The sequence below is a fragment of the Desulfitobacterium sp. LBE genome (genome assembly GCF_007830365.1).
GTDB lineage: Bacteria > Bacillota > Desulfitobacteriia > Desulfitobacteriales > Desulfitobacteriaceae > Desulfitobacterium > Desulfitobacterium hafniense.
In genome coordinates, this window is record NZ_VLKD01000001.1 from 1,569,477 (window position 1) to 1,627,147 (window position 57,671).

Here is a 57,671-nt window from a genome sequence, read left to right on the forward strand (position 1 = left end):
CCTTGTAATCCACGACCGGTTCAAATTTTGTACCATCCAGTTCACAATCATAGTCTACAGTAACTGTGTCTCCCTTTTCAGCCGGTGCCATCTCTTTATCCGTAATCTTTTTGTTCTTGTACTGAAGCTCCTCTAAAACCTTGTCGATATCCCTTTCCTTTACTTCTCTGGCCTTCGGCATGACAACCTCTATTCCTTCCAGTTGTCCCAGGGTCACTTCCGGTACGACGGGTACACTGGCTTTTACGCTCAGCTCCTGCCCCTTTTCGATCTCTCCTACTTCAATATCCGGGTCACCTATCGTGTTGAGAGCCAGACTCTCCACTGCTTTCTTATATTCTTCGGTCATGATCAAGTCCAGGGCTTCCTGGTAAAAGACTGTGGGGCCATATTGGGATTCGATGACGGAGCGGGGGACATTTCCTTTACGGAACCCTGCGACCTGATAGTTCTCCTTATTCTTCCTATAGGTCTTCTCCAGAGCCTCCGCAAAGACTTTGTAGTCAATCGTAAACCGGAAGTGGGCTTCACTGTTCTCAATGTTTTCTAATACGGCATTCATTAGCTCATACTCCCTTTCTCTAAATCGCCTGATAAGGGCAGGTTCCGGAACCCATCCTGACCCATTCTTTGTAAGCCCATTCATTTTCTTTCAAGAGGGTACGGCCCACGCCGACAAAATCGGCAATACCGCCGGCGATCATTTCATTGGCTTTATTCCCTGTTTTAATTCCGCCCGTAACAATAACCGGAATAGTGACCTGGGGCTTGATCGCTTGGCCCATATAGGCAAAGAAGCCCTCTTCCCCATGGCGGAGATAACCGGAAATGCCTCCGGAGAGATCCAAACAATCCACTCCTGCCGCCTCTAAAGCCTGTGCCGCAAGGGCACTATCCTGGACTGTATTGCCGCCGGGGAGGCGGTCATCTGCTCCCAGGCGATAAAATACCGGCATACTTTTGCCTACAGCACGTCTCACACTTTTGACCACTTCAAGGGGGAAAGTCAAGCGCCGTTCCAGTGAGCCTCCATACTGATCGTGACGGATATTGGTGAGAGGGGAGTAAAACTGGTTGACTAAATAGCCATGAGCACCGTGAATTTCCACGAAATCAAAACCGGCTTTTTGGGCCCGGCGGGCCGCCCGGGCAAAATCGGCAATAATTCCTTTGATCCCTTCCTGATCCAGCTTCCTGGGCAGGACCCGGCAGTTTTTCCGCTCGACCTCTCCGAAACGTGTCAGATATTGGGATTGGATACTGGAGGGACCGCAAATATTCCCCATGGACCTCGCTCCCCCATGGCTGATCTGAATTCCCACAACCGCTCCCTGCTTATGGATTTCGGCAGCCAGATGCTCCAGAGCTGGAATTAAGTCATCCCTATAAATCCCTAACTGACGGGGATGAGCCTTCCCCTCAGGGTTAACATAAGCATGCTCGACAATAATCATCCCCACACCCCGGGTGCGCATCCGATAGTGCTCGATTAATTTATGGGTTATGGCACCCTGCTCTGTGGCAATATCCAGAGCCATAGGGGGCATAACGATGCGGTTCTTTATTTCTAAATCTCTGATCCGGATCGGCTCAAATAATGGCAGCATAACTATCACCCCCTAATCTTTTCGATCGACTATCTTTAAACCGGCTTTTTGTCCGGCGGTAAAGCCACCGATTCAATGCCCAACTGATTTAAAATGCCAATGGTTCTGTGGGGCACCATGATTAAATCATCATAGCGGGCGGCATGTTCTATGACCCGCAGCATCGGGATCTGGCTGGCCAAATCCACAGGGATATCCACATCGGGAACTTCTTCCACATAGGCTAAAGGAAGCTCTTCCCGGATGGCTTTGGCAGCCAGCATATCCAAGGCGGTGACTCCATCCATATTGTAGAAAACGGAATGGAAGTCAAAATCCGTCGTACAGGTCAGCCCCACTAAGGAAAAACCGCCTTCCTGACAGGCTCCTTCAACCAGAGCGGCACCAATCTCCATCCCGTCTTGATCCTGAACCTTCCTGAGGGCAACCTTATATCCCGCTTCGCTGTGACTCAAAACCTCAAGCTTTTTCAGTGCATCCTTAAGGATATGGGGCTGGAGGGTGGGCAAATCCCCGCCGCTGATCAAAACCGCATCGGCCAGCCGCTCTGGGGCCCCGGACTTAAGAATATAATCTGTAGCATACTGCATGCAATCATCAAAGCTCCCTCCCTGATCGGAGAAGACCCCGGCAATTCTCTCCGGGCGCTTGACCTGAGCCAAAAGAGTATCCAGATAAGGGCGATCCCCATCCATGTTATAGCAAATCCAAAAATCAGCTTCTTCCACGGAAAGGCACACATCCATCACATCCAGCACACAGGCCTCATAGAACTGGGTGGCCTCCTCGTAGGTAAGAATACCTCCCCGGGCTTCTGTCAAACGGGTCTTGCAGTCCCCTACCCGCGGTACTTTCGTGAATACTAAGATTGCTTTTTTCATTTTCGCTCTCCTCCACTATAAATCATCGGCATTGGTTCACAAGTACTCCGCTCGGGACATTCCTCACATTGATCCCGATACCATTCCGGGATCTCTGCTGATGTACAGGCTTGAAAACCCATCTTTTCATAGAAACCCAGAGCATATCCTCTTGCTAAAGTTGACACAGTATAATCCCGGTTATTTTCCTGTTCAGAAAATGCATATCGGCAGCATTCCCAGGGATTCTCCAAGATCTTCCCTAAGAGCAGCTTGCCGGCACCCTGGGATCGCTTCCCATCCTTGACCCCGATAACCTCCAGAAAAAACCTGCCCTCAGCAAACTCCGCGATCTTGGCCACGGCCGTTATTTCTTCATTCTCTTGAACGGTGAGCAGTTCTTCAACATCTCCAGGTATGCCCATACCATAGGCACCTAAAATTCCCATCACTTGCTGTTCATTTTGCCCTTGGGCAAAGGCAATGGTTGCCGCCATGGAGCCAGGCCTCCTTCTTTGTCGTACTTTGTTTACTTTGTTACTTTGTTATATTTTGTTGTACCCCGCTATACCTTGGCAACCCTGCAGGGAATCCCGTTATAGGTCCAGGTCCCTACTAAGGGATCCGAAGCATCAAAATCCCCACCGGTGAGCAGATTGGCATTGGCCAGCCAAATTCCCCCCAGTTCCGGTTCCGATGCCTTCATCTCCGGATACCACCAGCCATACTCCACGCTCACCACATGATCGCACATGGGAACAAACCGGGTCCTGAAACGGGCCTTCCCTCTCTCTGTCTCCACATCCACCAGGGAGCCTTCCTCAAGGCCCAGTTTCTCTCCCGTCACCGGATTCATTTCCGCAATCGGTTCCGGATGCATCCGCCGCAACTTTTCCAGCTGATGATAGCTGGAAGCGTAGTAAGGCTGGAACCGGGCACCGCTCATGAGCATCAGGGGAAACTCGGCGTTCCCTTGGGAAAGGGAGCGGGGGCTGGGCAGAGGATCCGCTCCCATTTCCTGCAGCAGTTCGCTGTAGATCTCCACCTTCCCGCTTACTGTGGCAAATCCCTTGGACTCTCCTTGCTCATCAGGCTCCTCGTATTTCAGATAATTATTTTCCTGATAGTAAAGTCCAGTGCAGGAAAAATTATCCCAAGAATAACCAAGGGGAGATAAGCTGTATTCCAGAGCCTCACGGTAAGTCTTCCAAGGCCATTCCTTTTCCTGACCCAGTCTCAGTCCCAACCCTCTCCAGAAATCATAGTCCGGGCGGCGTTCATAATAAGGCTCGACGGCCTGGTCTCCTCCATAAGCTATGTTGGCCACCCCGGCCTTGGTCTCCAAAAGGGGCCGCTCCAGCACCCCGGCGCTGGGCAGTACATAATCCGCCAGCATTGAGGTGGGGGTTTCAAACAGCTCCAATACCACCAAAAGATCCAGGCTTTTTAAGGCTCTGTAGACCAGCTGGGTATCCGCTTGAGTCAGGAGCGGGTTCGAAGCCATCACGATCATGGACCGGATGGGATAGGGCTCTCCTGTCAGCATCGCCTTCCAGACGCGCTGGGGATGGGCAGAGGTTAAATAGCGCATGGGCAAGCGCTTCTTGTGCTTTATGGTCTGCTCCCGGACTTTGGCATATCCCTGATAGGATTGAAGCAAAAGCTTCTCCTGGGACACTGAGCGGGGAGCGGTGGCGGCATAGGGTTCGCTGAGTTCCAACTCCAACTCCGGAATAAAATCAGGCATCTCACTCAAATGGGAAGCTCCGGGCACATCCAGATTGCCGGTGATGGCTCTTAAGATGGCCAGGGCACGATGGGTGGGAAAACTGTTTAAACCCAGTTGATCGATGCCTCTGCCGCTGTACAGGCAAGCAGGGGTACTCTTTCCATAGAGGCGGGCCGCCTTGATCACATCCTCCCCTTTCACACCCGTAATTTCTTCCACATAAGCGGGAGTATAAGGAAGGAGATGGTCACATAAACCCTCAAAACCATGACACCAGTTCTGCACAAACTCTTCAGCATAGAGCTTCTCCTGAACAATCACATGCAAAAGCCCTAAAGCCAGTACCGCATCCGTCCCCGGACGCACCGGCAGCCACAGCTGGGCTTCCCGTGCCGTCCCGGTTAAACGGGGATCCACCACAATTAAGGGTTTGCCCCGGCGTTTAAATTCCTGTACGGTATGCCAGAACAAAGAGTTATCCGACTGGGAGGGGTTAACCCCCCAGAGGATAGCGCATTCCGTCCCCTCCGGGTCCAGTTCCATATCCACAGGCCAGCCATAGGTCAGGGTATTGGCCCAGATGCCGGGGTTCCAGCAGATTTGACCGATGCCCATATTGTTGGGACTGCCAAATAGAGCCAAAAACCGGTGCAGAGGCCAGAAGGTGGTGTGGGGTCCGCCGATACTGGTGGCCAGGACCTCCGGACCAAACTCTTCCTTGAGGCCGGCCAGCTTAGCGGCTATTTCGTCCAGGGCCTGTTCCCAGGATATTCTTTGCCAGCGGCCGCTGCCTCTTTCCCCGACCCGCTTGAGGGGATAGTTGATTCTTTGGGGATGATCCATCACTTCGGTAATCAACGGCCAACGCTTGCAGCCCCGCATGATCCCGGCATTATTGGGATAGCGGGAAGGGTCCGGCTGCACTTTGCGGACTTTGCCTCCCTCCACCGTAGCCAGGAGTCCGCATTGATAGCCGCAGAAGCGGCAGTTGGTCGGAACGACTTTTCTTTCACTCATACGCCTTCACCTTGATGTTTTCTGATTTCGGATAGCTTTTCGCCATGGATATTGGTCAATTGATAGCCGCAAAAAGGAGTCAGCCCACCGGATTTGCCGGCAACGATCATGCTGCATTCCCGCAGTTTTTTTAAATCCATCGTGCGGGCATCAATATAATTTTCGATGAGGATGGTCAAACCCGGTTCAAGATCCGGATAGTTCATCAAAGCCATATCGGCAAAAACCGAACCTTGGGGGCTCTGGGGATTAAAGGCTTCCCTGTATTCCTGGGGAGTCAGCCGCCGCGAAAGGGAAGCGATTTTACCCTGCTCCTCCACCAGGTAAGCGGAGCTGGAGCATAAGGGATTGGAACAGCCCAGGGGCCAGAAATCATAGGGTTCGAGGATACCCTCACTCTGCTCAGCCAGCATAAAGATCACATCTCCCATAGTCAAACGCTTGGACAAGGGCACATCGAACCGCCCGGAACCAAAGGCCGGCTGGTACGCAATTCCCACAATCACATCTTTGTTGGCCAGGGCAAACTTAAGCACTTCCCCCAGCTGCTTTTCATTGATTCCTTCGATCACCGTCATGGCTAAAACCACTTGTACCCCCGCCTCACGGCAGTTGGCAATGGCTTTAAGCTTGGCGGGCAATAAATTCTCACCCCGTATTTGCTCATAGACCTCCCCTGTCAACCCGTCAAATTGGAGATAGATGCCGCTGACTCCTGCCTCGGCAAGTTTCTGCAGATAATCCGGGTTCCGGCCGATCACTACCCCGTTGGTATTCACTTCAATAGCCTGAAACCCGATCTCCCGGCCTAAACGGATAATATCGGCCAAATCCTCACGGGTGGTGGGTTCTCCCCCCGTCAGCTGGATACTGGTATCAGGGTTGGTGTGTCTAAGAATATAACGGTACTTTTCCCCAAGTGCCTCTAAGCTTGGATTGGGATCGGGACGAAAATCATTGGCTGCCATAAAACAGACCGGGCAGCGGAGGTTGCACCCTTCCGTTACCTCAATCTCCACTAGGGTCGGCTGGCGCAGATGAGCCTCACACAACCCGCAATCACTGGGGCACCCATCCCGGACGGCCACAGGCGAATGAGGAGGCAGCGCCGGCAGGTTAAACTGCTGCATCCATTGATAATGATTGACATCCGGCCATAAATAAACGGTAAAATAGCCGTGCTCGGAACATTCCTTCTCCATATAAACCGCCTGATCATGAACGGTAATCCGGGCCTGGACAACCTTCAGACAGAGGGGACAAACGCTTTGTGTCTGCGCTAATGTCATCCCTTCTTCCCATTGCTGCTTCATAGATTTCTTCCTCCATTTTGCAAATCAAGTTATTTTCATCACTTAAGCTGTTAAAGTTGCCTCTGCATGGGAACGATGTTTCCGCAGCAGATAACTGCTGCGGAAACAAGTACAACCGCCCTCTAAATCTGTTTTGTCCAAACCTTTTGCAGAAAGGCTTCATCACCATGGGGAAGTCTTGAACGATATTTTTCTTCACCGGGCAGCCAGGTGCGATCCTGACCGGCATAGACTACCAGATTGCGCATGATTGCCCCGCCCAGGATGGCCAGGATCCCGGCCACTCCTGTGGAGAATCCATTAGGAATGAGAAACAGTACCAAGGGCACCACCGTGCCCAGGAACATAAACCCGACCCGGAAAGGATTGGCAAAGTTCCCGCTGGTCCAGCGCTTAACAGCCGCCACTTCCCGCTCAGTAGTTCCCGAACTCTTAATCCAAAGATAGCCGATCCATATAACCAATTGGAAAGCACAAAGCCCCGCCCCTATGGCCGGGAAAGCACTATAAATCACAGGTGCCGCCCCGCTCAGCCAACCTACTACCACATAGGCGGATAGGCCCGTCAATAAAGAAGAGGTTAAAAAGAGCACCATCATGCCCGGCCCATTCCAGAAAGGACGGGCTTTATGCCGTGCCAGGAGTGCCCCCGGATAGGCAGCAACTACAAAACCGGTGAAAATACATACAATGGCCAGGATTTTACGAAATCCGACCAGGCCGAACCAAGGAAAAGCTTCCAGCCAGGACGTACCTAAAAAGAGGCCGGCGACAATGGCGATGGACATATTCCATGCCCCAAAGGTTAAGATGGCTTTAGGGTTCATAAATACCCGCAAAGCTTGGAAAGGCCTCCCTAATTCCAGGACTAATAAACCGGCTCCCATAGCGATGAACACTGCCCCGGCCAGAATCCCCACCGTGGAGAGATTGCTGCCTGTCAATAATTCGGCGATCCCGGCAAAGAGCAGCATGGCAGCCCCCATGCCGGCAAAAAAGAAGTCCACGGCTAACATCCAGCCCCATGTTTCATGTTTTTGGCTCATTTCTATCCCTCCCATCAATAAAGATAATAGACAAAGGGTTCAGTCCCCAGTTCTTCCAACAAGCGCCCTGTGGTCTTGGTTTTGTTGACCAGTTTGAATACTTCGCTGTCCTGATCCTCCATATCGCCAAAAATCCGGGCTTTTTGGTGGCAGGTTTGCACACACCAGGGCACTTTGCCTTGATCAACCCGGTCATCCTTACAGAAGTTGCATTTCTGGACGGTTCCTTTTTGCGCATTGGACAAACGGGCGCCATAAGGGCAGGCCATGACACAGGCTTTACACCCCACGCATTTGTTTTCTTCCACCCAGACGATACCGTCTTCACGCTGCTGGGATGCACCGGTGGGGCAGGCATCCACACAGGGAGCATTACCACAATGCATACATAAAGAAGGAATATGGACCATCCTGACGTGGGGAAATTTTCCCACGGGCCCATAGGTCGTGACCGGATTATAAATCATATCGATGGGCAGTTCATTATTGACCCGGCAAGCCACTGTGCAGGACTGGCAGCCCGTACATTTCCGGGTATCAATAACCATTGCATAACGTGCCATGTTATTTGCCCTCCCTTCTGTCTGAGCTGCTTACCTTATAGACCTTGCACAAGAGACCGCGGTTGGCCCAGCTGCCGCTCAAGGGATCACAATCTTCATCGGCCGTACTGGTGAGAACGTTGGTGTTGGATTCCAGACAACCGCCCAATTCCGGATTGCGCAGATCTCTTTCCGGATACCACCAGCCCCGTTCCGTGAAGACTGTGCCGGGCCTGATGCCTTCGGTTAAGCTGGCTTTTTGTTTAATGCGTCCCCGCCGGGTCTCCACCCACACCCAATCCCCTTCCTGAATGCCATGCTCGGCAGCAGTATCAGGATTGATTTCCATATGGGGTTCATGGCGGATAAAGCGCAGCTCCTTAATATTGAAGTGCTCCGAATGATGAAAAGGCATCACTCCTGCCCCAGTGGTTAAGATTAAGGGATACTCTTTAGCAAGTTCCGGATGATCCACCTCATTTTCAACGGGAGCTATATAGGGTGGCAGGGGAGGATAGCCTAATTCCTCCAACACACTGGAGTAGATCTCCACTTTACCCGAAGGAGTGCCGAAGCCGCCTTTTTCTTTGTATTTAAAATACTCCCGTTCCGGGAAGTGGAAGCGGTAATACTCCACGAATTCATCATAGCTCTCCACACCATAGCCCAGATCTTTAATCCGGTAGAAATAAGCATCTTCAAGAGTTTCCCAAGGCCAATGCTCCTTTTGTCCCAAGCAGATACCCAGATCACGCCAGAATTCAAAGTCGCTGTGCCGCTCATACATGGGCTGAATGGCCCGTTGTGAACACATTAAGAAATCCGAACAGCCATAGGTGGAAGTAATCGTCGGCCGCTCAAAGGCTCCCGCCATGGGCAGCACATAATCGGAAAGCATGGCGGTGGGGGTTAGCCAGTAGTCGCAGGTTACCATAAAATCCACCGCTTTTAAGGCCGCCAGGACCTTTTGGCTCTCACCGTAGGAATTGACCGGATTGGTCGCCGAAACCAGCAGGGCTTTCACCGGATAGGGTTCCCCGGTCAGGATAGCGTTAAAGACTGTGGGGGGATGGGCCTCGCACATCCATTCTGCGGTAGGTGCCTTACCCCAATACTTCCTGGCTATTTCAGCGATGCGGCCGTATCCGGGCCAGGTCACCAGTTTGAATTTATCCGAGCCCAGTTGCTTGGCCCGCTGCTCTTCCGTTAAGAACTCATTGAGTTCCATTTCTTCGTCAGTCACAAATTCCAGGCTGGGGCCGGTGAGAAGATCGGCTCCGGGGCAGTCCAGGTTGCCGGTAATGGCTCTTAAGATGGCCCGGGCATGCTGAGTGGCGCCGGCCGGTTTGCCGATTTGGTCCAGAGCCGTACCCCACTGAATATTGCCGGGCTTATTCGTGGCGTACATCCGCGCCCCTTCCCGAATAAGATCGGCGCTGACTCCGGTCAAAGGCTCCGCCCATTCGGGAGTGAATTCTTCCACATGAGCAGTCAATTCATCAAAGCCCTGACAGTGTTCATAGACAAAATCATAATCAGCCAAACCTTCATAGATAATGACATTGATCCAGGCCAAGGCTAAAGCCAGGTCTGAGCCGGGACGTACGGGAATCCAGAGATCCGCTTTGGCGGCTGTCTCCGTAAAGCGGGGATCGATCACGATGATTTTCAGTCCGCCGGCTTTAAGACCGCTGACGCCACTCATTTCCGGCAAGGTGGATATTCCGGGGTTCTGTCCCCACAAAACCAGACAGCGGCTGCTTGCCAGATCAATTTCAAAGGGACTCCAGCCATAAACGGCTGTTTCGATCATAAAGGTGGGGATCCAGCACAAATGTGCGTTGTGGAAGCCGTTAGGGCTGCCGAAAAGATTCATAAAGCGCCGCCTTGCCCAGTCATCGGTACGGGAAGTCCCGCCGGCTGTGGCCACAGCTTCTGCTCCATAGTGTTGGCGAATCTCTGCTAATTTGCTGCCGATTTCATCGATAGCTTGTTCCCAGGTAATTCTTTCCCATTCCCCGGAACCCCGTTCCCCCTTGCGTTTCAAAGGGAAATTAACCCTGGCTTCATGGTCCAGATGGATAAGATTGACATTGCCGCGACAACACAACCCCCCCGTATTGGTTGGGTACTCGGTGTCTCCTTCGAAATGAAGGATCTTGCCGTCCTTGACATAAACCAAGCAGCCGCAGTTCTGGTGACAGAAATAGCAACAAGCTTTTTTGACTTCGACACCTTCTTGTTCCAAATCAATTTTCGTGCTCATTTTTTCCCTCCATTGTTCAGTAATGGGATCGTGAATTTAATAATAATGCCCCTATTGAAATACAATGCAATTTTCATGCCAAGCTTACAATTGATACAAAGGGCCTAAAATCAAGGCCTTGGCTCGTACTGCCTCAGTACACTCTTTCATTTTGAAAAAATCAGTTTCTTTTTAGGAATTTTCCTTGCTCATGCTTTCTGTAGTGTGAAGAAGAGGGTATCGCAAAATGTTTGTGAGAAAACGTTTTGCGATACCCTCTTCTTCTTGAGGAAAATGCCAGACAAGGGGAAAGATGGCGTTGGCGGCAAAGCACTGCTCCCCCTTTAATCGCGCCTGTGAGCTTGCCAGATTCGAATCCGGATTCGAATCTGGCAAGCTCACAGGCGGCTATCCTCCCCTTGAATGTCTTCAACATCCATTCCAGCAGAGAGCAGCTTTTCCACTTAAACTTCAGTTGAGATACAATCTTACTATTCCTCTTTCTTCTCTCCCTGTTCATCCTTTTTCTCGGTGCGGGCAGCGGTCAGGTCGGTCTTGCAGAAAGGGCAAGCCTTCTGCTTGACGCCGCCGATGACGGGGATCCTCTTGCCGCAATTCGGGCACGTAACCGGTTTGGCGGCTTCGGCAGGTCTAAAACACATAGTGATTCCTCCTCTTATGACTGTTTAATTGTTCCTCATTCATTCGCCAAAAGAATCGAGTTAATCGAAGTACTCATACATGGCTGTGTCGACAAGCCAAGCGTTGGCTTTGGTGCGCAACGCCGCTTCACGCAAAAGATAGCCTCGTCCTGTCCCCTCAAACTCTTGGCGGGTCTGTTCTTCGTTGCCGGGCGCCATGCGTTTGAGCGCCGCATCGATATCCGCGTCTTCCAGCTCAAGCTTTAAATGGCGCGCCAAGGCATCGAGGGCGAAACTCTGACGCAAGCGCTCCCGCGTTTCCAGCATGACCTGCATGGAGAACTGCTGCTCGGGTATCCCCCGCTGCTTAAACATCTCCTGCATGGTGATTCCGGCCGCGTCGCACTGAGCGCGTAAGGCGGCAAGCAACTCCACCTGGGTATGCTCATAGATGTCGTCGGGAATCGTGCCGATCATGCGCTCAGCCAGGGCGGAAGCGGCAAGAAAGTACTTGGCGTCGTCGCGCTGACGCTCCTTATGGTTCAATCCGGCGGCCCGGACGCGAGCGCGCAGCTCTTCAACGGTGCGCAACTCGGGCATGGCGGCGGCCACCCAGGCATCGGTGAGCTCCGGCACTACGTTCTTGCTGATTTGCAGGACGGTTACCTTGGACAGCACAGGAATGCCGGGACCTGCCTGCCCATTGGCCAGCTCCGCACCCGGCAGCTCAAACCGGATCCGCCGCTCCTCCCCCGCCCGGGCGCCCAGCAGACCTTCATCAAAAGCGGCGGGAAGAAATCCTTCTCCCAGCGTATAAACGCGGCGCTCGGCCGTCATGGGAGCAACCGGTTCCCCGGTGTCGGCGCGCACAGTCTCAATGGCGATGAGGATGTCAGCGCCCGCTTTAACCTCAGCTCCTTCATCCGCCCCCCGCACAGCGTGACGCTCCAGGAGCGCCGCCAGCTGCTGAGCGACCTCTTCGTCGCTCACCGCAAGACACGGAAGCCTGAGCGTCACTGGTTCATAAGACGAAAGCTCGTAGCGCGGTTTGGGCCTGACCGTCGCGGTAAATGTAAACGCCGCGCCGGCTTTGAGGTGCTCAAGGCTTGCGGCGACAGGATCCATAATAATCTCAAGTCCGCTCTCCCCGATGGCAAAGGGGGTCAGCGAGGTCATGACATAATCATCGAGAAAGGCATGATATTGACTTTCACCCACCTGTTCCAGCACATAACGGTCGAGATCGCCGACCCGAGCCGTACTCAAATCGATCTTATGTTGCATGGCGAGGGCCAGGACAGCTCCTTTGGCTATATCCGATGTGATGGTTGCCGGAACGGTAACGGTGAGCTGGACGCGCCCGTCATCCAGCGCGCTTTGCGTAACCTCGAGGTTGAATTTATTCATAGAATGCCCCTTCCTTTTTAAGAAGTATCGGTATAAACTTCCTCTAGGTGACCAGCAGCATTTTGACCGGCCGGCCGGGGTTGCCGTCGTCATCTATGGCGGCGGCGAAAGCTGTGGTAAGCGGGATGACGGGTGTGATGTCAGCGAGGACCATAGCGAAGAACCGTTTGCCTTCTTCGCTGTCAAACAGCAGGGGCTGGTATCGTTCGATGGCCGCAAAAAACCCATGATTGGAGATGTGCCGGCGCATCGTCAAAAGATCGGCGACGGTCAGGCCCGAGCGGGCGAGGAAACGTTTGAGCAGATCGGGGGCTCCTCCCCCTGTATAGGTATGCACCAAAGCGAGAATAGACGCGTCTTTCGGATACGGAGCACGATCGAAAGCCGCAATTAAAGCGGGGAGCTTAGACGGGGCTGACGGTACTCTTTCTGGGTAAGCGGCGTATTCGCAGGCCTTGATGAACATTTCGATCCCATTGATGAGGGTATAGACCAGGGGCACACACGACCTGAAATCGCTCTGTCCCTGGGGGGGAGCCGCGGCGTCCTCGAAAAATTTATTATACTTGCCTGCTCGCATAAGCGAATCGACACTGCCCTCGGCGGCACCGATTTCGGACAGATAGCCCACAAGCTTGAATGCTTCCGCAGCCGACATCCAGGAAGCCTTGGCGTGTTTGTAATTAAAATTCTCCTTGACTTGAAGCATGGCTTTCCTCCTCTGTGATGCGGGCCAGATCGCCAGCATACATCTTTTTAAAGACAAAAGTCGCCCCGAGGGCCGCCAACCCAAGGGCGGCGAGAATACCGTAAACAACCGGGGCTCTGGCACCCACAGGTGAACCGAGTATCAAAACGATAGCGATGTTGACCACCGCCGCCGAGGCGATATTACAGTTGACAATGCCCAGGTTTTTGGCAAAATCAGCCGCGCTGTAACGCTGCCGGGCGTAGGCCGAAGCCATGACCGGCACCGATCCGTAAGACATAGCCACGAGAATGGCCGCAACAACGTAAATGATCTGAAGGTTGTCGGCGAACGAGAAGGCCATACAGGTCATGGTCATGATAGCGAGCACCGCGCTTAGCATCATGACCGGCACCAGACCGAGCCTGTCGAAAATCGCCCCGTTGATGACGCGCCCGACACCGTTCATGGTGGAGACGAGTCCTACCAGGAGCGCCGCAAAGCCCGGGTCGAACCCGAGAGCCTCGGCGCCCTGTTTGGCCGTACCGATGACCGTGAGGCCGCAGGAGAGCACAAAGGTCGCCCAGATCGAGTAGACCCAAAACACTTTACTGCTCAGCATGCTTTGCGACTTGGTGGGCCCTTCCCTCGTATTCGCCGCCGCTCCTTTAAGGCCGAGGCGGGCCGCGATGTCGGCGGGGGCGGGACGAACAAGAAAGGCAAAGAGCAAGAGGGCGATCACGCCGGCGACAGCAATGATCACGAAGACCAGACTCCAGTCCATCACGCTGAACATGGCGTTGGCCAGCGAGCCGAAGACGAGGGATGAGATGCCGAAGCCCATCATCTGCACCCCGGAGCAGAGACCGATTTTGTCGGGAAACCAAGGGTTGACGAGGGCGATAATCGCGTTGTAGGCGATACCGCAGCCCGAAGCTGCAAAGATGCCGTAAAACAAGAACAACGCCCACACGCCCGACCCTGACGCGAAGGCCGTAAGCACAAAACCGGCCCCTAACAAGAACGCGGCCACAAGAATAGCGAGACGTGCCGAAACCTTCTTGATGATCTGCGCACCGAAGAGCGCCGAGACACAGAAAGCAAACATCGAAACCTGAAACACTTGGGACAGCAGTGGTCCGTAGTCCGGATAGGCAGCGCCGATGGGGGAGGCAAAGATCGACCAGGCATAGATTAGGCCCAAGATTAACAGGGTAGCGGTGGCAAAGATGAGATAGAAAGCGCGCTGGGTTCTAATGGCAGCGTTCACGAAACCCCTCCTGTACTTTTATGCTAACGAGTACCCGGGCGGACCCGCGTGACCTTTGAGTTATCGATGATCGCGCCGCACTTCTTGCAAACTGTCGCGGACGGACTGTTGAATGTCTTGCAGACCGAACATGCCCCCCGCGGGATGATTTTTGATTCGTAAGGCCCCTGGCAGCGTCCGCACCCGGAACAGCCATAGCCGCATGGCACGATAAATCACTCCTTTTCCCTGAGCGGATTCGTATCCACGAAGGCGCGACCTTGTCCCACGCACCCATCGTACAATGCTTTTTTTGACGATCAAGAGGGCGGACCGAGAGATATCAGGGGGCCGTGAAAAAACAATCTTCGACACGGCCCCTCTTTTCTCCGGGCTGTATATTCATACAGCCCCTCAGGCCGTCATGTCTGCCTTATGCGTTTTAAAGCTTTCGGAATAAATTCTCTCAGCCTATGGTATTGCCGCCGATAATACCGGCATCGTCGGCCTTTTCGTTGCCGGAGAGGCGCGTGGTCTGATATCCCCGCATCGGCTTAACCATAAAGGCTTTCTTGGGGGGGACATAGAAAATTCCTACCTTCCCAACGCCGGCCTTGTCGGTGCCTAACTGAGCATAGATGTCGTCGGGGGTCTTGCCCGCGGCGAGCTGCTCATTGAGCCAGGCTACCTGCTCGTCGCCACCGAGCTCGACTAATTGATCAAGGGTCATGGTCAAAACCTCCTTTGAGCGGTTTTAGAGGAGCTTGTCAGTAAACCTCTCGGTCACGGTATATAGATGCTTACCTTACGGCCGATTTCCGCGGCCCGCTTGGCAAGCTGGTCAACCGGCCCGGTTTCGATGCAGAAGGCCAGGCAGTGCTTGACGCACGAGGGCTTCTTGCCGGCCGCGAGGCGGTCGACGCACAGATCGCACTGCGCGGTCGGCACAGGGATGTAGTCCCAATCCCAGGCGTCCGGATTGTCTTTCTCGAGCTGATAAGGACCTTTCTCCAACACCACGATGCCCGGCTTGGCAGCAAACTCCTCCGCGCTCTGCTTGAGGTGGTTCTTACAAGCCACCTCACAGGTGTGGCAGTTGGAGCAGTATTTGTAATCAAACAGGAGTCCCCAATTAGAATAATCTGCCATAACAATACCTCCTTTTCAAGGTGGACTCAGACTCTGTGCTCGCTGTGGATATCGACGATATTGGCGGGATCAACCCCCTCGAGCTTTTGCAGCAGGTCTTTCTCTTTGACGATGTCATACGACTTCTTGAGCACCAGGCCATCGAGATCTTCGACCTTCTTAATCGAGCAAAAGATGCTCTTCATCGGCGCTCCGAAGCCGAGGCGGCCGATATCGAAGTGGGGCACGAGGTTGTTGACATTGGACTTCCAGACACCAAAGAGATTGGGTTCCTCTCCGTCTTGTTCCGGATACCACCAACCATGACGGGTGTGTACCACTCGCGGATCGATGGTGATGACGAGGGTTGCTTTCTGGCGGGCGACGCCGAAGGGGTTCTCGACCTCGACCCAGTCGCCCTCGGCGATGCCGTACTTGGCGGCCGTATCGGGATGAATCTCAATATCGGGATAGACGCGGAAGTGCCGCAGGGTGGGAAACTGGCGATGCTCTGAGTGGAAGGAGGCGTACTCCCGGGCCCCGGTCGTCATCATGAGCGGGTATTTCTCCGCCAGCTCGGGGTGGCTGACGGGGCTCCAGCGCGGTTCTTCGAAATACGGCAGCGGATCCTCGCCCCAAGCCTCGAAAAGGGTGGAGTAGAGTTCCACCTGGCCGGTGACGGTATTGAAGCCGGGCTCGCCGTCGAAGCGCAGCAGGCCCTTTTCATACTTGCGGTAGGTGTAGCCCGGCTGATACAGACCGATCCGGCGCAGCTCGTCGAAGTCGAAGCCGAGTTCGGGCTGAAGCTGCTTGCTGAAGAAGTCCGGCACGAACTTATCACGGGTATCGCCTTCAAAGATATTCCAGGTTGAAGTTCCGTCCGGACCGGCGTTGTTGAGGCGCTTGCCGAACTCAATGCAGATCTCGACATCGGACTTGGTTTCGCCGACGCGCAGGGCTTCGTTCATCGCGCCCAGGAACACGGAATTACGACCGTAATGGGTAATGACAATACCGTCGTGCTCCGCCGTGGTGGGCAAGGGCAGGAAAACATCGCCGCAGGCCATAGCCGTGGGCGTCATGCACAGATCCTGCACCACCACGAACTCGGCTTTCAGAAAGGCGTCGTGCCAGCGGATGGGAGCGGCCGAGCAGGTTGGGGCCAGCAGGTTGGAGCTGTTGAACCAAAGCATCTTGATCGGATACGGCTTGTCGGTCTCCAGAGCGTCGAGGGTATAGTCGGGATGGGTGGTGGCCATGGCGTTGGAAAGTGCGGGGTATTCATTGGCACCCAGACGCATATCCCAGAGCTCGGGCGCCAGATCCTTGCGGGTTTCCATGCGCCACTTCCCGAGCAACGAGGACGGCGGACCCAGGGTGAGGCCACCGGGGATATCGATATTGCCGGTGATGGCGGCCAGGGCGATCGTGACGTGGCCGACCTGAGTGCCGTTCGGGCTCTGATCGACCGCGAGGCCCCAAGCGATGGAGACGGGCTTCTCAGCCATCAGCCGGGCAACCTTGCGGAGCTGCTCGGCCGGCGCCCAGGTCAGTTCCTCGACCTTTTCGGGTGGATATTCGCGGCAGCGCTCGGCGAATTCGTCGAAGCCGAAGCACCAGTTTTCCACGAAATCTTTATCGTAGAGACCTTCTTCGATAATGACGTTGGCCAGACCTAAACCGACGGCGGCATCTGTGCCCGGCTTGATCTGGAGGTTGATATTGCCTTCGCGGGCGCCGAGCCAGGTGATGCGCGGGTCGATCATGATGACTTTGGTACCAAGTTTCATCATATCGATGATGGCATGGCCGAAGAGACCGTCCGGGTTGGAGGCCAGGGGCATTTTTCCCCAGCAGACCACATATTTGGGCAGCTCGAAGTCCGGGTGATCATAGCGTTCGGCAAAGTAGCCGGCATAGTCTATTTCCGGATAGCCGGCGCCGAGGATGTAGTCGGTGATCGAGCAGCGCGGACCGTAACAGGACCAGCCGCTTTGAGCGTAACAGACGTTGGGCGTCTGCAAGGTTGAGAAGCCGAGGGGATAATAGTAGATACAGGCTTCGCGGCCGGTGCCGCCGAAGACCATGATCGACTGGGCCCCGTAGGTTTCCTTGAAGTAATTGACCTTGCCGCAGACGAGGTCGAAGGCCTCGTCCCAAGTGATGCGTTCCCACTTGTCTTTGCCGCGATCCTCTTTGGCGCGCTTCATCGGATAGAGGACGCGCGAGGGCGAATGCACGATTTCGGGCAGGTCGAGAGCGCGGATGCACAAACGGCCCTGAGTGATGGTATGCTCTTCGTCGCCTTCGACGTCGATGAGCTTCCCGTCCTTAACCGTAAGCCACATCCCGCAGCCAACGGGGTGGTCGCCCGGAGGAGACCAGCAGCAGGAACGCACGCTGACAGAGCCGTCAGGGTTCTCCACCTTCCAATCTCTGTTCATAGCCATAGAAAAACCTCCTTCTTCTTGCGGGCGCCTCTCAAACAAGAGGATTTCACAGAAAAACCGAGTTTTCCGAGACGCCTTTTTAACATATTTAGTACTTACTTCTTCCGCGACCGCGCGATTTCCATCCCGCCGAAGATAAAGAAGTGCACAAACGGTAAGGCCAAAGCGGCACCCATCAATGGAACCGCGTAACTTTGCTTCGAGAAACCTGGAACAGCAAGCGGGCACACGATACATGTGACGGCCATAAAGGTCAGGACTCCCAGCATGGCGTAGAACGCGGTACCTCCCGATGATTCCTTATTCGACGATTCCTTATTATCCATAAGAACCTCCTTTTTGTCCCCTTAGCAGACGGTCAGGCCGTCTCCATCTCGGTCTGCAGAACGTCCATGGACTTACCCTTGGTCTCGCGCTGGACGAACAGCAGCGTACAGATAAAGCCGAGCGCCAGCGGAATAATCAGGATAAGGACCAGCGACGACCAGTTGGTGGTGCCGCCGGAAGAGAACATGGGTGACGTCGACAGGGTACCGAGAATGATCGGTGAGGCCGCGCCGCCGAAGCGCGCGAAAGCCTGGCACCATGACACGCCCATGTTGCGGATCTGGGTGGGGTAACTCTCGGGCATGAGGGGCTGAACCGCCGTGATGGCATAGTTGAGCGCGAACCCGAACAACAGCATGAGGGCGATACAGAGCCCGTAGTTGTTCGGAACCACGAACAGCGAACACAGGATAATGGCAAAGATGGCGAAGAGCCAGGAGAACGCCAGGTTGCGCTTGCGCCCCACCAGGTCCGACATAAAACCGACCGTGACGTTGGAGACGATGGCCGCCACGTTGTTGAATGTCTGAAGATTGACAGCCTGAGCCGACGAATAACCGATCCCTTTGAACCAAGACGGCAACCAGGCGTTCATACCGTAAACGCAGAACTGGCCGATGAAATAGCAGGACCAGATGGCGCAGGTAGCCACAATGTAGCGCCTGGAGAACAGGGTATCCGGCGTGGATCGGGCCGGTTTGGGAGGAATGATCAGGGAGGCGGGATCGATCTTATCCGCGCTGCCACGGACAGACTTCTTAATCTGTTCCAAACAGGCGGCTGCCTCCTGAAGCCGACCCTTCGAGACGTACCAGGCCGGGGTTTCCTTCATGAAGAAGAGCAGAAAGATGCCGTAGATAATTGGGATAGCTCCGATTAGGTAACACACCCGCCAATTGGCGTACATGGTCGCCTGCACGACCTCCTGGGTGGCAGGATCCTTCGTCAGGTAGGTGACGAGCTCGGTCAACCCGGGAATGATGGGAGTAGGAACATTCTGGATGGCATTGCCGATAAGTCCGGCCAGCACCCAGCCCACTACCATGAACGCCATGCCGAAGGTGACGAAGACGCCGCGGTTTTTGGACGGCATGGTTTCGGAGAATGTCGTGGTCACCACCGGGATGCAGGAACCGACACCGAAGCCGGCGATGAAACGGAACAGGGCAAACATTTCATAGCTGGAGGCGAACGCCTGGGGCAAGGTAAAAACGCCGTAGAACAGCACGGCCATGGTCAGCATGGTTTTGCGCCCGAACTTATCGGACAGAATGCCTCCGACCGCGCCTCCGAGCACCATACCCAGGAGCGACCACGTGGTTAAGGAGCCCATAAGAGCGCCGGGGCTGGCGTTGTCCGGCCAGAACGTGCTGGCCACTCTGGCATTGGTTGTGTTGACGATCATAAAGTCGTAACCGTCGAAAATCATCGCCAGACCGAGGAAAGCAAATGTAGCCCAGGTAAATTTGTTCACGCCTAAGGAATCAATGACATCGGATACGGAAAATGTCTTTTTTTCGTCCATAGTTTCCTCCTTTTTTAAGGAAAAGGCAGAAAGCGGTCAAGTAGTGAATCTCGGTGATATGTCAGCCAAGGATTATTTTCATTCTTTCTTCATTGTGTTCGCTCCCCCCTTCCTGATTTCAGGTATACTCAAGATTGATATGAATCTAAGGACACCCCCTTTCAGCCCAGTTTAGTGCATTAACTTGTACGCCACTGTTTATTGCAATAAGCGTGCCAACTTGATAAATCATGCTACAACCCGTATTAGGCCTGGGTTCCGCCCTTATTTGCCCTTCTTTCCGAATTGTGCTTGATCTTAATTTGAGATGGCCAGCATTGTATGGGACTTCACAAACGGCTCAGCTCCGCCTTTTCCCTAAGCGTCCTCTTTTGTGATTATTGTGTCATTTTCGTATCCTTTTCTAATAACAACAAAACCCCCTTGCTCATATTCCTGTGGGCAGGGGGGTCAAACCTATTTCCTCATGGAGAGTGAAGTTTCAGGGTGAAGTTTTCACTGGGGATTATACTTACAAGGCCTTACTATTTACCAACCTCCTCCTATTTCCTTTGCAAAACCGCAGTCTACCTTCAGCCAAGTAGTATAGATATCCTCCACAAAATCATCCCGATGGCGAAGTGTTGGCAAGTGGATCGTTTGCCCTTCCTGTCTGTTATCCGTGGGGCATAATAAGCCTTTGCTGATCGTTTTGGTACTTAAAGAAATGATTTGCTGCTGATCTTCAAAAAACTGCGGATTGACAAGATAGACCGCCGCCACAAGATCCCCCAGATAAAAACGATTGCTTTTTAGATGCAGCATCGTGTATTCCAGCCAGGAAATGGAGCGTTCCACTATATAGCGGCCGATTGAACTCCGATTCCTGGTCAGTCTGTGGATGAAATCCGCAGTAGATACAGAAACATTAATGCCCATATCCCGTGTGATGAGAAAAAGATCTTTTCCTTCCTTTAAAACCCAATGAACCGCTGCCGGGTCAACGGCAAAGTTCCACTCCTCCGCGGCTTTTCCGTCCGGCAGCACCTCCTGAGTTAACCCGCCCATGACCACCAGCCGGTCTATTTTCCTGAAAAAACCCTGATCCTTAACATAGGCCGCATAGAGGTTGGTCAGGGCTCCTGTAGCTAAAATGGAGATTTCACCAGGGTAATCGTTAACTATTTTTACCAAATAATCGGTTGCCTCGCTTTCAAGACCATAACGATTCGTACACCCTTTTAACACAGGAATATCTCTGCAGCCGATCTCACTGAGCATATTCACCGTATTGCGATAAACGGTATCGACTTTGCTGTTGCCATAGGTGGTGGTAATTGCGCAGATGTCAATATCCTCTTTACCCAATAAATAGAGTAAAGACAGTCCATCGACTATATCGCACCCTGGAACACCCATAGTGTTATCACAATCATAGATTATCTTCATTTCCCATCCCTCCGCAAGTTATTGCTTCTAACTCCTCTGGCATAATTTATATGCAAAATTCGTGCCAAACTAACAAACCCGCTCCCTATCAGGTTCGCAAGCTAATCCTCTTAAATTTTCGTCCCAAAAATGTAGTATTTTTAGAAATAATTTTCAATATGAAAAACCCTCTGCCTTCAGCAAAGGGTTCTTAGGTCTTCAGTATTCAAAACCATAATCTTTTAATTTTCGATATAAGGTTGAGCGGCTGATCCCCAATAATTTGGCGGCATCCGGTATGGAATTTTTAGCATGAAGCAAAGCGGTTTTTATAGCATTCTTTTCCAAGTGTTCCAGGGATAAGGAATCGGTTGTGAAATTAGGCTCATCCTGAAATGGACTGGAGTCCAGCAGGATATATTGGGGGAGGCTATCAATATCGATCACATCATTGTGAGCCGAGTTGACGGCATAAATCAGCGCATTTTGAAGCTGTCTTACATTTCCCGGCCATTCGTATTCTTGAATTTTCCTGAGGGCCCCTTTAGTGACCTTAGCCGTCTTCCACCCTTGTTTTTGACAGTAATTTTTGATGAAATACTGACTCAGCACATCAATATCATTTTTTCTGTTTCTTAAGGAAGGAATATTGATGGTCAATACAGACAGTCGGAAATATAAATCTTCCCGATATTGTCTTTCCTTAACCATTTTGAATAAATTTTTATTGGTGGCGGCAATCAGTCTGAAGTCTACTTTTTTGTAGCGCCGGCCGCCGATCCGCATGATTTGCTTATCTTCCAAAGCTCTCAGCAAAACGGCCTGCAGCTCAAGGGGCATGTCCCCAATTTCATCGAGAAAAAGTGTTCCGCCATGGGCTAACTCAATTTTGCCCGGTCTGCCCGTCCGTTCAGCGCCGGTAAAACTTCCGCCTTCATAGCCAAAAAGCTCGCTCTCAATCAATTCTCGGGGCATGGCCGCACAGTTGACCGCCATAAAAGGTCCCAGTGGGCAGGAATGATTATGGATCGCTTGAGCAAAAAGCTCCTTGCCTGTCCCGCTTTCACCCATGAGCAGGACATTTTCCGCCGAGGTTGCAAAACGTCTGGCAATGGAGATGGCTTTCTTTATTTCTTCAGATTCACCGATGATGCATTCAAAGCTATAGGTCGCAATCGAACCCGTACGATTGGCAGCTTGGGCATTGACTTTATCCACATGATTGAGCCGCAACACGGCGGCTTCGATCTGCCGGGTCTTTTTGTTCAGCACAGGTCGAATATTGATCATATAGGGTTGCTCATCAGTGCCGATGACGAGATTTTCCTCAATGTCCACGCTTTTCCCGGCCGCGACCAGGGCTGTAACCTGAGAGTGTGTATGCAAAAATTCATTGACGTTTTTATGAGGTTTTTCCTCAGGCCTCATTTTAAAAATCCGGGTTGCCTCCCGATTCATATTAAGAATTGTTCCCATGGGATCAAGGGTGATAATCCCTTCGTCCATAACTTCCAGTGTCGTCTCCAAAGTGTCCATCGTGGTGTTTAACTCATGAATTACCTTAATAAGATTACTGTTGCTCTCTGTCAGCAATTCATTGGCTTGATTAAGCTTCAACTGTGTCTCAATCGCTTTGGCCAAGGCCGTAATCAGCCCCAGGGTGTGGGAGAGAAAATTATTAAAATACTCTCCTTCCGATCGATACTCAATCGGTTGACCCAGGATGATTGAAGCAATAACTTTTCCTGATTCATCCATAATCGGTGCCGCTGAACCGACAATATTATGCAGCCCCACGCAGTAGTGTTCCGGTCCCAATATTTGGATCGGTTTTTTCAACTCCATACATATGGTATGAGCACAGGTGCCGATGGTGCTTTCATTCCAGGCGACCCCTTCAGTGGGGACTCTCACCATATCCCCGGCTTGAAGCAAAAATGCTCCTGTATAATCGCATAAGTATAAAATAAAGCCACTTGGCAACACTGCCATATCTCTGAATTTGTCCATCAGTGGTTTGGTGATTTCGATTAATGGACGGTTTTTCTCAATCTTTTCAGCGTGCTCTGTGGAGTTGGGATAGGGTTTTCTCATGGGGTTATAGGGATCGATTCCCCTGTCTCTTGACCTTAGCCAGGATTCCGCCACCTCATTGCTTATATCGTCACATTCACGAGGATCTACGTTATGAGGTTCGTTTAGAAATTTCTCCTTCCACCTTAATATATTGTCAATCCGTTCCTGGGTAATCAATGTTGAACGCTGTTTATTTGTCAGGGAGTCCGAACCTCGGTTATTTACCATTGGCGATCACTCCTAGTAAATAATAACGTTACGGGATTAGATTATAACGATAGTTCGACAATGCACAAGGCAAATCCTCTTTGGCATAAGCCTTGTTAGTTCTGCAAGGGTATATTTTTTGTTCAAGTTATTTTTATCACTTGAGCTGGTGCGTACGTTCGCGTGGGATTCGAGCCTGATGGGTACAACGATTTCAGATTGTCAGAACCATGCCGTCATAGGCCAGGGACACCTGGGCATAATCCTTTAATTTCTCCTGGAGCTGAACCGCTGTGATCGGGGTACTGTAGTGCATGGCCAGATGGGTTAATACCGTATGTTTGGCCCGGATGCTCTCCCCTAAGGCAATAGCTTCTTGCCAATTCATATGGCTATGGGGAAACCAGTTGGCGCCGTTAAAGGTGGCGTCACAGATCAGGGTATCCACATCTTGAAGCCGCCGGACCGTTAGGGCAGGCAGTCCGGCTGTATCTGTAAAATAAGCTGCTTTTTTTGCTCCTGCCAGGAGGATGCCTCCGGTCTCGATACTGTGCCTGGCCGGTAAAACGGTCAGTTTTACGCCTTCAAAAGCGTAGCTTTTGCCGAACTCCCAGGGTTCGATCACAAAGACCTCTTCCAAAAAGGGATACGCCTTAGCAAAGGCATCCACAGCGCTTGGCGGTAAAAATAGATGAATAGGGCGCTTCCGGTCCAGCTTGACATAGTATTCCAGGTCCCCGATACCACCGAAATGATCATAATGCCAATGGGTAATGAACAGATAATCAACAGATTGAATCCGTTGCCTCAGCAACTGCTTGCTTAAATCAGGCGAGGCGTCTATGAGAATGTTCTCTTTTCCCGTCTCCAGAACCGCCCCGCTGCGGGTCCTGGCCCAAAAAGGGTCGGCCCGGGCTTCCCGGCAAGCTATACAGTTGCAATGAAAAGCCGGAACACCGAGTCCGGCAGTGGTTCCCATTAACGTAAACTTAACTCCCATTCCCCACCCCTCCTTGATTCCTTAATTATAGGAAAGCTGAATCGCCTGTTGCGGGCACTGCCCCACACAGGTATAACAGGCACTGCAGGCATCGGGATGCAGTGCTTGAGCGACTTTCCGGTCTCCCATCTCCACCATGGCCAGGACTCCCGAAGGGCAGAAATCCACGCAGAGTCCATCCCCCATACATCGTTTGGTATCAACAAAAAGCTCAACCCGTGCCCCTTCTCCCTGAGACTGAGCTCTTCGGGAACCCACTTTATCCATAACGGGGTGGAGGTAGATTTTCTTTCTCTCCTCCGGGATACTTTTTTGGGATAGCTTCAGCAAAGCTTGAGCGATAGGCTCAAGTAAGGCTGTGGGGATGGAAAGATACAGTTCAAAATCATCAATCTCACTGGAAGCCCGGGCACCATAACAGCCAAAGGAAATATTCATTTCCCCCGAGGTCATGGTCTGCACAATTAAATCGGCGCAGGCCGAATTAAAACCTGAGGTTTTAAAATCCTGACGTTCCCCGGTGGCATAGGTTTGCGCACAGCAAAGCCACATAGCCTGCTCGGGCCACAGAGTAAACACCACCACATCGGGGTCGAAGGCTGCTTTCTCCAAAGGAGCCAGAAGGGTGGCCTCATAGCTCCCCGCTTTAAATTCAGGACGGGAGCTGATCATTTGACGGGCTGTTTCGATATTGGGCATCTTTTTAAAGAGCAGATAAAGGTCCCCTGATCTCAGCTTGGGAGACATCTCCACCAAGCCCAGAACCCCGGTTCCGTCAGGACAGGCATGGCTGCGGGGCGGCATATAGAGACAATTGCCCCGGCGTGCAGTTATGATGGATTGGCAATGACGCAAGGGCACGGTAGGTTCGATCCCTTGGGCCGGCTTTTCTTCTCCCGGTCTCATCATTCTTACCGCCACCGGATCCCAACGCAGGGAAAGGGTCTCTTTGAAAATCTTATTTAATTCCTTATAGTTCATTAAGATGTCTCCTTTAGGTTTAATCTGCCATAACTCTTTCCCATAATTTTTCTCCCTCAGGCCCTTCAAAGAGAGATTGAGCCTTTTTCTTTAAACCGGCAAAATCCTGCTCAAATTCCAGGAGCAGGTTTAAAACATGTTGGACCGGGATCTGGTTCTGATTCTTGCTTAGATTGAGGACACATCCTAAGCAATAAGCCGTAAGGATTTCCGCCTCAGATGCTTCAACTTCCCTTAACCGGGCCTGCACAAGACTTTGGGCCAGTTCCGGGTCAAAATGGGATACTTGCCCGCCGCTTCCGCAGCACAAGGCTCTGTCACGGTGATGCTCCATTTCAACCAGTGAATAACCTTTTCGGGCCAGGGCTTTTCTGGCCTGGCCGGCGAATTGACCGGCCGGCCGATCCGGACATGAATCATGGACCGTAACAATTTTTCTCTGGTGTTCTGCAAGTGGAGCATTCACTAATTCCGAATCCTCCAGAGCCTCATAAATTGTCTGGATGGCAATGCCCATTTCCAGTGCCATGGGTTGCAGTTGATAGTAGCAATTAGGACAGGCAAAGATCAGTTTTTTTACTTTAAGTCTGAGGAGCTTATCTTTCAATCCCTGGCTGAAGCGGGCTTCTCTCTCCTTTAAACCCAGCTGGTACAGGGGTAAGCCGCAGCAATCGGTTAAAAGGGAAATATTCTTACTCTCTTGTTGAAGGGTTTTGAATATGACATGAATCAAGTGCGGATCGTAAGTGAGCATGCTGCACCCTGCAAAAAAGGCTGTATCACCCTCTTGGTCCGGGTTCAGCTCGCCATACCCGATGCCATTGACTTCACGGATCAGTTTCATAACGTTTAAAGGCCGATCCGGGAACATATACCGGAAGTCCTCAATATCGATTTTCCCTTCTGCTACCGACTTCTCGCGTAGTGCGGCAAACATATACTTAGGGCTTAAGCCCGATGGACAGACACTTTCACACAGTCCGCAAAGGGAGCAATTATAGGCTTCTGATACAGTCGGCTGACGTGTGGCCAGGCTCACTAAGCTCTCACCAATCCTCTCTAAGAGTTGGCACTCTGCTCTACACAGGCCGCAATCCGTGCAGTTATCCATGATTTCCTGACAGGCGGCCAGAGTTTCTTCAGCATGATTCATGATTCTCTCCTCTTCTTTCCTCAGCCTAAATCGAGGTTGTTTCAGCATTGGCTAACTGATTTCCCTATCAAAGCGTGATATTACAGAGTACTAATCCTGAAAGAGTTTAAGATAACGTTCATATCCCTCCTCTCCTTCAAACATTGCGGCGGCCTTTCCTTTGACCTCATCATAGCTTTCTTCAAAACCGAGCAAGGTATTGAGAACATGGCGTATTTTGATGTTGCTGTCGGCGATATTGCCAAAATTCAACACACAAGCATGACAATAGGCCAATAGAATACCGGCACCGGCTTTACCGGCTTCCTCCAGGTTCTGCACTTCATGCTCCGTGGCCCATTCCGGCCGGAAATGACCGAGCTGACCACTGCTGCCACAGCAAACCGAGTTTTGGCCATGGTGCTTCATCTCTGCCCGCCGATAATTTCCCCGGTCCAGGGCTTCTCTGACCTGCCTGCCGAAGATGCCCTCAAAACGATCCGGGCAGGAATCATGAATGGCGTAAACTTCGGCATCCTGGTTGGCTATAAACTCATCCGCCAAGGCTTCATAAACCGTGATAATTTCAACATCCTGAAAGGCCGCTTCCTTCTTAAATTGATAATAACAGTTAGGGCAGGCTGTAATCAGGCGCTTTACCCCCAAGTGACGCGCTTTTTCTCTTAATTCTCCTTTGATCTTATCCCCTCTTTCCGGAAGTCCGATATGATACATAGGGATACCGCAGCAATGATCCAAAAACAGCACAGACTCATACTTTTCAGCCAATGTTGCATAAACCTTTTTCGTCAACTCCGGAGAATAGGTCAGCATGGTACACCCCGGTAAAAACCCGGTCTGCGCCGGCAAGGATGTGTTCAGTTCAGAATAATCAATCCCGTAATACTCTCTGAACATGCTCATTACCGTGACCGCACGGTCCGGAAATAAATATTGATATTCCTCAATAGTTATTTCCCCCTGCTGCACCGCCTCCACTCTGCGCTGCTCAAACATTCGCCAAGGACTCAAACCCAGGGGACACATGGCCTCGCATTTCCCGCAAAGCGCGCACCCATAGGCTTCATCCATCTCTATACCTCTCCTGGCGATCTGCCCCGGAGACTCATTAAGCTCTGTTAAGATGCGGCAGCTTTCCGCACACTGGCCGCAATCAGTGCACTCAGCACCTATCCTTTTTGCCCAGCCCTTTTCCTGATTCAATGAGTTCACCTCGTTAATTTTGTCCAACTTGAAATTAGTGCTGCTTATATTTACATGCAAAAATTGTACCAGCTTGATTTGAACGTCCCTGAGTAAATCTCAGGAGCTTAAAACACCAGTGGATTCGCCTTACGGCGGCTTTCAGCCGTTCTCGAACCAAGGCTGCCTCAATACTCAAAATTCTCTTTTTGACACTTTTAGTCCTAATTTGAAAAAACAATCCCCAGGATCCGGAGCTTTTCCGAACTATAACCCGATCAAGGCACCTAATGGCGGCAAGATAAAAGCAGAAACCAATATCACAGCGATCGTAGGAATAATACCGGCCTTTACCATATCGACCATCTTGTAATACCCTTTACCATAAGTAATCAATGGGACACAATCCAGAGGGAGTAAAAAAGTTATACCTGCACCGAAAGCAACAATAATCGTCAATACGGCCGGGCTGGCATTAATAAGCTCTGCCAAGCCGGAAATCGGTACGGTAGCCATTCCGCAAATTGCCGGACCAACCGGACAGATCCCATGAAGGACGGCCATCACCGTTGCCGTAACGCCGGCCAACATCGGATAACTCCAGCCGGAAGCCCCTCCCATTACGCTATCTACAATCCAGGCAGCTGCTCCAGTAGACATAATGCCTGCTGCAACGGCATTAACACCGCCGATCATCAGCACCACTTCCCAGGAAACCCCTTTGATAAACTCATCCCAACTAAGAACTTCGATGCCGGGAAAGAAAAAGGCGATCAGGCCCATGACCGCAATTCCAGTAGCGTCCAGCCAGGGAATCCAGGTACTGGCGATCCAAGCTGCAAGCATTACTGCAATAATTATAATAATTTTCTTTTCTTCTTTATTTAATTTTTCCGTTGTTACGACCCTATTCTGAAGGATATCGATAGATTTTTGACTAATGTCTTCCGGCTTAAAGATCATGATCAGTGACAGCCAGCAGACAGGTACGATAATGATCGCGAAAGGAATTCCCATCAGCATCCAATCCAAGAAAGAAATTGTTATGCCGGTTGCTTCCTCCAGCAAACCCATTGCCATAATATTGATGGAAGTTCCTGCGGGAGTCATCGTCCCTCCAATCATCGCTCCAAAGGGTATCCCGATCATTAAACATTTACCCAGATTGCTTTTTCCCGGGATGGCATTGTCGGTAATCAGAATGGATAAGGCTAAGCTCATAAAAAGAGAACACGCGGGAACATTATTGCAAACTGCGGATAAAAGTGCCGTACCTGCCATAAATCCCAATACTAAACGCTTTGAATTCCCTTGAGACCATTTGATTAGAACCCCGGCAATTCGTGTCGCTAAGCTGGTCTTGATTAAAGCAACGCTGATAGCGAAGGTGGCAATAATGAAGAAGATTACAGAACTGATAAACTTGGACCACGTTGTACTCCAGTTGAAAATTTCGAAATAGGGCATGCACACCATCAGGAGCAATGCGGTAATAGCAAGGGGCATCACTTCAGTGACCCAAAGCACAATACCAGCCATCAGAATGGCAATAGACATTTTACCCGGTTGCGTCAACCCTGCTGTCTCAGGCCAAAAATACCCGGTGAACAAAATTAAAATTCCTAATCCTAGTCCTAACCACTTTTTCTTCATTCCGATCATCCCTTCAAGCTGTATAGTTAGCAAGAGACTATTAATAATTTGCCGTTACCTTTTGGTTTGGCTCTAAGAAGTTAGTGAAAAAAAGTATGAGTATGAATAGAGCAAGGCATTTCCTAAGAAATGCTTGCTCTGTTTATTTATAATTAACTTACCGTGTTACCCTAATCTTCATTTTTGGGCTTTTGTTTTGAGGGATCACCTGAACCTTCCGTTCCGTCAAAGCCGCATTTTTTACATACCTTCATGGTCGGTGGATTATACATTCCGCAAGCCGGGCACTTTACCGGCTTGTTAGCCGTTGGTGGTCTAAAACACATCGTTCTTCCTCCTCAATCTAAACAATCTTATTTCAAAGCCTCCAGAGCAATGGAACCAACATTCAAACTCTTGTCCACATTAAGCTCCGTCATCGCATAAGGTTTAAACCCTTGAGCCTCTATCCGGAGCGCATATTTTCCGGCAACTATTCTCTTGAACCAGAAATCGCCGAAATCATCCGATTGGCAGGTCCAGCTCTGCCGGGTGGCTAAATCCGTCAAGGTGATGGCTGCATTTTCAATGATTTCATTAGCCTGGGGATCATAAACTTCTCCGGCAACAAACAGCTTGGGAAGGTTCACATAATAAACACGGGGTTTCAGGCCAAGCTCGGGTTGCATAAGTTCTGCCTGAGCAATCAAATCCTTAAATTCTTCTTCTTCACCAAACTTAAGCGCTTCGGTGGCGCAGGCATCCACACAGCGGGGAACTTCTCCTTCATCCACGAGATGAGCGCAGCCGGTACATTTTTGGGGAATCTCCAAAGCTTCATTCCAATAAATTGCACCATAGGGGCAGGTGTCCACCAACTCCTTCTTCCCCCGGGCTTTTTCGGGATCGATAATCACTAATCCGTCTGTACGTTTATAGACAGCTCCCTGATCTTCCGGGCGAATACAGGCGGGATGATCACAGTGCATGCAAGGCCGGGCCACATACTCCACTTTTACTTTAGGCACACTGCCATGGACCGTTTCTTTGACTTTCATCCAGAATTGCCCCATATCAGGCTGCGGTTTGGCGACGGGTGACCAGTCATTATCGACATGCTCATCCTTGCAGACTAATTGACAGCCATAACAGCCATTGCATCTGGAGACATCGATCACAAATACTTTCATTATTCTGCACCTCCTACAATCCAGGATGAAAGGCATACACCGGTGCCTGGATCGTATTCTCTGTTAAAGGCCTCGGGGTATTCAGCTTTTAAAGCATCCAAATCACATTTTTCGATGTTTATCAGAAATCCGCTGGTTACTTCACCGGCACAATTTTTGGAGACAGTATTGGAAACACAAATCAAGTTGTTAGCCCCGCCACGGTCACCTTCGCCGGCTTTGATCGGATCCAGGCGTGCCCCGTGATCCTGGTAAATGGCACCCGGTCTGATTCTTTCGGTGACATAGGCGCCGCCGAGAACCCAGCCATTATCGTTAAACAGTTTCACGATATCTCCACTTTGGATGCCATGCTTTTCTGCATCCACAGGGTTAATCCAGACCGGTTCATAGAGATAGCCGTCGGGTCCTGCCACCTTGCAGGTTGGAATTTCTCTCAGCCAGGAGATATCATCCAGATTGGCATGAACTCTCCAGCGTGGGTGGTTGGAAACGATAAGATATGGATATTTTTCAGATTTTGGATGGAGCAAGCTTTCCGAATGACTTTCCCCGAAAGCAATCCATTGGGGATATGGCTTGCGCTCTTGATCATCGGGGAATACATCAGCCAGGTCCTGAGAGAAAATTTCCAACAATCCGGAAGGAGTCTCTAAAGGATATTGCTTGGGATCCTGATAAAATTTGCCGAATCCGGGGATATCGTCTTCCCAGCCATCCGCTGTAGGAATCATATAATACCCTTTTGCCAAGAATTCTTCGAAGCTGATCTTAGTTTGAACACCGGACTCCATAAAGCCTTTTTCGATTAGATCCATCTCCGACATGCCATCAGTATACTGTTCCAGAAGCCCTAACTTTTGAGCTACTTCACAGACGGCTTCCCAGTCACTCTTGGCTTCGCCAACCGGCTCAATACATTGCTCTTCATAGAAAAGATGGTTGAAATTGCCGCTTAGGGTATCGACGGAGATATCACGGCTCTCCATCTTGGTGCTGGTGGGGAGAATAATATCGGCAAACAAGCAATCATTCTCCAACCAGGGGTGTTGGGCAACTATGCACTCAATTTTAGAATTGCGCAGCGCTTCGATCATCTCATTGCCACCGGTCCAGCAGGTGGTCCAGCAAGGAGTATCGGTCCAGATCATATGAATTGGGGCTCCACCTTCAATGGGATACTGGTACTCGATAAACTGATCTTCCCGTGGGTAACCTGCCATGGTTTGACCATACCAGGTAAGGGGTTCATCACTTTGAATAGCTTTGGGAATCAAGGTTTTGGGCAGGAACTGTGGTGACATGGTATAGCGCCAGCCCGTATAAGCAGATTTTACGGTTGGAATAAATTCGCTTCTGGGTGCCGGCATTTGTTCGTTGCTTCCGAATAATTGCCATTCAATGAATTTGAACTGATTGCGGCCCGGCTTTCCTAAGCCCTGCATCGCCAGGAGGCAAACCTCCATGCGCGCCGGCTCATGGGAATAGCAGGAACGGATGTAAGAACCCCCATTGCTGTGGGCAATAGTTGTTGCCTCTTTAGCCCATTTTCTGGCTAAGGCCTTAATGGTCCGGGCGGGAACACCACAGATTTTTTCAGCCCATTCCGGAGTTTTCGGTTCGGTTCCATCTTCACCGAGGGCATGGCGTTTCAAATAGTCAAACCCGATGGTGTGGGTTTCAATATAGTCCTTGTCATAACTATCTTCTGTGAGCCAGATATAAGCTATAGCAAATTGCATCGCCAGATCCGTATTAGGGAGAACCGGAATCCATTTATCAGCGTGAACGGCTGCTCCGTAGTTGAGGTCCGGGCAAATATATACGGATTTAATTCCGATATCTGTAAACCAGTAAGAAAGACGGCTGGCTTGCTGACCGCCCCAGCCCCAAGGAGTTGTTTCAGGATCACATCCCCAGAACAAAACCATTTTAGAGTTTTCGGAGATATCTTTAAAAAGATTAGTCTGTTTTCCTTGACCTACCGGGTCCTGACCCCAGACATGCTTTGCCCCCCAGTACCAGCCTTCCCAGCTGTCGGCATTCCGCGCTTGGAGAGTATAGCCGCCCAGGAGATCCAACAGCTTCATCTGACAACCATGGGCTGCGTGAACGGTTTTGGTTTCTCCATGACCATCCCCTTGAGCCAGGACGGTATAGGGGCCATATTCCTTATACACTCTTTTCAGCTCTTTAGCGATCAGATCGGTTGCTTCATCCCAGGAAATGCGGACGAATTTGCTTATTCCTCTATTTTGGGGATTGCGCTCTCCCTCAGGATCCCAATCCACTCTTTTCATAGGGTAGGGTATGCGGTTTTTGGAATAGGTTCTTTTCTTATAAATCATGCTATAGGGCGGTAACAGAGATTTCATGGTAGGTTCAAATATCTTGTCGTTGACCTGGAGCCGCCAGGGTTTCATTTCCTCCGGAGTATATTCTTTATCGTAGCGGAAGTTGCGGATTCTGACCACCTTACCATCCTGGACATCCACTGCGGCGGAATTTGAGCCTGAGCCGAATCCGCACAAGCCGATACCTTTAATACAGGTTTTTTTGTCTTTTTTACTCACCGATTTATCCTCCTTTACGAGCTGTCATGGGGTTAATTGTCATGGGGTTAATATGGATTATAAAAATTAAGTTGGTGAAGTTCCCTCCTTTTATTGACAAATTCCTAACTAAAATTATGAATAACTTGTCATTTTAAATCGTAATCTTAGCTCTTCTGTCAGTCGAATCTATCTATTGCAAATTTCGTGCCAGCCTGCCAAAAATCAGAAACACACGGGAGTCCCCAGTCTTATGCAGCGCAAGGCCGGCATTAATCATTCTCATCGCCTTCCTATTCTTGAGAAAAAACCGAAATCTGCACAACACTTTATCAATACTGAGATAGCTTAGATGCCGATCAAAGGACCCAGTACGGGCAAGACAAAAGCACAAACCAAGATCATGGCAATGGTAGGAACGATTCCGGCCTTCACCATATCGCCCATCTTGTAATAGCCTTTACTGTAAGTGATCAAAGGCACACAATCTAAAGGAAGGATAAAGGTGATGGCCGCACCGAGAGCTACAATCATCGTTAATACCGCTGGACTGGCGCCTGCCAGAAGGGCTAAACCAGAAATCGGTACAGTGGCCATGCCGCAAATTGCCGGACCCACCGGACAAATGGCATGGAGAATTGTCATGACCGATGCCGCAGCCCCGGCCAACATGGGTGTGCTCCAGTTGGCAGCTCCTGCCATAATACCATCCACCAGCCAGTTGGCGGCGCCTGTAGCCATAATCCCTGCTGCTACTGCCTGGACACCACCGATCATTAAAATAACTTCCCAGGATACCCCTTTGACAAATTCATCCCAAGTAAGGACCTCAATTCCCGGAAAGAAGAAGGCAATCAATCCCATCACCGCGATTCCGGTTGCATCAAGCCATGGAACCCAAGTGCTGGCAATCCAGGCAACGAGCATAACGCCGATAATTGTAATAATTTTCTTTTCCTGGCTGGTCAGCCTTCCTGCACTAATGACCATGTTATTGATCGTATCTTCAGATTTCTGACTAATGGCTTCCGGCTTGAAGATCATAACGAGAGAAAGCCAGCTGATCGGAACCATAATGACAGCAAATGGTATCCCCATCAGCATCCAATCCAAGAAGGAGATCGTCATGCCGGTGGCCTCTTCCAACAGACCGATGGCCATAATGTTGATGGAAGTACCGGCAGGAGTCATTGCACCGCCGATCATGGTGCCAAAAGGAATCCCGATCATTAAGCATTTGCCAAGGTTGCTTTTGCCTGGTATGGCGTTGTCGGTAATCAGGATGGACAGCGCTAAGCTCATAAACAGCGAGCAAGTCGGAACATTATTGCAAACTGAAGATAGAAGAGCACTCCCCACCATAAATCCCAGCACCAAACCCTTGGGATCTCCTTTGGACCATCTGACGAGAACCCCGGCGATACGCGTTGCCAGGCTCGTCTTGATTAAGGCGACAGTAATAGCAAACGTGGCAATGACGAAAAATATCACAGAACTTATAAATTTAGACCAGGTTGTGCTCCAGTTTAAAATATCGAAATAGGGCAAGCACACCATAAGCAGCAAGGCGGTGATTGCTAAAGGCATCACTTCAGTCACCCATAAAACAATCCCCGTCAGCAAAATAGCAATAGCCATTTTGCCGGCTTGAGTCAGCCCAGCAGTCTCAGGCAAAAAATAGGCGATCACCATGATTAGAATTCCCAGACCAAGACCCAGCCACTTTTTCTTCATTAAGACCATCCTTTCAAAATGCTTGTCTGACTGACAGAACTCGATTTAAAATGACAACCCCATTAAATGCAAAAACCATACCAAATTGCAGATGTATATAAAAATAAGAAGAAGAGGTGCATTCGGGTAACGTTTTTCTATATTAATTCACTCCCTTCTTACCCCGACCAACCTTTTCATTTCTGCGAAAAGGTTTAAGTTTTAAGAAGGATTTTATTACTTCTAGGAAATCGTGAAAAAAAGTTTTTAAAAGCAATGCATAATCTTCATTTGTAAGGTACAATGTAACCATCACAACATCGGAGGTCAGAAGATGCATTATCAATCTAACGTAGAAAATGTCAATCCATATATTGGCCCTACTGCAGATATAGACATCTCTGGTCGATGGCGGGGTATTATGCAAAGCAAAAAGGACTTCTTGGAAAAAGGTACGGATCCTCGTCTCTCCCCTTACGTCAGAGATGAAATCGCCAATTCCTGGATTCGCTCCCAAAGCTACAACCTAACCCCTGAATCAATGGGTACGGCACCAACGATTAGTTCCCATGAGCTAAACTCCATATTCGAGCAGAATAAAGAGTTGATCGACATCGCCTTCCCGCTGCTAGACAGTTTTAAACCATTGCTCACGGAATCCGGTTACATGGTATCTTTGGTCGATGGCAACGGGATAGTACTCTACCGCAACGGTAACACAAAAATGGTCGATCGCTATGGAAATACTATTGATCCGGGTGTCATATGGAATGAAGCGACGATTGGAACCTGCGCCCATGTCTTGAGCATTCGTCACAAAAAACCTATCTCTTTGTTAGGTCCGGAAAACTTTCCCGCTTATTTCCAGAACGATATCACCACGACTGCTCCTTTATTTGATAGTGACGGAAACGTTATTGCCGTTTTGATCTTACTGCAAAAACTTGGTGATGACCCTTGGGATATTGATCTCCATAACCTGCAGTATCTGACTCTAGGGTGGGTCACATCTCTGGCTATGGAAATCAAAACTCAGCTCAATCTGAAACTCAGCAATTCATTGTTCAAGAGTACGAATACCGCTTTACAGACTGCCATCAAAATGATGACCGAAGGGATGGTTATTGTTAGCCGGGAAGGGCTTATACAGCATATAAACTCCCCTGCGGCGCAAATATTTAACTGTAATACGAATGAGGCAATCGGTCGCAATATCATGGAATTTCTTGTGAAGAACGACGCATTGGCAGAAGCTCTGCGGCAACTTAAAATGATCCATAATATTGAAGTCGAAGTCCTTAATGACTACGGAACCCAAGGCTATACCTTTTCGATACAGCCACTCCCCGCCGATTCTTCCGGCTCCAGTGGTGGTGTTGTCAAAATCGTCGATACCGAAAAAGCCAAAAACATGGTATCCTCAAGCAGCGGAGCCAAGCTGGATTTCGATTTTCAAAGCATTAAAGGCGCTAGCACCAAGATGCTGCGGACCAAAAGCCTGGCCCAACGCTTCGCCAGATCACCGGCCAATATCCTATTAATTGGCGAAAGCGGCACTGGAAAAGAACTCTTCGCCCAAGCCATTCATAATGAATATCGGCCTTCAGGGCCCTTTATTGTCCTTAATTGTGCCGCTATTCCCAAGAACCTCATTGAAAGTGAATTATTCGGGTATGACAGCGGTGCCTTTACCGGCGCCAAAAAAAATGGCAGCCCGGGAAAAATAGAGCTGGCTGAAGGCGGAACCCTTTTCCTGGACGAAATAGGTGATATGCCTATAGAAATTCAGGCGGTATTACTGAGAGTCTTGGAAAATAAGCAGGTTATGCGCATCGGCGGCAGTAAATACCGGGCCGTCGACTTCCGCATGGTGGCCGCGACTAACAAAGACCTGGCAACCTTAGTCCAAAGCGGTCAATTCAGACAAGATTTATATTATCGTCTGTCCGTACTCAGAGTGGATATTCCGCCCCTTCGCCAGCGGGATAGTGACGTGCTTTCTTTAGCCGAGTTTTTTATCCAGAAGTACAATTGGCGCAGCAAACTTCCCAAGCTCAGCCATGAAACCAAAATAAAGCTCATGGAGTACACTTGGCCGGGCAATGTTCGCCAGTTAGAGAATGCCATTATCTATGCCTTGAATGTGTCAGAAGATGAATTGATTCTTCCAGAGCATTTGCCTGACGAAATTATCCACAATAAAAATCATCCTGCCTCCTTATCCTTGAACCCCATTGAACTCTCCAAAGAAAACAACCTGAACGAGGCCGAACTCAGAGATGTGGTCTCCCTGAAGGAAGCGGAAAAAATAGTCGTACAGAATGCTCTGGCTAAGTCGGGGAATAATATCTGTATTGCCGCCGAATTATTGGGATTAAGCAAGTCCACTCTTTATCGCAAATTAAAGCTCCTCGGCATTGATGAATAATAAAATAAAAATCATAATCGCTGGCTGTTGCCTCCTCACACCAATAACAAGGCTTATCTTACCGACGAAGTACTCGGCGGCCAGACTCCTACTTCAGTGGGGTTGTATCCCGCAGGCCCCGCATAGGTGATGAGAGGGTGGCCCATCCAGTCCGCTGTGAACGACCTGCACGCACAGAGCAATCTGCAATCCCTTCATTTTCTTCCGCCATGCGTGGCACATGACGAAACGCCGCTTATGAAAACGGCGTTTTTTTGTCTTTTAAAATATTCTCATATTTTTCATTAGCATCCTCTGCAGCGTTCTCTGCGTATTGTCGAATACTTTTGTACCTTATTCCTACTTTTGTACCTTATCCCGACCTTAGCAGGCACTCATACCGCCATCCACCGCTATTTCTGCACCATTGATATGTCTGGCATCATCACTGCACAAAAATAAGCAGGCCCTGGCAATATCCTCAGGCATGCCAAACCAGTTGACAGGCATCGCCGCCACGATTTTGGACAGTGCCTGACCGGCCGGATGATAATCCCCGCCCGAATGGGCCCCAATATCGGTTCTCGTTCCGCCGGGATGAATGATGTTGCAGCGGATGCCCTGCTTGCCGTAAGCAAAGGCGATGCTTTTGGTCAGTCCCACTACTCCGGCTTTGGCGGAGGTATAGCTTGGACCGTGATTGCCGCGCAGGGCCGCATAAGAGCCGATATTGACGATGGAACCGCCGCCGCCTTGAATCATGGTCGGGACTGCCCTGCGGCAGATCCTGAAGGGGGCTTTCAAATCGATATTGTGTACCCTGTCCCACCGTTCATCATCAGTAGCGTCCAGGGGATAGCTGAGATCGTTGATTCCGGCAATATTGCAAACAGCGTCCAATCTGCCGAACCGGGTTTCCGCTTCTCCCACCATGCGTTCAATATCTTCAAGCTTGGTGATATCAGCCAGTACCGGAATCACGTTTTCCACACCGTTCCACCCGGCCAGATCCTTTTCCAGAATGTCGGCGGCGATTACTTTGGCTCCTTCCCCAGCAAAAAGCTGTGCGGCGGCATATCCGATCCCATTCCCTGCTCCTGTGATCAATGCCACCTTGCCTTCGAGCCTTCCCTTGGCATTACCCATTTTTTTATTCCTCCTGTTATATGCACATTGTGTGCTTCATATCCTGATCAAGGTGATGAGCAAGGGTTTTCCCCTGACCGCCCCCTTAAGCCCCGACCTGGGGGAAGCTGGTACAGCAGCAAAAACCTCCGTCCACAGGCAGGTCGGCGCCGGTGGTGTCTCCGGCGGCAGCACTGGTCAGGAAGGCAACGGCTGCGGCTATTTCTTCCGGAGTGCCATAGCGTTTGATAGCCATATGGGCCGCCGTCCTTGCGCAGCCGGCCTCTTCCGCCTTGCCCATGGGAGTGGCTATATTGCCCGGAGTCACACAGTTGATTCTGATGCCTTTGGACCAAAAACGCAGGACATTGCGCCGGGTATACCGCCAGGAGAAGTATTTGCTTACAGAGTAGGCGGCACCGGCGGCAGGGGTACTCCCTGGGGCGGCCATACTGTCAATAAGCTTGTTCAGCCTCTTCTCAAAGTCAGGGTCGTCAGGATGATCCACCACGGCATGGATGCTTTCCCCGGCGTTCCTCGCCATCATATGGGTTGCCAGTGAAGCCACTGTAACCATGCTGGAATCTTCACCCATTACCTTAAAAAATTCCTCAATAATGTAGTAAGTGCCGAGAGCATTGACCTGGACAATTCTGGGGGCCGGAGCCATCGTGGGAGATAAACCGGCTGTATGGATAACAGCGCTGATTTCTCCCATGGCGGCTGCCCTTTCCGCCAGTGCCTGCACGCACCCTCTGTCGGAAATATCACATACTGCTGTTGCGGCTTGTATGCCATCTTCCCTGAGGGTCTCCAGTGCAGCATCCAGTTTGACCTGAGAAACGTCGACCAGCAGCAAATCATGTTCTTTTCCCTGCATTCTGGCAATGGCGATACCCATACCGCCGGCGCCACCGGTAATTACACATACTCCCATGGCAATTCTGCCTCCCTATTTATTTTTTAGACAGCTCTATTCCTGTGCTTTGAACACTTCTAGTTTTCTATATAAAGTGGATTTACTGACTTGCAGCAGCTCTGCTGCTAAAGCAATATTATTGCCGGATTTGATCATGGCCTTTGTGATACAAATCCGTTCCGCCTCTCTGAGGGAACACGTTTGTTCCGCTTCTCCAAATTGTATGACATTACTCCCTCTTGTCCTTTGTCCGGACATCTGGGCTTCTGTCCCGGCTTGAGCTATGCTGTCAATAATTTCATCGGGTAAATGTTTAGGCAGAATGACATCAGTATCTATCATATTCAGGGCGTAAATCATGGCGTTTTCTAATTGTCTGATATTTCCGGGCCAATCGTATTTCAGCAAAATATCCCTGGCGGCCGTACTTAGCTGAGGTTTTTTGATTTTGCTATAGCGATCATCATAGTAGTTATTGATAAAATATTCGGCTAGAATAATTACATCTTTTCCTCGCTGCCTTAAGGGAGGGATATTTACTTTCAGGACATTAAGGCGATAGTACAAATCCTGCCTGAATTGTCCGTTTTCAACCGCAAATCGAAGGTCTTTATTGGTTGAGGCGATCAGCCTGAAGTCCACCGATCGATATTCTTTTCCGCCCACCCTCATAACCTGTTTATTTTCCAATACCCTTAGGAGCACTGCCTGGGTCTCCAGGGGCATGTCTCCTATTTCATCCAGAAGCAGAGTTCCCCCCTGGGCCAGTTCGATCTTCCCCAGGCTGCCGTTTTTATTGGCACCTGTAAAAGCACCGTTGTCGTAACCAAACAATTCGCTTTCAATGAGACTCTTGGGTATGGCAGCACAATTTAAGGCAATAAAAGGCCCGCCGGGACGGGATTCATTATGAATAGCCTTTGCAAAAAGCTCTTTGCCGGTTCCTGTCTCACCTACGATCAATATATTGGCCAATGACGAAGCAAATCGCTGAGATTGTTCCAATGCTTGCAGGGTCAGATGATGATCACCGACTATAGTATTAAAGTTAAGGCGGTTTTTTTCTTCTATACTGATTGCTGATTGCTTGCCTATAAGCAACGGCCTCACTTTTTTTTCCAAACATTGCTTCTTCATAATTTTTATTCCTTTACGGGGAGGACCTAAGCCGCGACGACTGCAACTCCTCCTTGATATTTTTCATAGTTCACCAATTTAAACCTCTGACAAATGGCCAACAACTAAAATCAACGACAACTTTGAAGGACTGAACTCAGCCGCCATGATATAGGGAACACTATGATGGATCCCCCGGAACAGAGGGAAGGACTCGTGGAAACCCCTCCCTCTGCGCGGGCAAATCTTGATTAGGCTAAGGGGATATCCCCTAAACCAATGTCCTTTTCTTTCGTGCTGACATTCAGGACCTTGCTCTTTTGGCCTGCGGTTACGGTCAAGGTGAAGTTATCTTCAGGTAAATTTCTTAACCAGAAGTCGCCGTAATTATTGGTCTCGGCAGTGACGGTAAAAGTACCGTCCGCGCTGATCAGAGTACATTTGGCGCCGATGATGACCTCTTTTGCCGCCGGATCATACAGGGTTCCGGCAATAAAGCGCTTCGGCAAGCCCCGGTAATAGACGCGAGGCCTGGTGCCATACTCCGGATGGAAAACTTCGGTACCTTCAAGATCCAGTTCCGACTCCTCTCCGAAAAGGATGGCGCCGACTTGGCAGTTATCAAAGCATCTGGGCACGCTGATTGGGTGGCCGCCGTCAAGGAGATGAGCGCAGCCTGTACACTTCTGGGGAATGTTCAGGGTTTCATTCCAATAGATCGCGTGATAGGGGCAAGAATCGACAAGTTGCTTCATTCCCTTTGCTTTGTCCGGGTCAATGAGCACCAAGCCGTCTTCTCTCTTGTAAACAGCACCCTGACCGGCTTTTATACATGGGGCATTATCGCAGTGCTGACAGAGCACGGGGAAGTAGGTTACCTTGACATGGGGTTTGGCACCCCGCTCCTGCTGGTTGACCTTGATCCAGAACTGGCCGAACTCGGGCTGGGGCTTGGCATAAGGCGACCAGTCGTTGCCGCAGTGCTCATCCTTACAACCCACCTGACAGCCGTGGCAGCCTACACATTGGTTGATATCGATGACAAAGGCTTTCATTCTGCTCCTCCTTCCACCCACGAACTGTAATTGATACCTACAGCAGGATCGTATTTCCTGTCGAAGGCCTCTGGGTATTTCTGCTTCCATTCATCGTACTCATTTTGCTCAAGCTTCGCGGCTTCCACCAGGTAACCGGAGACCGGGAAGCCCCAGCAATGCTTGGAGATTGCCCTGGGCGGGCTGAGGAGGTTCGTGGATCCGCCGCGGTCAAGGCCGGGAGCGATGGGGTCAACCCTTGAGCCTTTGTTCACGATCACCGCGCCCGGGATGACACGCTGGGAGACCTTGGCACCCACTAAAATTGTACCCTGATCGTTGGTCAGTTTGACGATATCGCCGTTCTTGATACCGCGGGACTCAGCATCCTCGGGGCTGATCCACACAGGCTCGTAGAGATAGCCATCGTGCCCTTTGACCTTGCAGGTCTCGATCTCACGGAACCAGACGATGTCGTCGCCCTGAACGTGGACGCGCCAGCGCCCGGGGTTCGCAGTCAGGAGCAGTGGGTAGGTTTTGGCCTTTTCTCCGAACGGGGTCTCGTCGTGGGTCCAGCCCTCGGAGGCCGGGCCGCCGATGATCCATTTGGCCAGAGGCTGGCGCTCCTTGTCCTCCGGGAAGTTCGCAGCCAAGGCCTCGGAATAGAATTCCAGCTTGCCTGTTGGCGTGTCAAGGGGATATTTCTCCGGATCTTCGTAGAATTGCCTCATGCCGGGGGGGTCATCTTTCCAGGTGGGGGAAATCTTAGGAATGTAGTAACCCTTTTCCTTGAATTCCTCCCAGCTGATCTCGTCTTTAAGCTTGGACTCATTGAAGTAGTACTCGCGGGCTTCGTCAATATCCATGCCCAAAGTGATATATTCGTCCACACCGAAGCGTTTGGCCAGCTCCACGGCGATTTGATAGTCGCTCATGGACTCACCCACCGGGTCGAGGGCCCGGTCCTGGTAGCCCGCATGCTTGACGGCAACGATCTGGCTGGCACCGCCGATATCATCCTCTTCCAGGCAGGTGGTGACCGGCAGAATCAGGTCGGCAAACAGGCTGTCGTTCTCCAGCCATTGGTGATTGGTGACAAAGCATTCTACCTTATCGCTGCGCAGTGCCTCCTGGAAGTTGAAGCCGCCGTTCCAGCAGCCCATGTTGCAGGGCTTCTCGGACCAGAACATGCGGCACTCGCTGCCGCCCTGATCGGCAGGGGCCGGATAATTGTATTCTTTGAACTGATCATCTGTAGTTACATAGACGATCTGAGGACTGCCCCACCATTTGGCCTCTCCCTCCTGGATGGCCTTGGCCACCATGGTACGGGGAATTGACTGAGGGTTGGGATAGAACTGACGGGCCTTCATCCCCATCACAAAGGGCATGGTGGTTGACGGCGATATGGAGTGCCGGCTGATATCCGAGGCATTCATGTAAAACTGCTGCACGCCCGGAGCGCCAAGACCCTGCATGGCCAGCTTATAGGCTTCCGTCCGGCCGGCTTCATGGGAATAGGGACCCTTGATGGCGCCGCTGGAGAAGTGTACGAGGGCGGTCACCTTGGTGCCCCATTCCCGGGCCAGAGCCTTGATGGTCCATTCCGGCACGCCGGTAATCGGCGCAGCCCACGCCGGCGTCTTAGGAATGCCGTCCTCCTCGCCCAGAATATAGGCTTTTACTTTGTCAAAGCCGACACTGTGGGTTTCCACATAGTCCTTTTTATAAAGGCCTTCCTGAATCCAAACATACATGATTGCGAAATCCAGTGCCGCGTCGGTGTTGGGCAGGATGGGAATCCACTTCATACTGTCGTGGCAAACGGCGGTATAGTTGCAGAAGGGATCGATGACCACGAATTCCTTGCCCAGTTCTTCCCAGAACTTAATAAGCTGGCTCCAAAACTGGCTGCCATAGGTCTGAGTCAGTTCCAGGTCGCCGGCGTGGAGGGCGATGAGCTGGCTGTGCTCGGTGATGTCCTTGGCCACGTTCCAGGAGTTGTAGTTGGTCTGAGGCGGGGCGATCATGCCCAGACCCTTGTTGGAACCGGAGCCCCAGACATGCTTGGCCCCCCAGTAGAAGCCTTCCACACTGTCCGGCGTCCTGGTTTCCCGGGTGTAGCCGCCGATAAGGTTCATCACCGTGGCGTGCATGCCGCCCCCGGCATGGAGGTTCTTGGACTCCTTATGCCCGTCTTCGCCGATGCAGAGCACTGCATACTTGCCGTACTTGGCCATGACCCGCTTGATCTCCGATTCCATGATGTCCAAGGCCTCTTCCCAGGAGATCCGTTTATACTTGCTCTTGCCGCGGTTCTGGGCATTGATCTTGGCCGGGTCGCCGCCCGGCTCCCAGTCCACCCTCTTCAGGGGATACTTCACCCGGTTTTTGGAATAGACACGGTTCTTATAGGCCAGGGACATATAGGGTGGAGCGGTTTTGATAGCCGGTTTGAGGGTCTTGCCCTGCACCTCAAGCTCCCACAGACTTGGTGCCAACTCCTCCATGGTATACTTGTCATCCCAGCGCATGGGCCGGATGCGCACAATCCTGCCGTCCTTGGAATCCACCGCCACGGGATCGCCGCCGGTACCGCCCGACGCGATGCCCCGGATGATGGTCTTTACGTTCTCCTTTGACTCTTTCATGAAGGTCTCCTTTCTCTGATATGCAGTTGGTTTTTCCTCTTTCTTTCCCTCACGCTCTGAGTTCGTCACCCCCTTTCCAATAACGTTGTTTACGCCATGTCCACGACGACCTTAATGGACTTTTCGCGGTCGGCTGCCATGTTCAGGGCCTCATTAAGCTGTTCCAGGGAAAAATGGTGGGTGATGATGTCGGTGACAAAGGTCCGCTTATTGGCCAGGTTGTCGATGACTTCCTCAATATCCGAAAGGTCGTAACCGCTGGACCCCATCATGACGACCTCGGCGCTCATCAGCCGCGCCAGATTCACTTCCTGCGGACGCATATTCACACCCACAACGGAGAGCCGGGCATTGGGCTTGCAAAGCTTAAAGAAGTCCTCAATGATGTTGGGTGCCCCCGCGCAATCCACCACGATATCCACATCGATAGCCATGCCACTCTGGCGCTGGGGCAGCTCGCCAAAATGTCCCTTCAAAAACTCGAACTTATCCTCATTGAGAGGACAGATCACCGCACCCATCTTCTCCAGCAAGGCTCTCTTATAGTCGCTGAGGGCGATATCGACGACAACGGGCTTGATGCCCTGGGCAATAAGCCCGCTGATACAGAACAGGCCGATGGAGCCCGCGCCGTAGACCACCACATGGTCACCCGTCCTGGCACCCGGTCTGTTCTTGCCGCGGGTGCCCACCCCAAAGGGTTCAATGAGTGATGCCTCGTCCCAAGAGATCGTATCGGGCAGCAAGAACAGGTTATAATTCAGCTTGGCGTCCGGCACCCGGATGTACTCGGAAAAGCCGCCCAGCATACAGGTTTTGTACTTGGGCATGGCATTCATGGGGTTGATCCAAACCCGGTCGCCCTCCTTGAAGCCTTTGACCTCCTTGCCGATCCCGGCCACGTAACCGGCAGTCTCATGCCCGAACTGTATACCCGCCTCGACGCCGACTCCTCCTACGTCCGACCCGCAGATCGAGGAACGGACGGTCTTGACCAGAACATCATTGGGTCCGATTTCAGGCTTTGGCATATCCACGACCTCTGCCTGCAACTTACCTTTATAAATCCCCGCTCTCATGGTAGCCATGACTTACAACTCCTTTCAACCCAGCTTGCGCCAGACGTCTTTGCCATCCCAGTCCAGCGACGCCTTTTGGATCATCTCCCAGAAGGGTTTGACACTGGGCGCGTGAATCTCCACATAATGTCCCCATTTTTCCTTGCAGTCCATATAAGCTACCTGAAGACCGGCGCCCGACTGCATGGTGAACAAGGGCTCAAAGCCGGCATCGGCGAACTCCCGCAGAGCGCCTTCGAAGTCTTCCACCCAGTTGGAAAAATGATGGAATCCGTAGTGCCCTAACTCAGCGTAAGGATTAGGCTCGCTTAAGATCTGGACAAGTTCGATCTGCAGGCCGCCAAACTGACCGAAAGCGGTCTGCATGGTCAGATCGATTTTTTTTCCGCGATAGTTTACATTTTTGTTGGTCATCGGGTCCATATAGAAGAACGGTCCTGAGCCAAAGAGCGCCGAATGGGCTCTGGCCGCTGCTTCCAGGTTCTCCACGTAGTAGGAAATCTGATTGGTGGCGTATTTGTTGAGAATCGTTTCCATAAAGATCTCCTTTCTATAATCATCTTCTTTAATCATCAGCATTTAATCATCAGCCGCCTGCCGACTTCAGTGCCATCTCTTTCGGCGTCTGAATTGTTTCCTTCAGCGGCACCAGGAACTGGGTGATGACGAGAGCGGCGACAGCAGTGCCTACCGCGATCATAAAGGCCACAGGCAGCCCGTCGGCGGGACCCTTCATACCGATGATCATCGTATAGACCGCCATGCCGATACCGCCGCCCAGGTTTTGTGCCAGCTGGAACACGGCATTACCCTGGACGCGAATCTGCGGCGCCAGCTGCACCTGGGGTGCTGCCGAGACGAAGGCAGCATTCTGGGCGCCATAGAAACCGGTGATGAACATGATAATATAAAGGGTGACCAAGGAGGTCGTCGGCGTGAGGGCAAAGAGCAGAACCAGCGTGATGACAATACGGACGATTAGACCCATATTCAGCACCGTACGGGCATTGCGGGCTTTAGCGATCATACGCCCGAAGACCGGCGCCAGGAAAAGCCCGAGCACACTGTAAAACGTAGTAGCCAGACCACCCCAGACCGCTTCCTTCCCCATGACATAGATAACATAGGTGGGAATAAAGAAAAATACAGCCATATTAGAAAAATTGGTGAACAAATTGATCAGGGTAAGGCATAGTGTGTTGCGGTCTTTCAGGACCCGTGCCGGCAGGATAGCATCGTCCCCTTTCGTTTTGACCATCGCGATCAGGATGATGAGGCCGATGATGGCCAGGACGATCATGATATTATTGCCCAGGCTGCCGAAGGGCATCTCAATAGCGGAAGGTCTGCTGGACTTCGGTCCCAGTGAGAGCGATAAAATAATGCCGCCGAGAAAGAGAACGAAACCGAAGGCGCCGACCAGGTCAACCTTTTTCATAGAGGGTACGGCCAAAGGCGCCGCTTCCTCCTTGGTGACGTTAACCCCGAAGAAAATAAGGACGGCGGCCAGGGTCAGTATCGGCCAAACCACATGGCAGGCGGCGCGCCAACTGAGGGTCTGGATCAGAATACCGGTCAGCGTCGGACCGATGAGCATGGACACGCTCATCATCGTGCCCGTCAAGCCGAGATATAAGCCCGCTTTCTCCGTCTCGTACATGTCACGGATCAGCGAGAAACCGAGAACATAGATGCCGGCGCTGACCAGACCCCAGAAGATACTGACAATAACGATGAATTCCATGTTCGGCGCTATAGCGCGACCGAATGACACCAAGGCGCCGACAAAGACGCCGAAGGCAACCAGGATACGCTTGATGGCCGGATTCTTGGCGCCATAGTAACCAAAGAGCGGCATGGCTGCAATGCTGATCAGACCGCTGATGGTCGAGGCGAGCGGATAGAGCGTTTCACCGCCGATGTCCTTTGCCGCTGCCGGCAAGATCACAGAGAGGCCGGCGGAGACAAAAATCTGGCCCAGGAGAGCGATATAAATACCGGCTAAAGTCATGATTTTTTTCGAGTTGGGCGCCGCTTGAAAAGGATTGATCATTTTTATCCCCCTTTTCAGGTAAGTTGGATCACTCGTCCGGGTTCATGTAGGCCGCGGCTTCCTCCGCAGTCAGGCCGCAATTTTTGCAGGCCGTTTCCGTCACCGGGGTCTGAGTGCCGCAGCGCGGACAGATAAAGGTCTCGATCTCAGCCGCGAGCGGGGTGCCGCACTTGCGGCATTTTGGGGCATTCGGCGGATTCAGTGTGCCGCAGGCGCATCGCGTCGGTTTGGAAACATTAGGGGGGCGAAAACACATAAGCAAATACACCTCTTTTCATGAATCGCAGATTCTTCATTGTTGTTGGCTTTTGGCGATTCACCCTTTCGGTCATTTGCCGGGGGCACTGCCAAATCCCATGAATAGCATTACTTGTGATAACCTTAACATGCCAGCATATGAAGGGGTTTCAATTCTTGAACAACCATCGTGTCCCAGACCAAAGCCGGTGCTTTTTTGCATTCATCCCGAGATCTCTTCCTTCAAGATCCAGTTTCAAAATCCGGATGTCAGATGATCAGGACTTTTTATCTTCCCCATCCCTCCCTTCTTAAGAAACCACCTTATGAAAGACCGACCTGTCTTAACTAAAATATTAGCAAGCTTTCTCCATCAATTCAGTTGTAGTTCGTACAATTGCCAATATTTCCAAAAGGTAATGAGATTGCATTTTGCCACGATTCCGGGACTGATACCGGCTTGCTTCCGATCATACCTATCCCTGATCATGAATAAGGGGGATACATAAAAATACAGGCTCCGGAGAGCCCGTTCAGGTTAATCTTTTAAGAAGATTGATTACCAATTGTTTTAATTCCAACAGAATTGATTTGTCAGCTGCTTTATAATTAATGATAGATCTCAATAAAAATCAAAGGAGAATGACGATTCTGAAAAATAATTTCTTGGACTGCCCGTGAGGTATGGTACAATAAAGATATTAAAAACAAATATCGCGTGTAAAAAAATCTCTGAAGTTAATAATCCTACCGGAATCACCGAAATCTACGGATTATTAACCTGGGTTTCAAACCCACAGGGCATAAAAGGAAACTTTTATACCTCCCGCATTGGAAAGGAGACTGACTGGCAAAGGTTGGCGAAAATGCTTAGCCTAATTATTGGTCTGTCTTCTTTTTTGATTGCTGAAAAGGGGGAGTTTTATATGCATAAACTTTTATATTGAACCGCAAAGCATAATTATTTCTCTTAAAACCAACGGATTGTCTTGCTCCAAGCATATCGGCTTTTATCATACAAATATACGTATCTGTCTTGCAGTTTAAATAAAATCAATCTGTCCAGCTAAGACTTTTGATGATTTTTAAACATGGAGGGAGAATATCAATGAATAATCAATGTTCGATTAATCATTCCTGTTTATTTTCGTCTTACTGTCAGAATCCAGGTTTACAGAATACGTATCCGCAAAAAACCGAAACCTTCAAAAAAGGCCAGATTATCTACGAAGAAGCAAAAGATCAGAATGCTTATATTATTATCAGCGGGATAGGGATAATGAATATGGGGATCATGTATGACGATACCCGTGTGGAAGAACAATTAAACCTGGCTCTTTTAGGGAAAGAGTATGCATTTGGCTCGATCGTTCCTTCGAAAAGCAGTTTTTTTGTCTCTTATCATGTTCAAACGCTCACAAAAATGAAAGTATGCAAAATTCCCTTTGCAGGGCTTAAACTTTATTTAAACAATGATAAATCACTGTTAGAAAAGATTATTTTGGCAAACGACCTGATTTCCAATGCCTTTATGCGGCAGCAGTGGATTATGAATACGAATAAGGTTTATGACCGGGTTCAGCGGGCCCTCATGGTTCTTAATACGGTTCAGGGAAAAAGTTGGAATAGGATCCCCTTGAATATCACCCATGAGGATCTGGCTGAAATTGTGAATGCCGACCGGCCATCCGTGACCCTTGGTCTGAAGAAATTGCAAAGCCAGGGCTTGATAGAACTCGGATACGGAAAGATATGGCTGAACAATGAATTGGATTTCTTCAGCACTTTTGATGTAAGTAAACATAACACCCTTTCCTACCTTCCTTTGGTCCAGTGAGCTAATCCCTCCATGACATAATTAAGCCACCGGCAACATTTTCTAATATTTTACTTATAAAGGGGGACGCCGCGAAAATTTCACAGCGTCCCCCTTGTGCTTTCCCTTGCAGATCCCTTAAAATCCCTTTTCGAGTTCCTTGCGCTCTATTTTTTAACCAGTCGGATACAATGAGAGAATAAGAATTCTTAATAGTATGCCATATTTCGAGGTGAACTAATGGAAGAAAGCCCGCCCCGGATACGCATTCGTATTTGGAACAGGCTTAGCAGCAAGAAGTTATTGTATTGAAGGAAGAGAACCTGCCTCAAGCTTTTGCCACAGGATGTCTCAGCACGGTTTTCAACTTTTCCGGGGAGGTTTTGCGGGGGTCGGACAGATAGATTTCATGATGCTTGCGTTCAGCACCGGTCATATCCACCAGTTCATTCTGCTCCATGAAAGCCTTCATTCTCTCAAGGGAGGCCGGCTCATCCGCAAAAGGCCCGAGATGCATCATCTGCACACATAAGCCTTCGCTGAATTTCTCAAACCTGACTTTGGCAACATCAAGCCCGGGTTTTTTTCGCTGGCATTCCGCCGCTGCCCACTGAAAAACCTCCTCAGTAACAAATTCCGGCTGCCGGATCATTGACGTCCAAAGCCAGGATTCACGATCCTGCAGATCAAAAGCTGAGCCCCGACACCACCATAGTCCCTCTAAAGGGGGAACCACATATTCGATATACCCGGCGGGCCGGCTGCCGCTCAATTTACTCATTTTAATGGTATAGGTGATGGCATAAAGCAGTTCCACAGCCTGCTGGTATTCTCCCCCTTCCGGATTGGGGTCCCCTTGACCGTCTACCATGATAAAATTCATGGGCGGCACCTCAATCAGCATAGGCTTGGATTTGGGCAGATAGAGATCTTTATAGGCTTTTTTGTAATCCAATTTTTCACCGGCCATTTTAAGCCTCCTCAATCGGAATGATGATTTCCGTCAGATAATTGTTTTCATTGCCCCTGAAAATCAGGCCCGGCCCTTTAAGGTAAACCTCCCGGGAGGGGGTCAGGCATTTTAAATGATTCCGGTGAGCATAATCCAGCAACGCTTTGTAGGCTAAATTCAGGGAGTCATACCCACCCTTATGAATTGTGCACAGAGCTTTAACTGCCCCCAAGGTTTTGGCGGTTACTCTGGGGTTCTGAATCAGCTTTTTTGTTGGCAGGCAGATTTCAATATCCGCCTCTTCCTTATATTCAGCGTCGTAGTACAGGTTAAATGGGGCACCGGCTCCATTGTTTTTGACCGCCTTATAAAGGGTTCCGATATAGGTGCCGACATCGCGATAACTCCCTTGATAACGGATGGATGCAACGGTTACGGGCTGAAACTCCTTGATTTCAATTGGATATTCCATAGTTCTTTCCTCCTTTTTTGGGGATTGAATATGGAGATTCATCTTTTGGATCAGCGCATTTTCCTTGGCTATATTATCTAAAATCTGCTGCTTCTTTTCGGCCAGATAGTAGGACAGGTCCGCTTCCCTGTCACCGTTGGCCAAAATCTCCTTGATCTCGGCAATGGAGAAATCCAGGGATTTTAACAAAACAATAAATTGGGCTTTGCTAAAATCATGATCATCATAGTATCTGTACGAGTTGTTTTCATCACGATGGGACGGCGTTAAAATTCCTTCCTCATCGTAATAGCGCAGAGCCTTGACCGTCAGTTTGGTAATTTTCGAAAAATCACTGATCTTATACATGAATTCACCTCCATGCCATGATTATAAACTGTCCTCCGCACAGGAAAGTCAAGGAAATATCTTTCCCGGCCTTCTCAGGCTTACCAAATGGACTCTAATATCTATTTCATCCGGTATATTTTTGTCTTCTATCGCCTGAATTCAGCCTGATTATAGCATCCCGCTGCACATAAAAAAAGCATCCTCACCCCACTATTATAGTGAAAGAGGATGCTTATATTTGCTCCAGCAATTCCTCCAAATTCTTCTTGCCAAAAGCGATTTTTTCATCATCATAACCGCCCCTTTCGGGACAGTGATCTTCTGCTCCTGGACCATTTCGCTCCCTACATCAGTCAGGTTCTGGAATATTACTCCCCTCTGCACCCCATAGGACACCGTTATTTATTGTCCTTGTTTCAGAACATCATTATGGGCAACGCTTATAGCAAACTGATTTCAATAAGGAATTAATCAAGATCGGCTGGGGTCAGCATAATGTCTATTGCATTGCCTATATCCAGCCCAGCAGTCAGGAGCGCCATATTGCCACCCTCACCTATTTTTCCAATGTAATCATGGGGGCAATGGCGTATTTCCGTCTAAAAAGTGAAAGGACACCGCAGTTGAAGCCCTCACACTCGCCTAGGGACTGGAATATTCTGTTGTATACTCTGTAGAATATTTCCGGTTAAAGGGAGTGTAACCAAAATGGACGTTGAATTATCTGTCCGGACGCCGACGCAAATTGCGTCCGAGATTAACTTAATAAAAAGCCGGACCGACAAAATCATGCTCCAAAGCTGTATTCAGATCGGGCGCTGCCTGACGGAAGCCAAGGCAATGCTCCCCTATGGGGAATGGGGGAAATGGCTGAAGGAAGAAGTCAGTTATTCCCAGCGGACAGCCGATCACCTGATGCGGATCTACCGGGAATTCGGGCCTAAATCCGCCTCACCCGGCGTGAGCTTGCCAGATTCGAATCCGGATTCGAATCTTAGTTTCTCCCAGGCGGTTATCCTTCTGGGAATTCCGGCGGAGGAGCGGGAAGAATTTTTGGCCTGCCATGATGTTGAAAAGATGAGCAAACGAGAACTTCAGGCAGCTGTTCAGGAAAAAAAACAGAGCACGGAACTGGTCCCGGTCGTCAAGGTAACTCCAAAGCTGAGAAAAGTACAGCCCAAAACCGTGCAGCCAACCGCCGAAACCTACACCGAAAGCAAGAAGTGTGACGAGCTGTTTGCCCTGCACCGCGACAACCTGATCAGCGCCTATAATGAGCTGCTGAAAACACTCGTGGTCCAGAGCAGGATAGACACGGCGCGGAAGGAAGTCAACCGGAAAAAGGCCTTGGAAATTGCGACCAACATGGTTCAGACACTGCAGGAATACCCTCCCGCGATTAGAACAAATTTATCCGTTAAGACAAATGACTCGGAATAGCCATAAAAGCGGCTCCCCTTGAGCTACGCTTTGGGGGGCAGGCCGATGATGGCTTTAAGGTGGGGGCAAGCGATGCCCGCAGATGGACAGTGAGTCTCATCTGCTTTGGCTTTGGTGCTGCACTGGCCGGCAATTTCGCAATACAGCATATTTTCAGCTGTAGTTCTGACAAAAAAGCGCCTTTCAGTTTCAATTGAAGCTAAAAGGCGCTTATATGCTATTCTCTTTGTCGGGATTAATTCATTTCCTGCCCCGGCTGAATTATGTCCGGATAGAAATAAGCTGCCATTGCTGCGTATTGATCCTGTGCCGACAGGCAGGTATCCCTGAGATATCCTTTTTCTCTTTTGTATTCTTGGAGGCCACGGTAATAAAATAACTTATGCTCATGGTCAATGATCAAAGGCATGATATCATGCTTCAGGCATTCCTTAAACATAATGATTCGGCCCACTCGTCCATTACCATCCTGAAAAGGATGTATACTCTCAAACCGATGATGGAAATCGACAATATCCTCTATGGTAATCCTCCCTTTATTATGATAGTCGGAAAGAAGTTTACTGACTTCACGGCCAACCTTTGCCGGTGCCGTTGTCTCCATGTCCCCAACCATATTCGGTCTTGTTTTATAGTCTCCAACCTGAAACCATTCCTTGCGCTCATCCGATGTACGACCTTTCAGGAGCCGGTGGAATTCTTTAATCATTCCTTCCGATAGTTCCTCATCCCCATTGGCAAGCATATAATCAAAGCAGGCAAAGTGATTGACTGTTTCAATAATATCGTCAACACTCGCCGCTTCATTCGGTTCCATAGTGATCGTGTTCGTTTCATAAATATACCGGGTCTGATCTTCAGAAAGGCGGCTGCCTTCAATCCGGTTGGAGTTATAGGCCAGTTTGATCTGGGTCCGATGGTACAGACCGCCTTTCAGCTTCATTTCCTTTTCTTCCAGCAGCCGATCCAATAAGCGTTGCTTCATAAGCCTCTCCTTTCTGCATAATATTTCCATAACAATTATATCACTTCCCAGCCCTTTTATCATCTTTTTTGTTTGTTATTTGAGCTCTTTCACCTTCTGTCACGCCTAGCCGGTGAGAAGCATATCCTATATTTTGAACCAAAAGAGGGCTTGTAAGATTCGAATCCGGATTCGAATCTTACAAACCCTCTTTTGCAGTCCGCCCTCTTGGGATTTCAAAGTTCATTCTTTTTTAAGATGCCGGCGAAACTCCAAGGGGGAGACCCCGGTTTGCTTTTTAAAGGCTTTACTGAAATAGGGATTATCTGAAAAGCCCACGCATTCGGCCACCTGTTTCACCGAAGAACAGGTTTGCAGCAGATCTTTGGCCCGTTGGATGCGCAGCTCGGCCAGGCTCAAGCTCCCTTTTGTAAAGCAAAACCCTTGGGCTGTTTTTCGGGCTTGAGCGGTGCAGCTACGCGATCCGGGTCAAATTTTTCAGCATCTGATGCTGCCGCCCCACGGCATGGAAATTGACATTATGAAAAAGGCTATGGACTTAGCGCCAATAGCCTTTTTCATATTTACCTGCCTCCCTCTCCCTTCATCAATGGTCATCCCTATCCTCATTGCTCCACAGGTTGACCAAATGAACCGCGCCGCGAAATCCGACCAAAGGCGGCTCATAAGGATGCAGGCGCCATTTGGTATCGGGATTGGCGATCTGCATGTCGCCACTGCGCCCCGCCCATTCCAGAGCTTCGCCGCTGGCCATGAGCAGACCCTTTTTATGCTCCCGGATCACCCGGGACCATTGGTCTTCTCCAAAATAAGGAATCTCTTCACTTCCCATCTCGGAACAATCACACCAGCAGGTGCCTTTCGGAAGAGCAAGCTCCTTACGGCCAAACTCCAGAATCCCTTTGACCACATCGGCATGCCCGCCCAGAGAGAGCATCGCTTCCTCCGGATGGGAGCGTGTGATGTAGCGGAAATGAGGGATCACTGGGGCCAGCTGGCTGCAGGCCAGCTGTCGCTCTTGGTTGAGGAAGGCGGCATCCACCGGGATTCCGGACAGTTGGGCGATCTGTTCCAGCCAGAGGCGGGTTCCCTCCAGGCCATAGGGACGCCCGAGCAGATAAGGGGTTCCGAAGCGCTTTTGCAGATGCTTGGCGGCAGGTTCCCCTTCACGGCGCAGGACCAGGTTGATATGGGCACTTCCCATCCTCTCCAGGTCTTCCACAGAGGTGTGGGAAGTCATCACGCAAACCGGCTTCATGCCGAAGGCTCCCTCCATGATGCGGAGGATTTCCCCGGCATCAGCCTGGAAGCGGAACAGATCGGCACAGGAGCCGATGATATTAAAGGTAGGCCGCTCTGTTTTTTCGATGGTTACCGGCAAGGTCTTGGCCAGGAGAAGCAGGGCTTCCTGAATGCCCCGGTGCTGATTGACAGCAAAGCCGCCATGACCGAAAGGCAGTAAGCGGACATCGGGGTAATCCCCCTGCAGTTCCTCGCAGAGGGCCGGAAGATCCGTCCCGATGACCTCGGGAATAGCGGAGGGCAGCAGAAAAATCACCCGGGGCCGGTCCTGCTTTAAGACATGAGCGAGGGTATGGTTGAGCCGGCCTGTTCCTCCCAGAGCAATATCCGCCTCGTCGATATGGGTGGAGTAAAGTTTGCAGCCGTCGTGAACCCCGGCCCGTTTCAGGGTGACGCCGCTGTAAAGCATATGTCCCATACAGCCGAATTCCACAAGAGCGGCACCCTTGATCGTGGCAAGGGTCCACAACGTGCCCATCCGCCCTGAAGGTATGGGTTTAAAGCGATGCAGTCCCATAAGCCATTCCTCCTTGCTCCTTATTCTCCTTATTCTCCTTATTTTCCTTTGATTCCTTATTTTCCTTTTTCGCCGCTATTCCCAAAATCCTTGTCAATAACCCCCTGGTCCGCTCATAACCGACCTGACCGTAATAATCCATCATATTGGCTACACAGGGAATTCTGATATCCGTATAGGACATATAGCCCAAGCAGAGATCCGGGTTCAGTTTTTGTAGAATGGACAGCTCCGCCTCTTCATTAACCATCCGGCAGATCAGAGGGTCCTGCCCCCTGGTGATGAGTTCCCGGGCATGGTCCTTATCCTCAGGGTAATACTCCTCCAAATGGAGCAGCAGGGGTTCCATACCGAGGACGGTCAGGTAAACTGACAGAGGAATAGGCAAATCGACTCTGGGCGCGCAGACAAACCGCAGCCCGTCGAGCCTTTGTTGGGCCTGATTTTCCAGAACCAGGGCCCGCCGGCGCTCTTCGGCAAAGGCATCCCCCCAGGATAAGCCGAAGCGCTGGGCGATCTCCTCATAGGCCTGGTCGATATCCTGCACGGCATAACGATGGTGCAGGCTGACATAGGGAATTCCCAATTCCTCCTCCATTTGTACGGCAAGGGGCTGTGTATAAGGAGACACCACCAGATTGAGAGCTGCATCCCCTGCACTCTGCAAATCCTCCAGGGAAGCACCCGGTGCCAGATAGCGCAGAGCAATGCCCTGCCTGACCAGCTCAGGAAGCAGTGAGGGCTCAGGAATATGGTCTTCCTCCGGGGCGCGGCCCAGGACATTGATGCGCCTGGGATCCGTGGCTTTCCTTTCCATCAGCACCCCCAAGGCCTTCATGGTTTTCCAGGAGCCGGGGGGATGGCTGACATTCTTGAATTGACCCAGCATCACATAGGTAACCCGTGCCGACAATTCCGGTTGAATTTCCTGAATGATTCCTTCCATATCCTCGCCGATTAACTCCGGAATACAGGTGGCAATGAGCAGAATCGCCTTGGCCCCTGCCTGGTCCATCTTTTTCAGGGCATCCCGCACTCCCTCCCGGCAGCCAAACACCACCTCCTGATCACTGAGAGTATACAGCCAGTGCAGTTCCCCCTGCCTGCCCTCCGGATGGGGGTTAAAGAGCCGGGAATGCGTGGCACACTCCTGAGTTCCCACCAGCAAAGAGGAAAGGCCTTGAATATCCTTGACAATCACGGAGGCGATTCGCATCGGACAGTGGGACCCAGGTGAAACGGCAGGGGTCAGGAATTTAATCCCTGTGCCGGATTTGACTGAGGACAGGCGCTTTAAATGCTTTAAATCTTTCAACACTTTTAACTCTTTTAATTCTTTTAATTCTTTTAATTCCTTTAGCTCCTTCATGCTTTAGCATCCCCCTCCAGCAAGAGTTTGGCCAGGGCCGTATAATGCCCGGCCATCTCCGAATCCGGGAAAGCCTCCACCACGGTTTTGCCCTGGGCTTCAGCCTGCTGTACTGCCGGATCCCGGGGCAGACGGTAAAGAACCGGCGCTCCAATCTCCGCCGCCGCTTTGTCCACCAGTTCCTGCTCTCCCTCGAAGTTTTTGGCATTGAGAATCAACCCGCGCAGGGAAGCATAGCCCCGCTTGCCAAAGCTTTTGACGGCGTGGGAGATGTTGGTCGCCGCATACAGGGACATCATCTCACCGGAAGTGACGATGCACACCTCATCGGCGTAGCCGCCCCGGATGGGCATGGCAAAACCGCCGCAGACCACATCGCCCAGGACATCATACAAGACCACATCAGGCCGGTAGATCGCATAAGCGTCCAGTTCCTCCAGCTTCTCAAAGGCCGTGATAATCCCCCGCCCGGCACACCCTACCCCCGGTACAGGTCCCCCCGCCTCCACACACAATACTCCGGTGCTGCTTTCCACCACCAGCTCCTCAAGGGTGGCGTCGCTTTGCTCCCGCAGGGTATCCAAAACGGTGGGGATATTTTTCCCGCCGGTCAAATTACGGGTGGAGTCAGCTTTTGGATCACAACCGATTTGCAGCACCTTCAGACCCATGGCGGCCATGGCGGCCGCTACATTGGATACGGTGGTGGATTTGCCGATGCCGCCCTTGCCGTAGATTGCAATTTTTTTCATGTCAAAGTTCCTCCGGATACTTTCTTTTGCTGCTTTTGCTGATCGATCAGGTCATAGAAAACACAAGTAGGCCTCCCGGTCCGGGATTCCTTAATAATCATCGCCTCAATCTGGAAGGTTTCCCGCAATACCTCGACGGTCATCACTTCCTCCGGCGTTCCGTGCCGGATGATTTTTCCGCCCCGGATGGCCACCATATAGTCGGCAAACCTGGCCGCCAGGTTCAAATCGTGGAGAACCATGACGAT

51 protein-coding genes and 1 riboswitch (2 of these 52 cut by a window edge) are annotated in these 57,671 nt (G+C 50.8%); of the genes, 3 read left to right on the forward strand and 48 right to left on the reverse strand.

Going from position 1 to position 57,671, the window contains the following annotated elements:
- The 30 genes from tig to DESLBE_RS07650 all read right to left on the reverse strand — a co-directional run.
- Nucleotides 1–562 carry the beginning of a trigger factor gene (tig, locus tag DESLBE_RS07515; protein WP_144676088.1) on the reverse strand. The gene continues 743 nt to the left of window position 1, outside the view, so the window shows 562 of its 1,305 coding nt (coding positions 1–562); its start codon is at nt 560–562; the stop codon falls past the left edge of the window.
- A 19-nt stretch (nt 563–581) separates the two neighbouring features.
- Nucleotides 582–1,607, reverse strand: a complete 1,026-nt coding sequence (locus DESLBE_RS07520; protein ID WP_144676090.1) for an NADH:flavin oxidoreductase — start codon at nt 1,605–1,607, stop codon at nt 582–584.
- A 35-nt stretch (nt 1,608–1,642) separates the two neighbouring features.
- Nucleotides 1,643–2,488 carry a DUF2064 domain-containing protein gene (locus DESLBE_RS07525; protein ID WP_144676092.1) on the reverse strand — a complete coding sequence of 282 codons (846 nt, stop codon included), beginning with the start codon at nt 2,486–2,488 and terminating at the stop codon, nt 1,643–1,645.
- Entirely contained in the window at nt 2,485–2,964 is a 480-nt protein-coding gene (locus tag DESLBE_RS07530) for a GNAT family N-acetyltransferase (protein ID WP_144676094.1), read from the reverse strand. Before DESLBE_RS07530 ends, DESLBE_RS07525 begins: the two co-directional genes overlap by 4 nt.
- Nucleotides 2,965–3,032: 68 nt before the next feature.
- Nucleotides 3,033–5,213, reverse strand: coding sequence for a molybdopterin-dependent oxidoreductase (locus DESLBE_RS07535; RefSeq protein ID WP_144676096.1), 2,181 nt, complete (start codon nt 5,211–5,213; stop codon nt 3,033–3,035).
- Nucleotides 5,210–6,526 (reverse strand): radical SAM protein, encoded by a 1,317-nt coding sequence (locus tag DESLBE_RS07540; protein ID WP_144676098.1) that lies wholly within the window; start codon nt 6,524–6,526, stop codon nt 5,210–5,212. Before DESLBE_RS07540 ends, DESLBE_RS07535 begins: the two co-directional genes overlap by 4 nt.
- Nucleotides 6,527–6,648: 122 nt before the next feature.
- Nucleotides 6,649–7,572 (reverse strand): NrfD/PsrC family molybdoenzyme membrane anchor subunit, encoded by a 924-nt coding sequence (gene nrfD, locus DESLBE_RS07545; protein WP_242830585.1) that lies wholly within the window; start codon nt 7,570–7,572, stop codon nt 6,649–6,651.
- A 14-nt stretch (nt 7,573–7,586) separates the two neighbouring features.
- Nucleotides 7,587–8,135 carry a 4Fe-4S dicluster domain-containing protein gene (locus tag DESLBE_RS07550; protein WP_018213351.1) on the reverse strand — a complete coding sequence of 183 codons (549 nt, stop codon included), beginning with the start codon at nt 8,133–8,135 and terminating at the stop codon, nt 7,587–7,589.
- A gap of 1 nt (nt 8,136) precedes the next feature.
- Entirely contained in the window at nt 8,137–10,380 is a 2,244-nt protein-coding gene (locus DESLBE_RS07555) for a molybdopterin-dependent oxidoreductase (RefSeq protein WP_144676100.1), read from the reverse strand.
- A 171-nt stretch (nt 10,381–10,551) separates the two neighbouring features.
- The gene (locus DESLBE_RS07560) at nt 10,552–10,761 is read right to left on the reverse strand and encodes a hypothetical protein (protein WP_018213353.1); all 210 of its coding nucleotides are present in this window, start codon (nt 10,759–10,761) and stop codon (nt 10,552–10,554) included.
- Between the two features lie 89 nt (nt 10,762–10,850).
- Nucleotides 10,851–11,021 (reverse strand): hypothetical protein, encoded by a 171-nt coding sequence (locus tag DESLBE_RS26525; RefSeq protein WP_018213354.1) that lies wholly within the window; start codon nt 11,019–11,021, stop codon nt 10,851–10,853.
- Between the two features lie 60 nt (nt 11,022–11,081).
- The gene (locus tag DESLBE_RS07565) at nt 11,082–12,407 is read right to left on the reverse strand and encodes a trigger factor (protein ID WP_172625402.1); all 1,326 of its coding nucleotides are present in this window, start codon (nt 12,405–12,407) and stop codon (nt 11,082–11,084) included.
- A gap of 43 nt (nt 12,408–12,450) precedes the next feature.
- Nucleotides 12,451–13,173: a hypothetical protein gene (locus tag DESLBE_RS07570; protein WP_144676104.1), complete on the reverse strand. Its 723-nt coding sequence runs from the start codon at nt 13,171–13,173 to the stop codon at nt 12,451–12,453.
- Nucleotides 13,091–14,365 (reverse strand): MFS transporter, encoded by a 1,275-nt coding sequence (locus DESLBE_RS07575; protein ID WP_144676106.1) that lies wholly within the window; start codon nt 14,363–14,365, stop codon nt 13,091–13,093. The genes DESLBE_RS07570 and DESLBE_RS07575 overlap by 83 nt, the downstream gene beginning before the upstream one ends.
- Before the next feature lie 445 nt (nt 14,366–14,810).
- The gene (locus DESLBE_RS07580) at nt 14,811–15,074 is read right to left on the reverse strand and encodes a hypothetical protein (protein WP_018213359.1); all 264 of its coding nucleotides are present in this window, start codon (nt 15,072–15,074) and stop codon (nt 14,811–14,813) included.
- A gap of 53 nt (nt 15,075–15,127) precedes the next feature.
- Nucleotides 15,128–15,493 carry a hypothetical protein gene (locus tag DESLBE_RS07585; protein WP_018213360.1) on the reverse strand — a complete coding sequence of 122 codons (366 nt, stop codon included), beginning with the start codon at nt 15,491–15,493 and terminating at the stop codon, nt 15,128–15,130.
- Nucleotides 15,494–15,519: 26 nt separating this feature from the next.
- Nucleotides 15,520–17,922, reverse strand: coding sequence for a molybdopterin-dependent oxidoreductase (locus tag DESLBE_RS07590; protein ID WP_144676108.1), 2,403 nt, complete (start codon nt 17,920–17,922; stop codon nt 15,520–15,522).
- A 95-nt stretch (nt 17,923–18,017) separates the two neighbouring features.
- Nucleotides 18,018–18,248, reverse strand: a complete 231-nt coding sequence (locus DESLBE_RS07595; protein ID WP_018213362.1) for a hypothetical protein — start codon at nt 18,246–18,248, stop codon at nt 18,018–18,020.
- A 32-nt stretch (nt 18,249–18,280) separates the two neighbouring features.
- Entirely contained in the window at nt 18,281–19,774 is a 1,494-nt protein-coding gene (locus DESLBE_RS07600; protein WP_018213363.1) for an MFS transporter, read from the reverse strand.
- Nucleotides 19,775–20,302: 528 nt separating this feature from the next.
- Entirely contained in the window at nt 20,303–21,202 is a 900-nt protein-coding gene (locus DESLBE_RS07605; RefSeq protein WP_144676111.1) for a nucleoside hydrolase, read from the reverse strand.
- 198 nt (nt 21,203–21,400) lie between these two features.
- The gene (locus tag DESLBE_RS07610; protein ID WP_144676113.1) at nt 21,401–23,485 is read right to left on the reverse strand and encodes a sigma 54-interacting transcriptional regulator; all 2,085 of its coding nucleotides are present in this window, start codon (nt 23,483–23,485) and stop codon (nt 21,401–21,403) included.
- A gap of 193 nt (nt 23,486–23,678) precedes the next feature.
- A complete protein-coding gene (locus tag DESLBE_RS07615) occupies nt 23,679–24,464 on the reverse strand; it encodes an MBL fold metallo-hydrolase (protein ID WP_144676115.1) in 786 nt (261 codons plus the stop codon).
- Between the two features lie 21 nt (nt 24,465–24,485).
- Nucleotides 24,486–25,445, reverse strand: coding sequence for a DUF169 domain-containing protein (locus DESLBE_RS07620; RefSeq protein ID WP_144676117.1), 960 nt, complete (start codon nt 25,443–25,445; stop codon nt 24,486–24,488).
- A gap of 19 nt (nt 25,446–25,464) precedes the next feature.
- Complete coding sequence (locus tag DESLBE_RS07625; protein WP_243131255.1) at nt 25,465–26,598, reverse strand: (Fe-S)-binding protein; 1,134 nt, start codon at nt 26,596–26,598, stop codon at nt 25,465–25,467.
- Nucleotides 26,599–26,688: 90 nt separating this feature from the next.
- The gene (locus tag DESLBE_RS07630) at nt 26,689–27,861 is read right to left on the reverse strand and encodes a (Fe-S)-binding protein (RefSeq protein ID WP_144676121.1); all 1,173 of its coding nucleotides are present in this window, start codon (nt 27,859–27,861) and stop codon (nt 26,689–26,691) included.
- A gap of 186 nt (nt 27,862–28,047) precedes the next feature.
- Complete coding sequence (locus tag DESLBE_RS07635) at nt 28,048–29,433, reverse strand: DASS family sodium-coupled anion symporter (RefSeq protein ID WP_015943710.1); 1,386 nt, start codon at nt 29,431–29,433, stop codon at nt 28,048–28,050.
- A gap of 170 nt (nt 29,434–29,603) precedes the next feature.
- The gene (locus DESLBE_RS26530) at nt 29,604–29,759 is read right to left on the reverse strand and encodes a hypothetical protein (RefSeq protein ID WP_005809157.1); all 156 of its coding nucleotides are present in this window, start codon (nt 29,757–29,759) and stop codon (nt 29,604–29,606) included.
- A 27-nt stretch (nt 29,760–29,786) separates the two neighbouring features.
- Nucleotides 29,787–30,602: a 4Fe-4S dicluster domain-containing protein gene (locus DESLBE_RS07640; RefSeq protein ID WP_005809159.1), complete on the reverse strand. Its 816-nt coding sequence runs from the start codon at nt 30,600–30,602 to the stop codon at nt 29,787–29,789.
- Entirely contained in the window at nt 30,602–33,175 is a 2,574-nt protein-coding gene (locus DESLBE_RS07645) for a molybdopterin-dependent oxidoreductase (RefSeq protein WP_015943709.1), read from the reverse strand. Before DESLBE_RS07645 ends, DESLBE_RS07640 begins: the two co-directional genes overlap by 1 nt.
- Nucleotides 33,176–33,502: 327 nt before the next feature.
- Nucleotides 33,503–34,888, reverse strand: a complete 1,386-nt coding sequence (locus DESLBE_RS07650; RefSeq protein WP_015943708.1) for an SLC13 family permease — start codon at nt 34,886–34,888, stop codon at nt 33,503–33,505.
- A gap of 313 nt (nt 34,889–35,201) precedes the next feature.
- Between DESLBE_RS07650 and DESLBE_RS07655 the strand changes: the two genes are divergently transcribed.
- Nucleotides 35,202–37,295, forward strand: coding sequence for a sigma 54-interacting transcriptional regulator (locus tag DESLBE_RS07655; RefSeq protein ID WP_144676123.1), 2,094 nt, complete (start codon nt 35,202–35,204; stop codon nt 37,293–37,295).
- Between the two features lie 363 nt (nt 37,296–37,658).
- Here DESLBE_RS07655 and DESLBE_RS07660 read toward each other — a convergent pair whose 3' ends face one another.
- From DESLBE_RS07660 to DESLBE_RS07700, 9 genes are all read right to left on the reverse strand, one after another.
- Entirely contained in the window at nt 37,659–38,420 is a 762-nt protein-coding gene (locus DESLBE_RS07660; protein ID WP_144676125.1) for an SDR family oxidoreductase, read from the reverse strand.
- Between the two features lie 85 nt (nt 38,421–38,505).
- Nucleotides 38,506–39,336 (reverse strand): SDR family oxidoreductase, encoded by an 831-nt coding sequence (locus DESLBE_RS07665; RefSeq protein ID WP_144676127.1) that lies wholly within the window; start codon nt 39,334–39,336, stop codon nt 38,506–38,508.
- A gap of 36 nt (nt 39,337–39,372) precedes the next feature.
- Nucleotides 39,373–40,455 (reverse strand): sigma 54-interacting transcriptional regulator, encoded by a 1,083-nt coding sequence (locus tag DESLBE_RS07670; protein ID WP_144676129.1) that lies wholly within the window; start codon nt 40,453–40,455, stop codon nt 39,373–39,375.
- A 230-nt stretch (nt 40,456–40,685) separates the two neighbouring features.
- Nucleotides 40,686–41,489: a 4Fe-4S dicluster domain-containing protein gene (locus tag DESLBE_RS07675; RefSeq protein ID WP_144676131.1), complete on the reverse strand. Its 804-nt coding sequence runs from the start codon at nt 41,487–41,489 to the stop codon at nt 40,686–40,688.
- Nucleotides 41,486–44,119 carry a molybdopterin-dependent oxidoreductase gene (locus DESLBE_RS07680; protein WP_144676133.1) on the reverse strand — a complete coding sequence of 878 codons (2,634 nt, stop codon included), beginning with the start codon at nt 44,117–44,119 and terminating at the stop codon, nt 41,486–41,488. The genes DESLBE_RS07675 and DESLBE_RS07680 overlap by 4 nt, the downstream gene beginning before the upstream one ends.
- 89 nt (nt 44,120–44,208) lie before the next feature.
- The gene (locus DESLBE_RS07685; protein WP_144676135.1) at nt 44,209–45,207 is read right to left on the reverse strand and encodes a zinc-binding dehydrogenase; all 999 of its coding nucleotides are present in this window, start codon (nt 45,205–45,207) and stop codon (nt 44,209–44,211) included.
- 15 nt (nt 45,208–45,222) lie between these two features.
- Nucleotides 45,223–45,777 (reverse strand): VOC family protein, encoded by a 555-nt coding sequence (locus DESLBE_RS07690; RefSeq protein ID WP_144676137.1) that lies wholly within the window; start codon nt 45,775–45,777, stop codon nt 45,223–45,225.
- A 7-nt stretch (nt 45,778–45,784) separates the two neighbouring features.
- Nucleotides 45,785–47,251: an MFS transporter gene (locus DESLBE_RS07695; protein WP_144676139.1), complete on the reverse strand. Its 1,467-nt coding sequence runs from the start codon at nt 47,249–47,251 to the stop codon at nt 45,785–45,787.
- Nucleotides 47,252–47,279: 28 nt separating this feature from the next.
- Nucleotides 47,280–47,507, reverse strand: coding sequence for a zinc ribbon domain-containing protein (locus tag DESLBE_RS07700; protein WP_144676141.1), 228 nt, complete (start codon nt 47,505–47,507; stop codon nt 47,280–47,282).
- Nucleotides 47,508–48,206: 699 nt separating this feature from the next.
- Nucleotides 48,207–48,346: riboswitch (molybdenum cofactor riboswitch) on the forward strand.
- Nucleotides 48,347–48,596: 250 nt separating this feature from the next.
- On the opposite strand from DESLBE_RS07700, the gene DESLBE_RS07705 reads away from it, so the two are divergent.
- Nucleotides 48,597–49,325, forward strand: a complete 729-nt coding sequence (locus tag DESLBE_RS07705; RefSeq protein ID WP_172625403.1) for a Crp/Fnr family transcriptional regulator — start codon at nt 48,597–48,599, stop codon at nt 49,323–49,325.
- 307 nt (nt 49,326–49,632) lie between these two features.
- Here DESLBE_RS07705 and DESLBE_RS07710 read toward each other — a convergent pair whose 3' ends face one another.
- Both DESLBE_RS07710 and DESLBE_RS07715 read right to left on the reverse strand, forming a co-directional pair.
- A complete protein-coding gene (locus DESLBE_RS07710; RefSeq protein WP_144676145.1) occupies nt 49,633–50,274 on the reverse strand; it encodes a GyrI-like domain-containing protein in 642 nt (213 codons plus the stop codon).
- A 1-nt stretch (nt 50,275) separates the two neighbouring features.
- On the reverse strand, nt 50,276–51,076 hold the full coding sequence (locus DESLBE_RS07715; protein WP_144676147.1) for a MerR family transcriptional regulator: 801 nt from the start codon (nt 51,074–51,076) through the stop codon (nt 50,276–50,278).
- A gap of 690 nt (nt 51,077–51,766) precedes the next feature.
- Here DESLBE_RS07715 and DESLBE_RS07720 point away from each other — a divergent pair.
- A complete protein-coding gene (locus DESLBE_RS07720) occupies nt 51,767–52,498 on the forward strand; it encodes a DUF3102 domain-containing protein (RefSeq protein WP_144676149.1) in 732 nt (243 codons plus the stop codon).
- A 23-nt stretch (nt 52,499–52,521) separates the two neighbouring features.
- On the opposite strand, the gene DESLBE_RS27245 is transcribed toward DESLBE_RS07720, so the two are convergent.
- The 7 genes from DESLBE_RS27245 to DESLBE_RS07750 form a co-directional block, all read right to left on the reverse strand.
- Nucleotides 52,522–52,647: a hypothetical protein gene (locus DESLBE_RS27245; protein WP_282433880.1), complete on the reverse strand. Its 126-nt coding sequence runs from the start codon at nt 52,645–52,647 to the stop codon at nt 52,522–52,524.
- An 86-nt stretch (nt 52,648–52,733) separates the two neighbouring features.
- Entirely contained in the window at nt 52,734–53,483 is a 750-nt protein-coding gene (locus tag DESLBE_RS07725; RefSeq protein WP_144676151.1) for a Fic family protein, read from the reverse strand.
- Between the two features lie 222 nt (nt 53,484–53,705).
- Nucleotides 53,706–53,882 (reverse strand): helix-turn-helix transcriptional regulator, encoded by a 177-nt coding sequence (locus tag DESLBE_RS07730; RefSeq protein WP_144676153.1) that lies wholly within the window; start codon nt 53,880–53,882, stop codon nt 53,706–53,708.
- 187 nt (nt 53,883–54,069) lie between these two features.
- Nucleotides 54,070–55,302, reverse strand: a complete 1,233-nt coding sequence (locus tag DESLBE_RS07735; protein WP_144676155.1) for a nitrogenase component 1 — start codon at nt 55,300–55,302, stop codon at nt 54,070–54,072.
- A complete protein-coding gene (locus tag DESLBE_RS07740) occupies nt 55,283–56,671 on the reverse strand; it encodes a nitrogenase component 1 (RefSeq protein WP_144676157.1) in 1,389 nt (462 codons plus the stop codon). Before DESLBE_RS07740 ends, DESLBE_RS07735 begins: the two co-directional genes overlap by 20 nt.
- Nucleotides 56,668–57,423, reverse strand: a complete 756-nt coding sequence (locus tag DESLBE_RS07745) for a nitrogenase iron protein NifH (protein ID WP_144676159.1) — start codon at nt 57,421–57,423, stop codon at nt 56,668–56,670. The genes DESLBE_RS07740 and DESLBE_RS07745 overlap by 4 nt, the downstream gene beginning before the upstream one ends.
- Nucleotides 57,420–57,671 carry the 3' end of an ABC transporter ATP-binding protein gene (locus tag DESLBE_RS07750; RefSeq protein ID WP_144676161.1) on the reverse strand. The gene runs 576 nt beyond the window's last position, so only the last 252 of its 828 coding nucleotides appear in the window; the start codon falls outside the window, past its right edge; its stop codon occupies nt 57,420–57,422. Before DESLBE_RS07750 ends, DESLBE_RS07745 begins: the two co-directional genes overlap by 4 nt.

Coding starts and splice junctions, on each gene's coding strand:
- nrfD (WP_242830585.1), bottom strand. CDS start 7,572: ATGAGCCAAAAACATGAAACATGGGGCTGGATGTTAGCCGTGGACTTC.
- DESLBE_RS07740 (WP_144676157.1), bottom strand. CDS start 56,671: ATGAAGGAGCTAAAGGAATTAAAAGAATTAAAAGAATTAAAAGAGTTA.
- DESLBE_RS07640 (WP_005809159.1), bottom strand. CDS start 30,602: ATGAAAGTATTTGTGATCGATGTCTCCAGATGCAATGGCTGTTATGGC.
- DESLBE_RS07690 (WP_144676137.1), bottom strand. CDS start 45,777: ATGCTGATGATTAAAGAAGATGATTATAGAAAGGAGATCTTTATGGAA.
- DESLBE_RS07700 (WP_144676141.1), bottom strand. CDS start 47,507: ATGTGTTTTCGCCCCCCTAATGTTTCCAAACCGACGCGATGCGCCTGC.
- DESLBE_RS07660 (WP_144676125.1), bottom strand. CDS start 38,420: ATGGGTAATGCCAAGGGAAGGCTCGAAGGCAAGGTGGCATTGATCACA.
- DESLBE_RS07525 (WP_144676092.1), bottom strand. CDS start 2,488: ATGAAAAAAGCAATCTTAGTATTCACGAAAGTACCGCGGGTAGGGGAC.
- DESLBE_RS07670 (WP_144676129.1), bottom strand. CDS start 40,455: ATGAAGAAGCAATGTTTGGAAAAAAAAGTGAGGCCGTTGCTTATAGGC.
- DESLBE_RS07710 (WP_144676145.1), bottom strand. CDS start 50,274: ATGGCCGGTGAAAAATTGGATTACAAAAAAGCCTATAAAGATCTCTAT.
- DESLBE_RS07715 (WP_144676147.1), bottom strand. CDS start 51,076: ATGTATAAGATCAGTGATTTTTCGAAAATTACCAAACTGACGGTCAAG.
- DESLBE_RS07735 (WP_144676155.1), bottom strand. CDS start 55,302: ATGGGACTGCATCGCTTTAAACCCATACCTTCAGGGCGGATGGGCACG.
- DESLBE_RS07675 (WP_144676131.1), bottom strand. CDS start 41,489: ATGAAAGCCTTTGTCATCGATATCAACCAATGTGTAGGCTGCCACGGC.
- DESLBE_RS07635 (WP_015943710.1), bottom strand. CDS start 29,433: ATGAAGAAAAAGTGGTTAGGACTAGGATTAGGAATTTTAATTTTGTTC.
- DESLBE_RS07615 (WP_144676115.1), bottom strand. CDS start 24,464: ATGGGAGTTAAGTTTACGTTAATGGGAACCACTGCCGGACTCGGTGTT.
- DESLBE_RS07625 (WP_243131255.1), bottom strand. CDS start 26,598: ATGAATCATGCTGAAGAAACTCTGGCCGCCTGTCAGGAAATCATGGAT.
- DESLBE_RS07665 (WP_144676127.1), bottom strand. CDS start 39,336: ATGGGAGTATGTGTAATTACCGGTGGCGCCGGCGGTATGGGTATCGCC.
- DESLBE_RS07565 (WP_172625402.1), bottom strand. CDS start 12,407: ATGAATAAATTCAACCTCGAGGTTACGCAAAGCGCGCTGGATGACGGG.
- DESLBE_RS07590 (WP_144676108.1), bottom strand. CDS start 17,922: ATGGCTATGAACAGAGATTGGAAGGTGGAGAACCCTGACGGCTCTGTC.
- DESLBE_RS07610 (WP_144676113.1), bottom strand. CDS start 23,485: ATGGTAAATAACCGAGGTTCGGACTCCCTGACAAATAAACAGCGTTCA.
- DESLBE_RS07540 (WP_144676098.1), bottom strand. CDS start 6,526: ATGAAGCAGCAATGGGAAGAAGGGATGACATTAGCGCAGACACAAAGC.
- DESLBE_RS07580 (WP_018213359.1), bottom strand. CDS start 15,074: ATGACCCTTGATCAATTAGTCGAGCTCGGTGGCGACGAGCAGGTAGCC.
- DESLBE_RS26525 (WP_018213354.1), bottom strand. CDS start 11,021: ATGTGTTTTAGACCTGCCGAAGCCGCCAAACCGGTTACGTGCCCGAAT.
- DESLBE_RS07705 (WP_172625403.1), top strand. CDS start 48,597: ATGAATAATCAATGTTCGATTAATCATTCCTGTTTATTTTCGTCTTAC.
- DESLBE_RS07620 (WP_144676117.1), bottom strand. CDS start 25,445: ATGAACTATAAGGAATTAAATAAGATTTTCAAAGAGACCCTTTCCCTG.
- DESLBE_RS07605 (WP_144676111.1), bottom strand. CDS start 21,202: ATGAAGATAATCTATGATTGTGATAACACTATGGGTGTTCCAGGGTGC.
- DESLBE_RS07555 (WP_144676100.1), bottom strand. CDS start 10,380: ATGAGCACGAAAATTGATTTGGAACAAGAAGGTGTCGAAGTCAAAAAA.
- DESLBE_RS26530 (WP_005809157.1), bottom strand. CDS start 29,759: ATGTGTTTTAGACCACCAACGGCTAACAAGCCGGTAAAGTGCCCGGCT.
- DESLBE_RS07685 (WP_144676135.1), bottom strand. CDS start 45,207: ATGGCTACCATGAGAGCGGGGATTTATAAAGGTAAGTTGCAGGCAGAG.
- DESLBE_RS07520 (WP_144676090.1), bottom strand. CDS start 1,607: ATGCTGCCATTATTTGAGCCGATCCGGATCAGAGATTTAGAAATAAAG.
- DESLBE_RS07720 (WP_144676149.1), top strand. CDS start 51,767: ATGGACGTTGAATTATCTGTCCGGACGCCGACGCAAATTGCGTCCGAG.
- DESLBE_RS07745 (WP_144676159.1), bottom strand. CDS start 57,423: ATGAAAAAAATTGCAATCTACGGCAAGGGCGGCATCGGCAAATCCACC.
- DESLBE_RS07530 (WP_144676094.1), bottom strand. CDS start 2,964: ATGGCGGCAACCATTGCCTTTGCCCAAGGGCAAAATGAACAGCAAGTG.
- DESLBE_RS07680 (WP_144676133.1), bottom strand. CDS start 44,119: ATGAAAGAGTCAAAGGAGAACGTAAAGACCATCATCCGGGGCATCGCG.
- DESLBE_RS07650 (WP_015943708.1), bottom strand. CDS start 34,888: ATGAAGAAAAAGTGGCTGGGTCTTGGTCTGGGAATTCTAATCATGGTG.
- DESLBE_RS07725 (WP_144676151.1), bottom strand. CDS start 53,483: ATGAAGCAACGCTTATTGGATCGGCTGCTGGAAGAAAAGGAAATGAAG.
- DESLBE_RS07535 (WP_144676096.1), bottom strand. CDS start 5,213: ATGAGTGAAAGAAAAGTCGTTCCGACCAACTGCCGCTTCTGCGGCTAT.
- DESLBE_RS07695 (WP_144676139.1), bottom strand. CDS start 47,251: ATGATCAATCCTTTTCAAGCGGCGCCCAACTCGAAAAAAATCATGACT.
- DESLBE_RS07595 (WP_018213362.1), bottom strand. CDS start 18,248: ATGGATAATAAGGAATCGTCGAATAAGGAATCATCGGGAGGTACCGCG.
- DESLBE_RS07550 (WP_018213351.1), bottom strand. CDS start 8,135: ATGGCACGTTATGCAATGGTTATTGATACCCGGAAATGTACGGGCTGC.
- DESLBE_RS07585 (WP_018213360.1), bottom strand. CDS start 15,493: ATGGCAGATTATTCTAATTGGGGACTCCTGTTTGATTACAAATACTGC.
- DESLBE_RS07600 (WP_018213363.1), bottom strand. CDS start 19,774: ATGGACGAAAAAAAGACATTTTCCGTATCCGATGTCATTGATTCCTTA.
- DESLBE_RS27245 (WP_282433880.1), bottom strand. CDS start 52,647: ATGCTGTATTGCGAAATTGCCGGCCAGTGCAGCACCAAAGCCAAAGCA.
- DESLBE_RS07655 (WP_144676123.1), top strand. CDS start 35,202: ATGCATTATCAATCTAACGTAGAAAATGTCAATCCATATATTGGCCCT.